The organism is Bacillus sp. ATD (assembly GCF_050585765.1).
Lineage (GTDB): Bacteria > Bacillota > Bacilli > Bacillales > Bacillaceae > Bacillus > Bacillus stercoris.
In genome coordinates this window covers 1-57,671 of the sequence record NZ_JBOBQH010000012.1, presented here as the reverse complement: position 1 = coordinate 57,671, position 57,671 = coordinate 1, and the positions used below count along the sequence as shown (strand labels likewise).

57 protein-coding genes (1 of these 57 running past the window's edge) are annotated in these 57,671 nt (G+C 44.3%); 32 read left to right on the top strand and 25 right to left on the bottom strand.

Annotated elements, in window-relative coordinates; genetic code table 11:
* The 9 genes from ACQXR1_RS20180 to yhdA all read left to right on the top strand — a co-directional run.
* Positions 1-188: the 3' end of an aspartate aminotransferase family protein gene (locus ACQXR1_RS20180; RefSeq protein ID WP_080478192.1), read on the top strand. Its footprint begins 1,165 nt before the window's first position; the window shows 188 of its 1,353 coding nt (coding positions 1,166-1,353); its start codon lies beyond the left edge, outside the window; it ends in the stop codon at positions 186-188.
* 27 nt (positions 189-215) lie between these two features.
* Positions 216-794, top strand: a complete 579-nt coding sequence (glpP, locus tag ACQXR1_RS20175; protein WP_430772769.1) for a glycerol uptake operon antiterminator GlpP — start codon at positions 216-218, stop codon at positions 792-794.
* Positions 795-971: 177 nt separating this feature from the next.
* On the top strand, positions 972-1,796 hold the full coding sequence (gene glpF / locus ACQXR1_RS20170; protein ID WP_003233386.1) for a glycerol uptake facilitator protein GlpF: 825 nt from the start codon (positions 972-974) through the stop codon (positions 1,794-1,796).
* An 18-nt stretch (positions 1,797-1,814) separates the two neighbouring features.
* Positions 1,815-3,305, top strand: coding sequence for a glycerol kinase GlpK (glpK, locus tag ACQXR1_RS20165; protein WP_040083618.1), 1,491 nt, complete (start codon positions 1,815-1,817; stop codon positions 3,303-3,305).
* Between the two features lie 140 nt (positions 3,306-3,445).
* On the top strand, positions 3,446-5,113 hold the full coding sequence (glpD, locus tag ACQXR1_RS20160) for a glycerol-3-phosphate dehydrogenase (RefSeq protein WP_069839128.1): 1,668 nt from the start codon (positions 3,446-3,448) through the stop codon (positions 5,111-5,113).
* 131 nt (positions 5,114-5,244) lie between these two features.
* Entirely contained in the window at positions 5,245-6,990 is a 1,746-nt protein-coding gene (pgcA, locus tag ACQXR1_RS20155; RefSeq protein WP_430772768.1) for a phosphoglucomutase, read from the top strand.
* A 148-nt stretch (positions 6,991-7,138) separates the two neighbouring features.
* Positions 7,139-8,278, top strand: a complete 1,140-nt coding sequence (gene yhcY / locus ACQXR1_RS20150) for a two-component system sensor histidine kinase YhcY (protein WP_430772767.1) — start codon at positions 7,139-7,141, stop codon at positions 8,276-8,278.
* Entirely contained in the window at positions 8,275-8,922 is a 648-nt protein-coding gene (gene yhcZ / locus ACQXR1_RS20145; RefSeq protein WP_151256754.1) for a two-component system response regulator YhcZ, read from the top strand. The genes yhcY and yhcZ overlap by 4 nt, the downstream gene beginning before the upstream one ends.
* Positions 8,919-9,443: an FMN-dependent NADPH-azoreductase gene (yhdA, locus tag ACQXR1_RS20140; protein ID WP_069839125.1), complete on the top strand. Its 525-nt coding sequence runs from the start codon at positions 8,919-8,921 to the stop codon at positions 9,441-9,443. The genes yhcZ and yhdA overlap by 4 nt, the downstream gene beginning before the upstream one ends.
* A gap of 15 nt (positions 9,444-9,458) precedes the next feature.
* On the opposite strand, the gene ACQXR1_RS20135 is transcribed toward yhdA, so the two are convergent.
* Complete coding sequence (locus tag ACQXR1_RS20135; protein ID WP_003224139.1) at positions 9,459-9,701, bottom strand: YhdB family protein; 243 nt, start codon at positions 9,699-9,701, stop codon at positions 9,459-9,461.
* Between the two features lie 200 nt (positions 9,702-9,901).
* Here ACQXR1_RS20135 and ACQXR1_RS20130 point away from each other — a divergent pair, with 200 nt between their 5' ends.
* The gene (locus ACQXR1_RS20130) at positions 9,902-10,225 is read left to right on the top strand and encodes a YqzG/YhdC family protein (protein WP_151256762.1); all 324 of its coding nucleotides are present in this window, start codon (positions 9,902-9,904) and stop codon (positions 10,223-10,225) included.
* A 40-nt stretch (positions 10,226-10,265) separates the two neighbouring features.
* On the opposite strand, the gene lytF is transcribed toward ACQXR1_RS20130, so the two are convergent.
* The 3 genes from lytF to ACQXR1_RS20115 all read right to left on the bottom strand — a co-directional run bounded on the left by lytF (position 10,266) and on the right by ACQXR1_RS20115 (position 13,959).
* Complete coding sequence (gene lytF, locus ACQXR1_RS20125) at positions 10,266-11,732, bottom strand: peptidoglycan endopeptidase LytF (RefSeq protein WP_014663342.1); 1,467 nt, start codon at positions 11,730-11,732, stop codon at positions 10,266-10,268.
* A gap of 152 nt (positions 11,733-11,884) precedes the next feature.
* Positions 11,885-12,325, bottom strand: a complete 441-nt coding sequence (gene nsrR / locus ACQXR1_RS20120) for a nitric oxide-sensing transcriptional repressor NsrR (RefSeq protein ID WP_014663343.1) — start codon at positions 12,323-12,325, stop codon at positions 11,885-11,887.
* Positions 12,326-12,432: 107 nt separating this feature from the next.
* Positions 12,433-13,959, bottom strand: a complete 1,527-nt coding sequence (locus tag ACQXR1_RS20115; RefSeq protein WP_411151053.1) for a mechanosensitive ion channel — start codon at positions 13,957-13,959, stop codon at positions 12,433-12,435.
* A gap of 164 nt (positions 13,960-14,123) precedes the next feature.
* Here ACQXR1_RS20115 and spoVR point away from each other — a divergent pair, with 164 nt between their 5' ends.
* Entirely contained in the window at positions 14,124-15,530 is a 1,407-nt protein-coding gene (gene spoVR, locus ACQXR1_RS20110; RefSeq protein ID WP_430772766.1) for a stage V sporulation protein SpoVR, read from the top strand.
* A gap of 29 nt (positions 15,531-15,559) precedes the next feature.
* Here the strand turns inward: spoVR and phoA are convergent, their stop codons facing one another.
* Positions 15,560-16,945, bottom strand: a complete 1,386-nt coding sequence (gene phoA, locus ACQXR1_RS20105) for an alkaline phosphatase PhoA (RefSeq protein ID WP_430772765.1) — start codon at positions 16,943-16,945, stop codon at positions 15,560-15,562.
* 529 nt (positions 16,946-17,474) lie between these two features.
* On the opposite strand from phoA, the gene lytE reads away from it, so the two are divergent.
* On the top strand, positions 17,475-18,482 hold the full coding sequence (gene lytE / locus ACQXR1_RS20100; protein WP_069149274.1) for a peptidoglycan endopeptidase LytE: 1,008 nt from the start codon (positions 17,475-17,477) through the stop codon (positions 18,480-18,482).
* A gap of 69 nt (positions 18,483-18,551) precedes the next feature.
* On the opposite strand, the gene citR is transcribed toward lytE, so the two are convergent.
* Complete coding sequence (gene citR / locus ACQXR1_RS20095; RefSeq protein WP_206868731.1) at positions 18,552-19,427, bottom strand: transcriptional regulator CitR; 876 nt, start codon at positions 19,425-19,427, stop codon at positions 18,552-18,554.
* 108 nt (positions 19,428-19,535) lie between these two features.
* On the opposite strand from citR, the gene citA reads away from it, so the two are divergent.
* The 4 genes from citA to ACQXR1_RS20075 all read left to right on the top strand — a co-directional run bounded on the left by citA (position 19,536) and on the right by ACQXR1_RS20075 (position 24,705).
* Positions 19,536-20,636, top strand: coding sequence for a citrate synthase CitA (gene citA / locus ACQXR1_RS20090; RefSeq protein ID WP_429764872.1), 1,101 nt, complete (start codon positions 19,536-19,538; stop codon positions 20,634-20,636).
* A 73-nt stretch (positions 20,637-20,709) separates the two neighbouring features.
* Positions 20,710-21,579: an SDR family oxidoreductase gene (locus ACQXR1_RS20085; protein WP_014663350.1), complete on the top strand. Its 870-nt coding sequence runs from the start codon at positions 20,710-20,712 to the stop codon at positions 21,577-21,579.
* 251 nt (positions 21,580-21,830) lie between these two features.
* Entirely contained in the window at positions 21,831-23,228 is a 1,398-nt protein-coding gene (bcaP, locus tag ACQXR1_RS20080) for a branched-chain amino acid transporter BcaP (RefSeq protein ID WP_003245791.1), read from the top strand.
* A 121-nt stretch (positions 23,229-23,349) separates the two neighbouring features.
* A complete protein-coding gene (locus ACQXR1_RS20075; RefSeq protein ID WP_206868735.1) occupies positions 23,350-24,705 on the top strand; it encodes a sodium-dependent transporter in 1,356 nt (451 codons plus the stop codon).
* A 36-nt stretch (positions 24,706-24,741) separates the two neighbouring features.
* Here the strand turns inward: ACQXR1_RS20075 and ACQXR1_RS20070 are convergent, their stop codons facing one another.
* Positions 24,742-26,151, bottom strand: a complete 1,410-nt coding sequence (locus tag ACQXR1_RS20070; protein WP_430772764.1) for a PLP-dependent aminotransferase family protein — start codon at positions 26,149-26,151, stop codon at positions 24,742-24,744.
* 109 nt (positions 26,152-26,260) lie between these two features.
* Here ACQXR1_RS20070 and ACQXR1_RS20065 point away from each other — a divergent pair, with 109 nt between their 5' ends.
* Complete coding sequence (locus ACQXR1_RS20065) at positions 26,261-26,689, top strand: GNAT family N-acetyltransferase (protein ID WP_040083604.1); 429 nt, start codon at positions 26,261-26,263, stop codon at positions 26,687-26,689.
* A 31-nt stretch (positions 26,690-26,720) separates the two neighbouring features.
* Here ACQXR1_RS20065 and ACQXR1_RS20060 read toward each other — a convergent pair whose 3' ends face one another.
* Genes ACQXR1_RS20060 through sigM form a run of 3 tightly spaced genes read right to left on the bottom strand, consistent with a single transcriptional unit; the run spans position 26,721 to position 28,556 of the window.
* Positions 26,721-27,011, bottom strand: a complete 291-nt coding sequence (locus tag ACQXR1_RS20060) for an anti-sigma-M factor (RefSeq protein ID WP_003233341.1) — start codon at positions 27,009-27,011, stop codon at positions 26,721-26,723.
* Positions 26,999-28,075, bottom strand: a complete 1,077-nt coding sequence (locus ACQXR1_RS20055) for an anti-sigma factor (protein WP_430772763.1) — start codon at positions 28,073-28,075, stop codon at positions 26,999-27,001. The genes ACQXR1_RS20060 and ACQXR1_RS20055 overlap by 13 nt, the downstream gene beginning before the upstream one ends.
* Positions 28,065-28,556, bottom strand: coding sequence for an RNA polymerase sigma factor SigM (sigM, locus tag ACQXR1_RS20050; RefSeq protein WP_003224177.1), 492 nt, complete (start codon positions 28,554-28,556; stop codon positions 28,065-28,067). The genes ACQXR1_RS20055 and sigM overlap by 11 nt, the downstream gene beginning before the upstream one ends.
* 196 nt (positions 28,557-28,752) lie before the next feature.
* Between sigM and akrN the strand changes: the two genes are divergently transcribed.
* Positions 28,753-29,748: an aldo/keto reductase AkrN gene (gene akrN, locus ACQXR1_RS20045; RefSeq protein WP_430772762.1), complete on the top strand. Its 996-nt coding sequence runs from the start codon at positions 28,753-28,755 to the stop codon at positions 29,746-29,748.
* Between the two features lie 134 nt (positions 29,749-29,882).
* Positions 29,883-30,482 (top strand): 1-acylglycerol-3-phosphate O-acyltransferase, encoded by a 600-nt coding sequence (locus ACQXR1_RS20040; RefSeq protein WP_014663357.1) that lies wholly within the window; start codon positions 29,883-29,885, stop codon positions 30,480-30,482.
* 58 nt (positions 30,483-30,540) lie between these two features.
* Here ACQXR1_RS20040 and ACQXR1_RS20035 read toward each other — a convergent pair whose 3' ends face one another.
* Complete coding sequence (locus ACQXR1_RS20035; RefSeq protein WP_040083600.1) at positions 30,541-31,875, bottom strand: hemolysin family protein; 1,335 nt, start codon at positions 31,873-31,875, stop codon at positions 30,541-30,543.
* Between the two features lie 60 nt (positions 31,876-31,935).
* Entirely contained in the window at positions 31,936-32,367 is a 432-nt protein-coding gene (gene cueR, locus ACQXR1_RS20030) for a Cu(I)-responsive transcriptional regulator (protein ID WP_040083818.1), read from the bottom strand.
* A 157-nt stretch (positions 32,368-32,524) separates the two neighbouring features.
* Here cueR and ACQXR1_RS20025 point away from each other — a divergent pair, with 157 nt between their 5' ends.
* Complete coding sequence (locus tag ACQXR1_RS20025) at positions 32,525-33,706, top strand: pyridoxal phosphate-dependent aminotransferase (protein WP_430772761.1); 1,182 nt, start codon at positions 32,525-32,527, stop codon at positions 33,704-33,706.
* 333 nt (positions 33,707-34,039) lie between these two features.
* The gene (locus ACQXR1_RS20020) at positions 34,040-35,425 is read left to right on the top strand and encodes a hemolysin family protein (protein WP_430772760.1); all 1,386 of its coding nucleotides are present in this window, start codon (positions 34,040-34,042) and stop codon (positions 35,423-35,425) included.
* Between the two features lie 14 nt (positions 35,426-35,439).
* Here the strand turns inward: ACQXR1_RS20020 and crcB are convergent, their stop codons facing one another.
* The 3 genes from crcB to ACQXR1_RS20005 are packed head-to-tail and all read right to left on the bottom strand — an operon-like array spanning position 35,440 to position 36,906.
* Entirely contained in the window at positions 35,440-35,796 is a 357-nt protein-coding gene (gene crcB, locus ACQXR1_RS20015) for a fluoride efflux transporter CrcB (protein WP_014663362.1), read from the bottom strand.
* Positions 35,793-36,188 (bottom strand): fluoride efflux transporter FluC, encoded by a 396-nt coding sequence (locus ACQXR1_RS20010; RefSeq protein ID WP_430772759.1) that lies wholly within the window; start codon positions 36,186-36,188, stop codon positions 35,793-35,795. Before ACQXR1_RS20010 ends, crcB begins: the two co-directional genes overlap by 4 nt.
* Positions 36,175-36,906: a glycerophosphodiester phosphodiesterase gene (locus ACQXR1_RS20005; protein WP_430772758.1), complete on the bottom strand. Its 732-nt coding sequence runs from the start codon at positions 36,904-36,906 to the stop codon at positions 36,175-36,177. Before ACQXR1_RS20005 ends, ACQXR1_RS20010 begins: the two co-directional genes overlap by 14 nt.
* 233 nt (positions 36,907-37,139) lie before the next feature.
* Between ACQXR1_RS20005 and ACQXR1_RS20000 the strand changes: the two genes are divergently transcribed.
* The 3 genes from ACQXR1_RS20000 to srtN all read left to right on the top strand — a co-directional run bounded on the left by ACQXR1_RS20000 (position 37,140) and on the right by srtN (position 39,326).
* On the top strand, positions 37,140-37,247 hold the full coding sequence (locus tag ACQXR1_RS20000) for a YhdX family protein (protein ID WP_003224203.1): 108 nt from the start codon (positions 37,140-37,142) through the stop codon (positions 37,245-37,247).
* Positions 37,248-37,397: 150 nt separating this feature from the next.
* A complete protein-coding gene (mscY, locus tag ACQXR1_RS19995) occupies positions 37,398-38,513 on the top strand; it encodes a small-conductance mechanosensitive channel protein MscY (RefSeq protein ID WP_251199008.1) in 1,116 nt (371 codons plus the stop codon).
* 69 nt (positions 38,514-38,582) lie between these two features.
* Positions 38,583-39,326 carry a sirtuin NAD-dependent deacetylase gene (gene srtN / locus ACQXR1_RS19990; RefSeq protein WP_069149285.1) on the top strand — a complete coding sequence of 248 codons (744 nt, stop codon included), beginning with the start codon at positions 38,583-38,585 and terminating at the stop codon, positions 39,324-39,326.
* A 23-nt stretch (positions 39,327-39,349) separates the two neighbouring features.
* On the opposite strand, the gene ACQXR1_RS19985 is transcribed toward srtN, so the two are convergent.
* Positions 39,350-40,198 (bottom strand): polysaccharide deacetylase family protein, encoded by an 849-nt coding sequence (locus ACQXR1_RS19985; protein ID WP_430772757.1) that lies wholly within the window; start codon positions 40,196-40,198, stop codon positions 39,350-39,352.
* 283 nt (positions 40,199-40,481) lie between these two features.
* Here ACQXR1_RS19985 and dat point away from each other — a divergent pair, with 283 nt between their 5' ends.
* Positions 40,482-41,330: a D-amino-acid transaminase gene (dat, locus tag ACQXR1_RS19980; protein WP_014663368.1), complete on the top strand. Its 849-nt coding sequence runs from the start codon at positions 40,482-40,484 to the stop codon at positions 41,328-41,330.
* 38 nt (positions 41,331-41,368) lie between these two features.
* Here dat and nhaC read toward each other — a convergent pair whose 3' ends face one another.
* Both nhaC and ACQXR1_RS19970 read right to left on the bottom strand, forming a co-directional pair.
* The gene (gene nhaC / locus ACQXR1_RS19975) at positions 41,369-42,730 is read right to left on the bottom strand and encodes a Na+/H+ antiporter NhaC (RefSeq protein ID WP_430772756.1); all 1,362 of its coding nucleotides are present in this window, start codon (positions 42,728-42,730) and stop codon (positions 41,369-41,371) included.
* A 126-nt stretch (positions 42,731-42,856) separates the two neighbouring features.
* Positions 42,857-43,357 carry a universal stress protein gene (locus ACQXR1_RS19970; protein ID WP_014663370.1) on the bottom strand — a complete coding sequence of 167 codons (501 nt, stop codon included), beginning with the start codon at positions 43,355-43,357 and terminating at the stop codon, positions 42,857-42,859.
* Positions 43,358-43,520: 163 nt separating this feature from the next.
* On the opposite strand from ACQXR1_RS19970, the gene ACQXR1_RS19965 reads away from it, so the two are divergent.
* The 3 genes from ACQXR1_RS19965 (at position 43,521) to bmrD (ending at position 47,577) form a co-directional block, all read left to right on the top strand.
* Positions 43,521-43,682 (top strand): hypothetical protein, encoded by a 162-nt coding sequence (locus ACQXR1_RS19965; RefSeq protein WP_168781244.1) that lies wholly within the window; start codon positions 43,521-43,523, stop codon positions 43,680-43,682.
* Positions 43,683-43,801: 119 nt separating this feature from the next.
* Positions 43,802-45,559, top strand: a complete 1,758-nt coding sequence (gene bmrC, locus ACQXR1_RS19960) for a multidrug ABC transporter ATP-binding protein BmrC (protein ID WP_430772755.1) — start codon at positions 43,802-43,804, stop codon at positions 45,557-45,559.
* Complete coding sequence (gene bmrD / locus ACQXR1_RS19955) at positions 45,556-47,577, top strand: multidrug resistance ABC transporter ATP-binding protein/permease BmrD (protein ID WP_430772754.1); 2,022 nt, start codon at positions 45,556-45,558, stop codon at positions 47,575-47,577. Before bmrC ends, bmrD begins: the two co-directional genes overlap by 4 nt.
* A 47-nt stretch (positions 47,578-47,624) precedes the next feature.
* Here the strand turns inward: bmrD and ACQXR1_RS19950 are convergent, their stop codons facing one another.
* The 6 genes from ACQXR1_RS19950 to spaC form a co-directional block, all read right to left on the bottom strand.
* The gene (locus tag ACQXR1_RS19950) at positions 47,625-48,245 is read right to left on the bottom strand and encodes an SDR family oxidoreductase (protein ID WP_069839105.1); all 621 of its coding nucleotides are present in this window, start codon (positions 48,243-48,245) and stop codon (positions 47,625-47,627) included.
* 38 nt (positions 48,246-48,283) lie between these two features.
* The gene (locus ACQXR1_RS19945; RefSeq protein ID WP_014663375.1) at positions 48,284-48,409 is read right to left on the bottom strand and encodes a hypothetical protein; all 126 of its coding nucleotides are present in this window, start codon (positions 48,407-48,409) and stop codon (positions 48,284-48,286) included.
* Positions 48,410-48,513: 104 nt separating this feature from the next.
* A complete protein-coding gene (sspB, locus tag ACQXR1_RS19940) occupies positions 48,514-48,717 on the bottom strand; it encodes a beta type acid-soluble spore protein SspB (RefSeq protein ID WP_003233287.1) in 204 nt (67 codons plus the stop codon).
* 208 nt (positions 48,718-48,925) lie between these two features.
* Positions 48,926-49,144 (bottom strand): YheE family protein, encoded by a 219-nt coding sequence (locus tag ACQXR1_RS19935; RefSeq protein WP_080487948.1) that lies wholly within the window; start codon positions 49,142-49,144, stop codon positions 48,926-48,928.
* Positions 49,145-49,294: 150 nt separating this feature from the next.
* Positions 49,295-50,656: a spore coat associated protein YheD gene (gene yheD, locus ACQXR1_RS19930; RefSeq protein ID WP_430772753.1), complete on the bottom strand. Its 1,362-nt coding sequence runs from the start codon at positions 50,654-50,656 to the stop codon at positions 49,295-49,297.
* The gene (gene spaC, locus ACQXR1_RS19925; protein WP_430772752.1) at positions 50,646-51,737 is read right to left on the bottom strand and encodes a spore coat associated protein SpaC; all 1,092 of its coding nucleotides are present in this window, start codon (positions 51,735-51,737) and stop codon (positions 50,646-50,648) included. The genes yheD and spaC overlap by 11 nt, the downstream gene beginning before the upstream one ends.
* Before the next feature lie 266 nt (positions 51,738-52,003).
* On the opposite strand from spaC, the gene ACQXR1_RS19920 reads away from it, so the two are divergent.
* Positions 52,004-53,137 (top strand): DUF445 domain-containing protein, encoded by a 1,134-nt coding sequence (locus ACQXR1_RS19920; protein ID WP_430772751.1) that lies wholly within the window; start codon positions 52,004-52,006, stop codon positions 53,135-53,137.
* A 92-nt stretch (positions 53,138-53,229) separates the two neighbouring features.
* Complete coding sequence (locus ACQXR1_RS19915) at positions 53,230-53,583, top strand: YlbF family regulator (protein WP_003224239.1); 354 nt, start codon at positions 53,230-53,232, stop codon at positions 53,581-53,583.
* A gap of 41 nt (positions 53,584-53,624) precedes the next feature.
* Here the strand turns inward: ACQXR1_RS19915 and ACQXR1_RS19910 are convergent, their stop codons facing one another.
* Entirely contained in the window at positions 53,625-54,698 is a 1,074-nt protein-coding gene (locus ACQXR1_RS19910; RefSeq protein WP_430772750.1) for a DNA alkylation repair protein, read from the bottom strand.
* Between the two features lie 485 nt (positions 54,699-55,183).
* On the opposite strand from ACQXR1_RS19910, the gene ACQXR1_RS19905 reads away from it, so the two are divergent.
* On the top strand, positions 55,184-56,050 hold the full coding sequence (locus tag ACQXR1_RS19905) for a Cof-type HAD-IIB family hydrolase (RefSeq protein ID WP_430772749.1): 867 nt from the start codon (positions 55,184-55,186) through the stop codon (positions 56,048-56,050).
* Positions 56,051-56,161: 111 nt separating this feature from the next.
* Complete coding sequence (locus tag ACQXR1_RS19900; protein ID WP_172641275.1) at positions 56,162-57,667, top strand: coproporphyrinogen III oxidase; 1,506 nt, start codon at positions 56,162-56,164, stop codon at positions 57,665-57,667.
* Positions 57,668-57,671: the final 4 nt, after the last annotated feature.

The following is a 57,671-nucleotide window of genomic DNA, read 5'->3' as shown; positions in this document are numbered from 1 at the left end:
CGGCTGATGCTGACAAAGTAAATCAAGTGGTTGCGGCATGCAAAGAAAAAGGGCTGATTATCGGCAAAAACGGAGATACAGTTGCCGGCTACAACAACGTCATCCAGCTCGCACCGCCATTTTGCCTGACAGAAGAGGACCTTTCCTTTATCGTGAAAACGGTGAAAGAAAGCTTTCAAACGATATAATATAAAAGTGATTGATTAAAGGAGCACATGATGAGTTTTCACAACCAGCCGATCTTACCGGCTATTCGCAATATGAAGCAATTTGATGAGTTTTTGAACAGTTCATTCTCTTACGGTGTTATTCTTGATATCCATCTCGGCCAGCTGAAGGGCGTGATCAGAGAAGCGCAAAAGCATGGAAAGAACATGATGGTGCACGTCGATCTCATTCAAGGGATTAAGCATGACGAATACGGAGCGGAATTTATATGTCAGGATATCAAGCCCGCTGGGATTATTTCAACAAGATCGAACGTGATTGTCAAAGCGAAGCAGAAGAAAATTTATGCCATTCAGCGCCTGTTTTTGCTTGATACAAGCGCGATGGAGAAAAGTATGGAGTTTATCGGCAAACATAAGCCTGACTTCATCGAAGTGCTTCCCGGCATCGTTCCGTCACTCATTCAGGAAATAAAGGAGAAAACGGGGATTCCCATCTTTGCCGGCGGCTTCATCCGTACGGAAGAGGATGTAGAGCAGGCATTGAAAGCGGGGGCTGTAGCTGTCACAACATCTAATACCAAATTGTGGAAAAAATATGAAAACTTTTTGACAGAAAGTGATTGACACCGCTTTCATACACTGATACAATTGCACTAGGTTAATACATTGTGATGGAGAACTCGGAGACCACAGCAGCTCTTTACGGCAAATGTTTATGCACCCGTAAAGCGGTTTGTTGTGGTTTTTTATTCTCTTCTTCTCTATCATGCTTTTTAATCGTGACTTTAGGAGGAATGTGCTATGACAGCATTTTGGGGAGAAGTCATCGGTACGATGCTGCTGATTATTTTTGGTGCAGGTGTTTGTGCAGGTGTCAATTTAAAGAAATCGCTTTCATTCCAGTCTGGCTGGATTGTTGTTGTATTTGGATGGGGATTGGGTGTTGCCATGGCGGCTTACGCGGTAGGCGGTATCAGCGGCGCCCATTTGAATCCGGCGCTAACGATAGCGCTTGCATTTGTTGGGGATTTTCCATGGAAAGAGGTTCCGGTTTATATTGCGGCGCAAATGATCGGAGCGATCATCGGTGCGGTGATTATTTATCTGCATTACCTGCCGCATTGGAAGTCAACAGATGACCCCGCTGCCAAGCTGGGTGTTTTCTCAACAGGACCAAGCATTCCGCATACATTTGCAAACGTTTTAAGCGAAGTGATTGGGACATTTGTCCTTGTGCTTGGAATCTTGGCCATTGGGGCAAATCAATTTACAGAAGGACTTAATCCTTTAATCGTTGGTTTCCTCATTGTAGCGATCGGTATTTCTCTAGGGGGCACCACCGGCTATGCCATTAATCCTGCGCGTGACTTAGGTCCGCGGATCGCCCACGCATTTCTTCCGATTCCGGGAAAGGGCTCATCAAACTGGAAATACGCATGGGTTCCGGTAGTCGGCCCGATTTTAGGCGGATCGTTCGGGGGCGTATTTTACAACGCTGCATTTAAAGGGCACATCACGAGCAGTTTCTGGATTGTAAGCGTTATATTGGTTGTGGTATTGTTAGGACTCTATGTCTATACGAAATCACATTCTGCTAAAACATTATCAAATTCAAAATATATTTAATCAAAGGGGAGACACCTTATGGAAACGTACATTTTATCCTTAGATCAGGGGACAACAAGTTCAAGAGCGATTCTGTTTAATAAAGAAGGCAAAATCGTTCACTCCGCTCAAAAGGAATTTACACAATACTTCCCGAATCCTGGCTGGGTTGAGCATAATGCCAATGAAATTTGGGGCTCTGTGCTCGCGGTTATCGCGTCAGTCATCTCTGAATCAGGAATCAGCGCTTCTCAAATTGCCGGCATCGGCATCACGAACCAGCGCGAGACGACGGTTGTGTGGGATAAAGATACAGGAAGTCCTGTCTATAATGCAATTGTTTGGCAGTCCAGACAGACGTCCGGCATTTGTGAGGAACTTCGTGAAAAAGGATATAATGATAAATTCAGAGAAAAAACTGGGCTTTTAATCGATCCATACTTCTCCGGCACGAAGGTGAAGTGGATTTTAGATAATGTGGACGGCGCAAGAGAAAAAGCGGAAAAAGGCGAGCTGCTGTTCGGAACGATTGATACATGGCTCATTTGGAAAATGTCAGGCGGAAAAGCGCATGTGACCGATTACTCCAATGCCTCCAGAACGCTGATGTTTAATATTTACGATTTAAAATGGGACGATGAACTGCTCGACATTTTAGGCATACCGAAATCCATGCTCCCTGAAGTGAAGCCGTCTTCCCATGTGTATGCGGAGACTGTTGATTATCATTTCTTCGGAAAAAATATCCCGATTGCGGGAGCGGCAGGCGACCAGCAGTCAGCATTGTTCGGCCAAGCGTGCTTTGAAGAAGGCATGGGAAAAAACACATACGGCACTGGATGTTTCATGCTGATGAATACCGGGGAAAAAGCAATTAAGTCCGAACACGGGCTTTTGACGACAATCGCTTGGGGTATTGATGGAAAAGTGAACTATGCGTTAGAAGGAAGCATTTTTGTCGCAGGCTCTGCCATCCAGTGGCTTAGAGACGGATTGAGAATGTTCCAGGATTCATCGCTAAGCGAATCTTATGCAGAAAAAGTAGATTCAACTGACGGCGTGTATGTCGTTCCGGCATTTGTCGGATTGGGAACACCTTACTGGGACAGCGATGTGCGCGGTTCGGTTTTCGGCTTGACAAGAGGGACAACAAAAGAGCACTTTATCCGTGCGACACTGGAGTCATTGGCTTATCAGACAAAAGATGTGCTTGACGCAATGGAAGCAGATTCAAACATTTCATTAAAGACGCTTCGTGTAGACGGAGGAGCTGTGAAAAACAATTTCCTGATGCAGTTCCAGGGTGATCTGCTGAATGTTCCTGTGGAGCGTCCGGAAATTAATGAAACGACTGCACTTGGCGCGGCTTATTTGGCAGGTATTGCTGTGGGATTCTGGAAGGACCGTTCTGAAATCGCGAACCAGTGGAATCTGGATAAACGGTTTGAACCTGAATTAGAAGAAGAAAAACGAAATGAGCTGTATAAAGGCTGGCAAAAAGCCGTGAAAGCAGCTATGGCTTTTAAATAATGCAATACTATGGTATAATGGTTACAAGTTAATAAGAACGGTCCTGAGACGAGGAGAGACCACAGCACCAAAGTGTAAGCATGCACTTTGGCTGTTGTGGTCTCTTTTTCTATTTACCGTGACAACAAGGAGGAAACGTAATGATGAAACATCAATTTTCAAGTCTTGAAAGAGATCGCATGCTGACAGACATGACGAAAAAAACATATGACCTATTTATTATCGGGGGAGGAATTACAGGAGCGGGAACAGCTCTTGACGCGGCATCAAGGGGAATGAAGGTCGCACTAAGCGAAATGCAGGACTTTGCGGCAGGGACATCAAGCCGATCAACGAAGCTGGTACATGGCGGCTTGCGCTATTTAAAACAATTTGAAGTGAAAATGGTCGCTGAGGTAGGGAAAGAGCGGGCGATTGTGTATGAAAACGGTCCGCATGTCACAACACCGGAATGGATGCTGCTTCCGTTTCATAAAGGCGGCACATTCGGTTCATTTACAACATCCATCGGGTTACGAGTGTATGACTTCCTTGCAGGGGTGAAAAAGTCAGAACGAAGAAGCATGCTTTCAGCAAAAGAAACGCTGCAAAAAGAGCCTTTGGTGAAAAAAGACGGCTTAAAAGGCGGCGGGTACTATGTGGAATACCGCACTGACGACGCGAGACTGACAATCGAAGTCATGAAGGAAGCGGTGAAATTCGGGGCAGAGCCTGTGAATTACTCCAAAGTGAAGGAGCTTCTTTACGAAAAAGGCAAAGCCGTCGGCGTATTAATTGAAGATGTGCTGACAAAGAAAGAATATAAAGTGTATGCGAATAAAATTGTCAATGCGACAGGTCCTTGGGTCGATCAGCTCAGAGAAAAAGACCATTCGAAAAACGGAAAGCATTTGCAGCATACAAAAGGCATTCACCTTGTATTTGACCAGTCTGTCTTTCCGCTCAAACAGGCTGTATATTTTGATACACCTGATGGCCGGATGGTATTTGCGATTCCTCGTGAAGGCAAAACATACGTGGGAACAACAGACACTGTTTACAAAGAGGCGCTGGAGCATCCGCGGATGACAACGGAGGATCGTGATTATGTCATCAATTCAATCAATTATATGTTCCCGGAACTGAATATCACTGCGAATGACATCGAATCCAGCTGGGCAGGGCTGCGTCCGCTGATTCATGAAGAAGGCAAAGATCCTTCTGAAATTTCACGGAAAGACGAGATTTGGACATCTGACTCAGGCTTGATCACCATTGCCGGCGGAAAACTGACTGGTTATAGAAAAATGGCGGAGCACATCGTTGATCTTGTGCGTGACCGCTTAAAAGAAGAAGGCGCAAAGGATTTTGGCCCGTGTAAAACGAAAAACATGCCAATCTCAGGCGGGCACGTCGGAGGTTCGAAAAATCTCATGTCCTTCGTTACCGCGAAAACAAAAGAAGGAATTGCAGCCGGTTTATCAGAAAAAGACGCAAAACAGCTGGCGATCAGATACGGCTCTAACGTAGATCGCGTCTTTGACCGGATAGAAGCGCTGAAAGATGAGGCCGCGAAACGCAACATTCCGGTTCATATTCTTGCTGAGGCAGAATACAGTATAGAAGAAGAGATGACTGCAACCCCTGCAGACTTCTTTGTCCGCAGAACGGGACGTTTATTCTTTGATATCAATTGGGTAAGAACATATAAAGATGCCGTTATTGATTTTATGAGCGAGCGATTCCAATGGGATGAGCAGACGAAAAACAAACATACAGAAAACCTCAACATGCTTTTACACGATGCGGTTGTGCCGCTTGAACAATAAATCATAACGGGCTGTCTGCAGCCCGTTATTTCTTTTTACGTGCCGAAAGTGCCAGATCTCAGGTTATCAAGTGACAGAGGCACCCGCTTCATATAAAATAATGGCATAAGCTGATACATAGGAGGACGAACATGACTTGGAGAAAGAGCTATGAACGCTGGAAACAAACAGAACATTTAGATCCGGAATTAAAAGAGCGCCTCACTGAATTAGAGGGGAATGAACAGGCTCTTGAGGACTGTTTCTATAAAGACCTTGAATTCGGTACCGGCGGAATGCGCGGAGAAATCGGCGCTGGGACGAATCGGATGAATATTTACACTGTGCGCAAAGCATCAGCCGGGTTTGCGGCATACATCTCGAAGCAAGGTGAGGAAGCAAAAAAACGGGGCGTTGTCATTGCTTATGATTCTCGCCATAAATCGCCGGAATTTGCGATGGAAGCGGCAAAAACACTTGCGACACAAGGCATCCAAACATACGTGTTTGATGAGCTTCGCCCGACGCCAGAGCTGTCATTCGCTGTCAGACAGCTAAACGCTTATGGAGGGATTGTGGTAACAGCAAGCCATAACCCGCCTGAATATAACGGCTACAAAGTATACGGTGATGATGGTGGCCAGCTGCCTCCGAAGGAAGCGGACATCGTCATTGAACAGGTAAACGCGATTGAAAATGAGCTGACAATCACAGTGAACGAAGAAAATGCGTTAAAAGAAAAAGGCTTAATCAAGATCATCGGTGAAGACATTGATAAAGTTTATACAGAAAAACTGACGTCCATTTCTGTCCATCCTGAATTATCAAAAGAAGTAGATGTAAAGGTTGTTTTCACACCGTTGCATGGAACTGCGAATAAACCGGTCAGACGCGGCCTTGAAGCGCTTGGCTACAAAAATGTAACGGTTGTTAAAGAACAGGAACTGCCGGATTCAAACTTTTCCACTGTTACATCGCCAAACCCAGAAGAGCATGCGGCATTCGAATATGCCATTAAGCTTGGGGAGGAGCAGCATGCAGATATTCTCATCGCGACAGACCCTGATGCTGACCGCCTCGGCATCGCGGTGAAAGACGATCAAGGCAAATATACAGTGCTGACAGGAAACCAAACCGGAGCGCTGCTGCTTCATTACCTGCTTTCTGAAAAGAAAAAACAAGGCATCCTGCCAAATAACGGTGTTGTTCTTAAAACGATTGTCACAAGCGAAATCGGCCGTGCTGTAGCTTCTTCATTCGGCCTTGATACGATTGATACGCTGACAGGCTTCAAGTTTATCGGTGAAAAGATTAAGGAATACGAAGCATCAGGCCAGTATACCTTCCAATTTGGTTATGAAGAGAGCTACGGTTATTTAATCGGGGATTTTGCCCGCGATAAGGACGCCATTCAGGCTGCGCTTTTGGCAGTTGAAGTTTGCGCGTTTTATAAAAAGCAGGGAATGTCATTATATGAAGCCCTTATCAATCTCTTTAACGAGTATGGGTTTTATCGTGAAGGGCTGAAATCTCTGACACTGAAAGGAAAACAAGGGGCAGAGCAAATTGAAGCGATACTTGCTTCCTTCAGAAAAAATCCGCCGCAGAAAATGGCCGGCAAACAGGTTGTTACAGCAGAAGATTACGCTGTAAGCAAACGGACGCTTCTGACTGAAAACAAAGAAGAAGCCATCGACTTGCCAAAATCAAATGTGCTGAAATACTTCCTGGAAGACGGGTCTTGGTTCTGTCTTCGTCCTTCTGGAACAGAGCCGAAAGTGAAATTCTATTTCGCCGTAAAAGGGTCATCTTTAGAAGACAGTGAAAAGCGTCTTGCCGCTCTTTCTGAAGATGTAATGAAGACGGTAGATGAAATTGTTGAGTCAACGAAAAAATAATTCAAGTATCAGCCGGATCATTGTAAATGATCCGGTTTTTTCTTTTTCTCATCCAAAAGTCTGAAAGAAAATCATTCCACATACGAAGTAATGAAATACAAAAAACTGGTATAATCTTAAATACAAGATTAATGCCGGAGTGAGAAACGTGAGCAAAACGAGGGTGGAAAAATTAAAAACGCTGAAAACGATTGCGGAAACCTTAAATCAAGGACACGATATCAATGCAACACTAGATGAGGTTTTAAAGGAATTGCTGAGTCTGACAAATCTTCAATCCGGATGGATTTTTCTGATCGAAGAAGATGGATCCTATACGTTAGCGGCCGACGCTTTTCTGCCTCCCGCTTTAAGCCGCAAGGAAAAAGTGCTGATGTGCGAAGGGGAGTGTTACTGCCTGACAAAATTCAATAACGGAGGGCTTAGAAGGGCTGCTAATATCATGAACTGCAAACGCATCGAATCGGCCGAAGAACTGCATTGTTTTGACACAGAAGGGATTACGCATCATGCAACTGTGCCTTTAGAAGACGGGGACAGGAGATTCGGATTGTTAAATGTAGCGGCGGCCGGAAAAACCATGTTTGATGAGGAAGAGCTGCATTTACTCGAGTCTGTCGCCTTTCAGATCGGAACGGCAATCCAGCGTATGAGGCTTTCCGAATATAAACAAAAAAATGCTCTTTTAATGGAGCGTAACCGCCTCGCTCAGGAGCTTCACGATTCTGTCAATCAAATGCTGTTTTCCGTCAGTTTAACTGCCAAAGCTGCAAAGACACTAACAAAAGACGAGCAATTGCAGCAGATGATTGATTTCATTCAAAACCTATCACAGGACGCCCTCGCGGAAATGAAAGCGTTAATTTGGCAGCTTCGCCCCGGAGGGTTGGAGAAAGGGCTGGCTGAAGCCATCAAAAGCTATGGCGCGCTTATTGGATTGAAGGTCATGTTTACCCAAAAAGGCTGTCCTGTTCTGACTGATGAACAGGAGCATATGCTATGGCGTGTCGTACAGGAAGCATTAAATAACTGCAAAAAGCATGCCGGAACGGATACGGCGTATGTCAGTCTGACTGCTGCTTTGGGCCATGCGGAGCTGGATATTATCGATCATGGGGCGGGGTTTTGTTATGAAGCGCATGCCGGTCTGCCTTCACTTGGCATCAAGGGCATGAAAGAACGAGCGGAAAAAGCCGGCGCGAAGTTTCGGATTGATTCAGCGCTTGGAGCGGGAACAAAGCTGTCCATCAGGCTTCCGCTATCAAGCCAAAAAGGAGGGACGGAATGAAAATTGTCATTGCTGATGACCACCATGTTGTCAGAAAGGGTCTGCGTTTTTTCTTTGCCACCCAGGATGATATTGAAGTGGCCGGGGAAGCCGCAACTGGAATAGAAGCTCTCCGCGTCATCGAAGAGACAAAGCCGGATCTTGTTCTAATGGATCTGTCCATGCCCGAGATGGATGGCATTCAAGCCATTAAAAAAGCAATACAGCAATTTCCGGAGATTAAAATTATTGTGCTAACGAGCTACTCTGATCAGGAGCACGTGATCCCCGCTCTTCAGGCAGGTGCGAAGGCGTATCAATTAAAGGATACTGAGCCCGAGGAATTGGTGAAAACATTAAGACAAGTGCATGCTGGCGAATACAAGCTTTCTTCAGCTATTATGCCCCATGTGCTGACACATATGAAAAATCAGCACGACCCGGAAAAAGAAAAATATTATCAATTAACAAGAAGGGAAAAAGACGTTCTGACTGAAATCGCGAACGGGAAAAGCAATAAAGAAATCGCAGCAGCCTTGTTTATTTCAGAAAAAACAGTGAAAACCCATGTATCGAATCTGTTAGCAAAACTTGAAGTGGCCGATCGCACGCAAGCAGCGCTTTTCGCAGTGAAATATAACTTGAATGGAGAGATCTCGAAATGAACATGTTAGTCATAAATGGCACGCCAAGAAAACATGGCAGAACAAGAATTGCCGCATCTTATCTTTCAGCACTGTATCACACGGATTTGATTGATCTTAGCGAGTTTGTATTGCCGATTTTTAATGGTGAAGCGGATCAGTCTGAGCTGTTGCAGGTACAGGAGCTTAAGCAACGCGTTACTAAAGCGGATGCGATTGTATTATTATCGCCTGAATATCACAGCGGCATGAGCGGCGCTTTAAAAAATGCCTTGGATTTTCTTAGCAGCGAACAATTCAAATATAAGCCAGTTGCATTATTGGCAGTAGCGGGAGGCGGAAAAGGCGGCATCAATGCGCTGAACAATATGAGAACTGTGATGCGGGGACTCTACGCCAATGTCATTCCGAAGCAGCTGGTGCTTGATCCGGTGCATATTGATGTTGAACATGCTACAGTGGCTGAAAACATTAAGGAAAGCTTAAAAGAGCTTGTCGAAGAACTTAGCGTGTTCGCAAAAGCAGGAAATCCCGGCGTCTAAACCGCCGGGATTTGTTTATGTGAGCAGGGCTAATTGATCTTCATAAGTCAGCTCTGTGGCATGATCTATATAACGGAGAAGGGAATACAGCATCTTTTCTAAAACGGCGTAATCCTGTTCAAAATGATACGCATGCAGAAAATGCTCGATTCGTTTTGACAACAAATCATCCTCTGTACGCACCATTAAAATTAATAAATTATCCCATTGAGAACGATGGGTGTAATAAAGCGCTTTATCATAATCGGCATAATCCATGAATCGCTTCTCCTTTCTTGGATGAGAAGTTCATGATTAGTTTATGCCGCATCCTCTGTTATTGACGGGGCAAAACTTGGCGTCTGCGGCAGTAAAGGGGTAGCAATATGAGGGAGACATAAAATCAAAATGCCTGAATGAAGATAGCGCTTTTGGTAAACCTATGAGGGAACATATTCTTGGTACAGGAGACTGTAAATATGAAATCTCTGCCGTATACCATCGCGCTTCTTTTTTGTGGGTTGATCATCGTGTCAATGGCTGCAAAAGGTCATTCAACGGACACAAACGAGTCCATTCAAAAGTGGGAACAGCTTGCCTGGAGCAAAATTCAGGATGAATATAAGGGCGCTTCATTTTCTGACTATGCTTATATGGGGCGGACCGAGGTGAATGATCAGCAGACGAAAGATGTCTTTCGGGTGACAGTCAGACAGAAAGATGACACTTTTTCTGTTCGGGCCGAAGTCTATTTTCACCCGGTGACAAATCATATGATCAGCATCAACGTCTTTAGGCTCTAATAAAAACTGTACAGCCGTTAAGGCCGCACAGTTTCTGTTTTTAGAAATATCGTTTTGCACCGAGATAGCGCTGTTTCCAGTAAGAGTTGTTCATATTGGAAATGACAACTCCGGAATCGTTGGCATTTATGAATTCCCCGTTTCCTAGGTAAACTCCAACGTGGGAAGGGCCGGCTTTATATGTTGTAAAGAAAACGAAATCTCCGACAGCAGGCTGGCTGACGGGCTTCATTGTGTTCCAATATCCAGCTGCCGTTAATCTAGATACGGATGTGACTTTGTTCAGTACATAGTAAATGAATCCGCTGCAGTCAAACCCGGATGGTGTCGTGCCTCCCCATCGATACGGAACCCCAATCTGCTCTTTAGCGGCGGCAATCATTGTGTTAATCTTCGCGCTCGTTGAGATGGTGGTGTTTGAAGAACCGGATGAAGACGACGATGATGATGCTTTTCCGGTAATGACCAGCTTTTGGCCAACCTGCAAGACATCCGTTTTTAAATTGTTTTTCTCCCGGATCTGCTGAGCTGTTACATTAAATTTCTGAGCAATCACCCACAAGGAATCACCGCTTTTCACCGTGTATGTAGTCGTCGTGCCTGAGCTTGCATTTGACGAAGAAGACGACGATGATGAAGTGCCTGAAGATGCTTTACCTGTCAGCTTCAGTACTTGTCCAACATAAAGCACATCTGATTTCAGATTGTTGACATTTCGGATTTGCTGTACAGTCAGGTTATAGTTGTTTGCGATTTTCCAAAGTGAATCACCGCTTTTTACAGTATATTTCGTTGTTGCCGAATTTTGGTTCGGTTTGGATGAAGTGTCTTTGGAAGACGTATCAGAGCCGCTTGATTTTGTTTTCAACACCTGATTCACGTAAATGGTGTCTGATTTTAAGTTGTTCAAGACCTTCAATTCAGCGATGGACATATTGACTTTGTTTGCAATTTTCCAAAGTGAATCTCCAAGCTGCACCTTATATGTTCCCGTAGCAGATGAAGAGCTTGAGCTCTTATTAGAACTGCTTTTTGAACTGGAGCTTGAGCTCTTATTAGAGTTGCTTTTTGTACTGGAACTAGAGCTTGAAGAAACTGTGCCGGACACCTTTAATTTCTGCCCCGCACGAATCAAATCGCTGCTTAGTCCGTTTAGTTTTTTCAGTTCCTGCACCGTCATTTTATACTCATTTGCGATCAGCCAAAGTGAATCGCCGCTTTTCACAGTGTAAACAGAACTTCCGCTCTTCTTGGTTGTTGAGCTTGAAGTAGATGAAGTGCCGGAATTGCTGCCAGGAATGGTAAGCGTCTGGCCGATCGACAGAACAGTAGTCGAAAGATGATTGGCGGATGTGAGGGCCGCCACACTTGTGTTGTAGGTTTGGGCCAGTTTCCATAAAGAATCTCCGCTTTTGACCTTAATCGTTGCTGCTTCAGCTGGTGTTACTGCTAAAGTTGTGCCGACAATCGCAGATGCTGTCAGCCCTGCTGCTAATTTCTTTTTCATCTTAGCTCTCCTTTTTCCCCCAATGATTTTGAATTTGCTGTTTCTTTTTTATATCGGCACATTTTTCTTATCGTTTTGCCTTTTTTAAAAAATAGCTATATTATCTTAATACAAAAGGGGCAAAAGGCACAAAAAAAGAAGGAATCATGGATCTATTCCTTCATTTTTAAAAGCTTCATGATATCTTCTTTGTTTTTGACGAGGTCGCGCAGTGTATATTTGTCTAAAACCGCAAGATAGGCCAAAAGCGCTTCATTAAGCACATGTTTTAAGCCGCACACCGGGGAAATAATGCAGAGATTCTTGTTCGCATCAAAACATTCAACAATATTAAAATCGTCCTCCGTTTTTCTGACAACCTCACCGATGTTGATGTCTTCAGGGGACATGCCTAATCGTATGCCGCCGCCTCGTCCGCGTATCGTTTCTACGTAGCCGAGCTGGCCGAGCCTGTAAATGACTTTCATAAGATGATTTTTTGAAATAGAATACGTTTCAGCAATCTGTTTTATATTTGAAAGTTCTCCGGGACGCTCTGCAGCCAGAAAAATCAACACTCTTAATGAATAATCTGTATAATTGGTTAACTTCATAATAAGACCTCAGAATAAGACATTTTCTATATCTTATCATAATCGATTGAAAAATGAAAAAAAAGGAATTAAAAAACATGCACCCTGCTGGGTGCATGTTCTTTTGTTTACATGTCATTTGGCGGATTTTGGTTTTGGCCGTTTTTTTCAATTTCGGTGTTTTGCATTTTGCGTTCAAATGTAGACAGATAACGTGATGCAAAATCCTTTCCGCCAAGGCCGAAGGATAAACCAAAAGCGAGTGCGAAGCCGCTAAGAACGATGATGAACGCGGAATTGACAATTGTCGCAGCGACACCAAGCTGATCCAGAGCCATAAAGAAAGCAAGTGCGATAATGGTGTATTTAGCGATGGCCGCTAAAGATTTGAATTCCTTGCCTTTTATCATGCTTGCGAGCACTTTTCGCACCAATTCCCCGGCGTAAAGGCCGATTCCGAGAATGAATACGGCGACAAGGACATTCGGCAGATACGCGATGATGCCAGTCGCAATTTCTACGAGGAAGTGCAGCCGAACAATTTGAAGCGCCTCGGCTGTAAACAGCAGAATGACAATGATTTGCGCAATCAAACCGACAACTTGAGACAAGGACAGCTTTGCAGGCGTTCCGGCTTCCATGCCCATTTTTCCTAAGACAGAATCAAAGCCTGCGCGATGGAGCAGTCCGGACACCATGGATTTCACCCATTTTCCTGCCCACAAACCGGCTAAAACAAGCACGATGGCAATCATGATGTTCGGAAGCATGTTTAAAATCGTATTCAGCATAGAGACAGCCGGTTTTGAAATGCCGGCGACATCCAGCTGATCCAGCGCTGAAATGACCACCGGAATGATAATCAGCACATAAGCGATTGTTCCGATGACTGCAGAAAGGCTTGTATCTTTTAAGTAAATGGATAAACCCATACGTGCCGCGAATCTTTCCGTGCCGATGCTTGCAAGGAAATTCGTAACGATATCACGTACAAGGCGAGCAACAAGCCAGCCGATTAATACGATAAGCGCCGCTGCAAATAATTTCGGCAGAAAAGCGAGCACGCTTTCCATCATATTTGTAAAAGGGCCTGAAATGCCGCTTATTTTTAAAGAAGATAAGACCCCTGGCAGGAAAACAAGCAGCACGAGATAAAAGACAATTTGTGAAGCGGTATTGACAGCCTGATGAATATCTTTTCCTTCAGACACCAAATTCCACTTGCGCAGTTTGTCACTCGTGTTCAGCTTCATCCCGATTTTTTTGACAAGGAAGCTCAAAACAGAGGCTGCAGCCCATCCTAACAGCAAAATGAGTCCGGCTTTCAGCACGCTTGGGATCGCCGCTGCAATCGCCGACAGCATACTGACAAATGGTGATGCCACTGTTGTCAGGTGCAAAATGTTAAAGAATAAAATAAAGACGATGATCAATGCGATAAAATAAACGACCTTGCTTATGACTTTTTCAGAGGAATAGCGTGAAGGCTTTTTCCCAGCAAAGAGTTTGTCATCGATTTTTGTTTTGCTGAGTCCTTTGTATACCGCTTTTTCAATGATTTTAGCGATAGCCCATCCGATTAATAAGACAAGTAAAGCAATAATTACGTTTGGCAGCTTACTGAGATAAGAAGAAAGCACGTCTGCTACATTCAATTGGTATCGCTCCTTTTTTTCGTAGTATGGTGTGTGTTTACCCACTGATCCAATAAGCAAACTACTGAATGTGCTGGAGAATTTTTTTCTAGCCAGAGTGAGGCTATCATCTTTTGTCTGGCGGGCTCATACATTATAGATAAGTCCAAGTAGGGGGGATTCGGTTGAACGCGGAGGAGAAGAAAGAATTACAGCGGGCAATTGAGGAAATTACCGAAATTGCAAAAGGATTCGGCCTTGATTTCTACCCGATGAGATATGAAATCTGCCCGGCTGAAATTATTTATACATTTGGCGCGTACGGGATGCCGACAAGATTCAGCCACTGGAGCTTTGGCAAGCAGTTTCACAAAATGAAGCTGCATTATGATCTGGGATTAAGCAAGATTTATGAGCTGGTCATTAACTCAGATCCATGCTACGCTTTTTTGCTGGACAGCAACTCACTGATCCAAAATAAATTGATTGTCGCTCACGTTCTTGCCCATTGCGATTTCTTCAAAAACAACTGCCGTTTCCAAAACACGAAGCGCGATATGGTGGAAAGCATGGCGGCAACGGCTGAACGTGTAAAACACTATGAACAGGTTCACGGGATAAAAGAAGTAGAGTCATTTTTAGATGCGATCCTTGCGATTCAGGAACATATCGATCCGTCGTTGGTCCGCCCAAAGCTCCAATGGAGTGTGGATGATGAGGAAGAGGAGATTGAAGAGGCAGCCACGCCTTACGATGATCTATGGTCTTTGGATGAAAAGAAACCGAAAAAACAAGTGAAAAAATCGAAAAAACCGTTCCCGCCGCGGCCGGAAAAAGATATCCTGCTTTTTATCGAGGAGCATTCCCGAGAGCTGGAGCCATGGCAGCGTGATATATTAACGATGATGAGGGAGGAAATGCTTTATTTCTGGCCTCAGCTGGAAACAAAGATTATGAATGAGGGCTGGGCTTCCTATTGGCACCAGCGAATTATACGTGAGCTTGATTTAACCTCTGATGAAGCGATCGAGTTCGCCAAGCTGAATGCAGGTGTCGTTCAGCCGTCCAAAACAGGCATTAACCCTTATTATTTAGGGCTGAAAATATTTGAAGACATTGAGGAGCGGTACAACAACCCGACGGAGGAAATGAAGAAAATGGGCGTGCAGCCTGACTCCGGCCGGGAGAAAATGTTTGAGGTCAGGGAGATTGAATCCGATATCTCTTTCATCCGCAATTATTTAACCAAAGACTTAGTCATGCGCGAAGATCTTTATTTGTTTCAAAAACAGGGCAGAGATTATAAGATCATTGATAAAGAGTGGAAGTCGGTGCGCGACCAGCTCGTAAGCATGCGGGTAAATGGCGGCTTTCCATATTTGACGGTAAACGACGGCGATTATATGAAAAATAACGAACTCTATATTAAGCATTGGTATGAGGGCATAGAGCTTGATTTGAAATACTTGGAGAAAGTGCTCCCTTATTTATTCCAGCTTTGGGGAAGAAGCGTGCACATTGAGTCTGTGCTTGAGGATAAGGAAGTCATGTTTTCGTATGATGGAAAAGGTGTTCACCGCAGGTATTTATAAAAAAAAGGATGCAGCGTTCTGCATCCTTTTTATTTTCCAGCTTTTAAAATCTTAAATATGATATTTGCCTGATCGGTATTGTTAATCAATCCGCGGAATTTTTCTTTTCCGGGACCGTACGCGTATACCGGCACTTGTTCGCCGGTGTGATCCGTACTCGTCCATCCGCTGTTAGAGCGAGTATTAAAAATCTTAATGATGGCTTTGTAGGCCCCTTTGCTTTTGTCAGCCTGTGCAGCAGCTTCAACACTTTTGATTTCTTCTGATGTAAATTTCAGATTTGTATAGCGGGCGAGCACATCTTTGACCGGTTTGCCTTCACTGATTTTTTTGGCCATAAATTCAGGCGTTTTTTTCGCGGAGAGAATCGGCTCCGCGTGCCAATTCTTTTCGCCGTTTGCGCCAATGGTAAAGCCGCCGGTTGTATGGTCTGCAGCTGCAATCACAAGTGTATGTTTGTCTTTTTTCGCAAATTCAATCGCGGCTTTATAGGCCTGTTCAAAGTCTTTCACCTCGCTCATGGCTCCTACTGTATCATTGTCATGGGCCGCCCAGTCAATTTGGCTCCCCTCGACCATTAAGAAAAATCCTTTTTTATTTTGGTTCAAGCGTTCAATTGCTGAAACCATCATTTCTTTGAGAGACGGTGTTTTGCTGTCGCGATCAAGCGCTTTAGCAAGCCCTCCATCCGCGAAAAGCCCGAGCACCTGCTGATCCTTATTTTTCTTCAGAGCTTCTTTAGTTGTCACATAGCTGTAGCCGGCTTGTTTGAATTCCTTTGTCAAGTTTCTGTCCTTGCGGTTAAAATACGATTTTCCGCCGCCAAGCAAAACGTCTATTTTTTGTTTGCCTTTTATTTTGTCATCCATATAGCTATTGGCGATTTGGTCCATGTTTTTCCGAGATTCGTTGTGGGCCCCATATGCGGCTGGAGTGGCGTGGTTAATTTCAGACGTTGCGACAAGCCCTGTTGACTTGCCTTGTTGTTTGGCCTCTTCAAGCACAGATTTCACTTTTTTTCCGTTTTTATCGACGCCAATTGCATTGTTATATGTCTTAACGCCTGTCGCTAATGCTGTTCCGGCAGCTGCTGAATCTGTAATATTATAATCAGGGTCATCCGGATGCGTCATCATCATGCCTGTCAAATTCCGGTCAAATTCAGTCAATTTGGGGTTATTCGGTGTTTCACCGTTATTTTTCATGGAACGGTAGGCGTTTATGTAAGACGTCCCCATGCCGTCGCCTATCATCACAATGACATTTCTGATCTCAGCTTTGTCTTGTTTTTTGGCGCTTGCCGTTTCGGTTTGCTGCAGCTCGGCTCCGGCAAAGATTCCAGCTGTAAGGACAGAAACAGCGGCGATTGGCAGAAGTTTTGATTTCATATTTTGAAACAAATTCATTTTTAGCATGCCTCCTTTAATGTGTTATGTTTGTCATGTTAGGGAAATTTTGTTAAATGCATCTGTTGATCGTGTAAACATTAAGTAAAGCATTGTAAGGAAATGAAAAACGTCGTTTCGTTATTTTGCCTTAGTTGGTTCAAAGCATTCATTTTTCAGAAAAATCTTTACCTCTCTGTCCTTGCATGATATGTTTGTTTAAATAAAAAAACTGCGGATAACCGCAGCTTTCCTCGTATATTCTTTATCATACATTCTTCCATAAGTGAGTTGACCCCCGAAAGTTTTCATTTATTTCCTTTATGTTGAAAAACATCCCATAAAACATGACAAAATCACTCGTTTTTTGTCACCTTTGCAACGAAAATGAAATATTTAATACCCTTAAAAACTTTTTTTTAGAACGAATAATTAAGAAATTTGTCACATGAAGTCAAGACTATTTCTAATGGGAATCTATCCTTATAATAGAAACCAATAAGATTAATTTAAAAAAAAGAGATACATATATATAGAGTTAACATTTGGGGAGGAAAATATGAAAAAGCAAATCATTACAGCTACGACAGCAGTTGTTTTAGGATCGACATTATTTGCAGGAGCGGCGTCTGCACAAAGCATTAAGGTGAAAAAAGGCGACACGTTATGGGATCTTTCAAGAAAATACGATACAACGATCAGTAAAATTAAATCAGAGAACCACCTTCGTTCGGACTTTATTTATGTGGGACAGACTTTATCGATTAACGGCAAATCTACAAGTTCAAAAAGCAGCAGTTCTTCTTCCTCTTCTTCTACATACAAAGTAAAGAGTGGAGACAGTCTGTGGAAAATTTCAAAAAAATACGGCATGACAGTCAATGAACTGAAAAAACTGAATGGCTTAAAATCAGACTTGCTTCGTGTTGGACAAGTCCTGAAACTGAAAGGCTCATCAAGTTCAAGCAGCTCCAGCTCATCGAGCGTATCAACGTCTTCAACTTCGACTTATAAAGTGAAGCGCGGGGACAGTCTGTCTAAAATCGCAAAACAATACGGCACTACGGTTAGCAAATTAAAAAGCTTAAACGGCTTAAAATCAGATGTAATCTATGTCAACCAAGTATTGAAGGTGAAAGGAACAAGCACTAGCAGCTCCAAACCTGCTTCTTCTTCATCATCTTCAAGCAGCAAAGCATCATCTACTACATCACTGAATGTGAGCAAGCTGGTTTCTGATGCGAAAGCGTTAGTCGGAACGCCATATAAATGGGGCGGAACGACAACTTCTGGCTTTGACTGCAGCGGATTCATTTGGTATGTACTGAATAAACAAACAAGTGTGGGCAGAACAAGCACTGCGGGATACTGGAGTTCTATGAAAAGCATTGCCAGCCCGTCTGTTGGTGACTTCGTCTTCTTCACAACATATAAATCCGGCCCTTCTCACATGGGGATTTACATTGGAAACAACAGCTTCATTCATGCAGGATCTGACGGCGTACAAATCAGCAGCCTGGACAACAGCTACTGGAAGCCTCGTTACCTCGGTGCGAAAAGATTCTAATTTTAGAGGAAACCCGTTCATTGGAACGGGTTTTTTTCATTAGACGGAGCACATCCATTTTGGTTGCTCCTAAAAATGAAAATGTGATAAAAAATCCAAGAATTTTTTTTCTTTCTTATTTTCATAAAGGGCGATTGCATAAGCGCCGGCATAGGGCAGCTGAGCAGACTGATAAGGGATTCTGATCATCTGTTTTTCTGCTAACTCCCGCTTTACTGTAGATAAAGGCAGAAATGAAACCCCGAGTCCTTCCTTGATAAACCGTTTCGTTATATGTGTTTGTGTGACCTTCATTGTCCTCACAAATGGAAATGTCACTCTGACTTGACGGAGCAAGTCGTCCCAGTAATCAGGATGATTGTGGGTCAAAAGCAGGTATTGCTCGAGCACCTCTTTGGCATCAATTTCTTTGTCTTCTATGAAACGCTGATCGGGCGGGGCAACAAGGACGACAGGGTCTTTATAAAGGCAGTGGCAGCTTAAAGAGGAAGACTGTACCTTTAGACAGCTCAATCCGATATCAGCTTCCCCGGCTTTTATCAGTGACGCGATTTCCGCTGATTCGAAAATCGTCACCGCCATTTCTGTTTCCGTGTTCATTGCTGTGTACCGCTTCATGACAGAAGGAAGCATAGTATCTGCAATAAGCGGAGAAACCGCGAGCTGTAAGGTTTGAGAGTAGCCTTGTCGCACTCTGTGAAGCTCTGCCATGCTGTTTTCATAATCATCAAGCAGCCTGAGCGCATACGGTAAATAAGCCCTGCCTTCATCAGTCAGCTGGATCTGTCTGCCTTTTCGCTCAAACAGCTTGCAGCTGATTTCTTTTTCTAATTGCTTGATATGCACAGTCACAGTGGGCTGAGATAAGAAAAGCGTTTCTGCTGTTTTTCGGAAGTTTTCATATTTCGCAGCGGTCACAAAGGTATGAAGCCATTTGAAATCCATTTCTATTCTCCCTCTGATTAATATTTTTAATTAATTTCCTTTAAAATATTCATTATTTTTTAAATATTATATTTACTATAATAACAGAAAAGGATAGGGGGAATACAAATGGTACATTACGGATTAAAGGGAATTACATGTGTGGAAACATCCATCAGCCATATTGATGGTGAAAAAGGGCGTCTGATTTACAGAGGCCATCATGCAAAAGACATCGCACTGAATCATAGCTTTGAAGAAGCGGCTTATTTGATTTTATTTGGGAAACTGCCTTCAGCTGAAGAATTGCAGGTATTTAAAGATAAGCTGGCTGCGGACCGGCACCTTCCGGAACACATTGAGCGCTTGATTCAGTCATTGCCAAACAACATGGACGATATGTCGGTGCTGAGAACGGTTGTGTCAGCATTGGGGGAAAATACGTACACATTCCATCCGAAAACAGAAGAAGCAATCCGGCTGATTGCAATCACGCCCTCCATCATTGCCTACAGAAAAAGATGGACGCGCGGTGAACAAGCAATAACACCTTCTTCCCAGTACGGACATGTCGAAAACTATTATTATATGCTCACAGGTGAACAGCCTTCAGAGGCAAAAAAGAAAGCGCTTGAAACCTATATGATTCTGGCCATGGAGCACGGCATGAACGCATCCACTTTTTCGGCAAGGGTCACATTATCTACAGAAAGTGATTTAGTGTCAGCCGTCACGGCTGCTCTTGGCACGATGAAAGGCCCGCTCCACGGAGGCGCCCCTTCTGCGGTGACAAAAATGCTTGAAGACATTGGAGAAAAAGAACATGCTGAAGCATATCTGAAAGAAAAACTTGAAAAAGGAGAGCGGTTGATGGGATTTGGCCACAGGGTGTACAAAACAAAAGACCCGAGGGCAGAAGCTTTGAGACAGAAAGCAGAAGAGGTGGCCGGCAATGACCGCGATCTCGATCTTGCCCTGCATGTAGAAGCAGAAGCGATTCGCTTGCTTGAAATCTACAAACCGGGACGAAAGCTGTACACAAATGTTGAATTTTATGCGGCTGCTGTGATGAAGGCCATCGATTTTGACGATGAATTGTTTACACCGACCTTTTCAGCAAGCCGAATGGTGGGATGGTGTGCCCATGTGCTGGAACAGGCAGAAAACAACATGATTTTCCGCCCGTCAGCGAAATATACAGGTGCCATTCCTGAGGAAGTTCTTTCATAGCATATTTTGGCGTTTATTCACTTCTGTCGTGTGGTAACGTTCAGTATCAACCACATGTCTAGGAGTGATGAATGTGAACCCAATGGACAGACAAACAGAAGGACAAGAACCCCAGCATCAGGACAGACAGCCGGGCATTGAATCAGAAATGAATCCGCTGCCCCTGTCAGATGACGAGGATTATCGAGGAAGCGGAAAATTGAAAGGAAAAGTCGCGATCATTACCGGAGGCGACAGCGGGATAGGGAGAGCGGCTGCCATTGCGTTTGCTAAAGAGGGGGCTGATATCTCCATTCTTTACTTAGATGAGCATTCGGACGCAGAGGAAACACGTAAACGGATCGAAAAGGAAAATGTCCGCTGCCTGCTTATCCCGGGAGATGTCGGGGACGAGAACCATTGTGAACAAGCTGTGCAGCAAACAGTGGACCATTTTGGCAAACTAGATATCTTGGTGAACAACGCCGCTGAACAGCATCCTCAGGACAGCATTCTCAATATTTCAACAGAACAGCTGGAAAAAACCTTTCGCACAAATATTTTTTCCATGTTTCATATGACGAAGAAAGCTTTGCCTCACTTGCGAGAGGGGAGTGCCATTATTAATACGACGTCGATTACCGCTTATGAAGGAGATACGGCGTTAATTGATTATTCCAGCACAAAAGGTGCGATTGTCTCCTTTACGCGGTCCATGGCGATGTCGCTTGCAGATAAAGGCATCAGAGTGAATGCGGTGGCGCCCGGTCCGATTTGGACACCGCTTATTCCGGCGACATTCCCTGAGGAAAAAGTGAAACAGCATGGCTTGGATACCCCGATGGGAAGACCGGGACAGCCGGTTGAGCATGCGGGCGCCTATGTTCTGCTGGCGTCTGACGAATCTTCCTATATGACAGGGCAGACCATTCATGTGAATGGCGGCCGTTTTATTTCAACGTAATCAACGAAAAAACCAGCTTTGATAGCTGGTTTTTTTGTGTGTTTAGAAATTGGAAAATAAAAAATTTGTCGATTTTTCTAACAATTTTGTTTTCATTTTTGCAATTTTATATATAATATTGAGTAGGAGAAAGGAATGATTCGCGACCAGTACAAATATAGTAGAAAAACAGAAAAATGACCATTGCTGCTCATGAATTCAGAAAATTCAAATAAAATATATAAAAATAGATGATCGGGAGTTGAAGGGGAATGAAAGGGAGCGTATTTAGGAAGAAAAGCATTCAGGATTTAATCGCTGCGACGAGCGGTGAAAAGTCTTTAAAAAGAGAATTAGGGGCGTTCGATTTAACGTTGCTTGGAATCGGCGCCATTATTGGTACAGGAATTTTTGTTCTGACGGGAACAGGCGCAGTCACGGCAGGTCCCGGACTGACCATTTCATTTGTTGTGGCGGCGCTGGCTTGTTTATTCGCCGCCCTGTCTTACGCGGAGTTTGCGTCAAGTGTGCCTGTTTCAGGTTCGGTGTATACATTCACTTATGCGACATTGGGAGAGCTTATGGCCTTTATTATCGGGTGGGATTTAATTTTAGAATACATGCTGGCGGTAAGTGCAGTGTCGGTCGGCTGGTCTGGTTATTTCCAATCATTTTTATCAGGGCTCGGCATTCATCTTCCGGTTGCTTTAACAGCGGCACCGGGCGCAGTGAAAGGCACCTTTACTCTGTTTAATCTTCCTGCATTCGTCATTGTAATGGCGATCACATATTTGCTATATTTAGGCATCAAAGAATCAAAAAGAGTCAACAATATCATGGTTATCTTGAAGATACTGGTTGTTCTGCTGTTTATCGCGGTGGCAGCCGTTTACGTGAAGCCGCACAACTGGCAGCCGTTTATGCCAATGGGCTTTGGCGGCGTATTCAGTGCAGCGGCGCTCGTATTCTTTGCTTTTATCGGATTTGACGCTGTATCCTCTGCTGCGGAAGAGACGAAAAATCCCGCGAAGGATCTGCCTAAAGGCATTATTTTCTCTTTACTGGTTTGCACGATTTTATATGTCACCGTATCAGCAATCATGACTGGGGTTATCCCGTTTGCTCAATTTGCGGGTGTGGATCATCCGGTTTCTCTTGTTCTTCAAAGCGCAGGGCAAAACTGGGTGGCTGGCATCATTGATATTGGCGCCGTGCTGGGAATGACAACAGTTATGCTCGTGATGCTTTACGGGCAGACCCGCGTCATGTTTGCCATGTCGCGTGACGGACTTGTGCCGGGCTCACTTTCTAAAGTGCATCCAAAGCACAAAACACCTTATGTAGCCACTTGGTTTTTCGGAACGATGTCGGCGCTTCTCGGCTCACTTGTTCCGCTGGATGAACTTGCAAAGCTGGTAAACATCGGGACGTTGTCGGCATTTGTCCTGATTTCTGTGGCAGTTATCGTTTTGAGAAAGAAACAGCCTGATCTTCCGAGAGCTTTTAAATGCCCGGGAGTTCCCGTGATCCCAGGCCTGGCGATTCTGTTCTGCCTGTTCTTGATTTTAAATCTGGGATGGGTGACGATTGTCCGCTTCCTGGTGTGGCTGTTAATCGGCTTGGTCATCTATTTTCTGTATTCAAGAAAGCATTCAAAATTAAATCAATAAATAACCTTTGATAAAGAGAGCGGCCATACAGGCCGCTCTCTTTTCTGTTCTTGGCAAATGAATCTATAGAAATGAAGACAAAAATAAGAGATAATATAGGCTGGAAAGGAAGTGACGTTTATTGTCTGAGCAAAAACCAGTCCAATGGGCTTCGAAAATTGGTTTCGTCATGGCAGCGGCCGGTTCGGCTATCGGCTTGGGCGCGATTTGGAAGTTCCCTTACGTAGCGGGGACCAATGGGGGAGGAGCCTTTTTTCTTATCTTCGTGTTATTTACCATCCTCTTAGGCTATCCGCTTTTGGTGGGGGAATTTATTTTTGGAAGACGGAACCAGACGAATGCCATTGATGCATATAAAAAAGAAGCGCCGCGATCAGCTTGGTTTCTTACGGGGTGGATCGGCGTAGCCGCGTGTTTCTTAGTGCTGTCGTTTTACAGTGTAATCGGGGGATGGATTTTGCTGTATATCGTAAAAACAGCGTCAGGCTCACTGTCCGGGCTTTCCCAAGCACAGTATGGCGCTCTTTTTGCTTCTATTATCCAAAATCCGGTGCAGACGCTCACGGCTCAGCTTGTTTTTATGGTACTGACTGTCATCGTTGTCGCCAGAGGGGTTCAAAAAGGGATTGAACGGGTCAGCGCGGTGATAATGCCGATTTTGTTTTTGTTGTTTATTCTGCTTGTTCTCCGGTCTCTTACGCTTAACGGTGGAATGGAAGGCGTAAAGTTTCTGCTTGTGCCACATTTCAGCGATCTGACTCCGGAATCCATATTATTCGCTCTGGGACAGGCCTTCTTTACATTAACACTTGGGGTTTCGGTGATGGTGACTTACAGCTCCTATTTGCCGAAAACACAAAATATCCCTCGTTCAGCAGCCTCCATTGTCTTGATGAATATCATTGTGACACTCTTGGCAGGTCTAGCTATTTTTCCGGCGGTTTTTTCATTCGGTTTTCAGCCAAATGAAGGACCGACACTGCTGTTTACAGTGCTTCCAGCCGTTTTTGAACAGCTGCCGTTTGGCACGTTGTTTTTTATCGGCTTTCTCGTTGCATTTTTATTTGCGGCCTTAACCTCAGCATTTTCGATGGTTGAAATTATTGTCGCCACAATCGGAAAAGGGGACGAAAAGAAGAGAAAAAAACTGTCATGGACGAGCGGGCTTTTGATCTTTTTGGTCGGAATCCCATGCTGCTTGTCTTATGGCGTATTGAGTGATGTGCACCTATTTGGCAAAACGTTTTTTGATATTGCCGATTTTACCGTCAGCAATGTTTTAATGCCTTCAGGCGCTCTGTTAATTTCTCTTTTTATCCCGCTTAAAATTTCGAAGAGCGAGCTCTGGGCAGAAATGAGAAATGGATCAAATGCAGGTAAAGCATTCTTTTACACATGGTTTTATTTGCTTCGCTTTATCGTGCCGCTTGCCATTATTATCGTGTTCTTAAATTTAATCGGAATTTTATCATTTTAAAAAAACAGGCTCCGGGAATGGAGCCTGTTTTTTTATTTAATAAGATGATATCAACGGCGCCCATGCCGTTTTCAGTTTTTGGATGCCGAGCCTGATGTCCTCTTCTGACAAACCGCCATAACCGATTAAGACAGAAGCAAAAGGCGTTCGTTCTTTATATGAAGGGGAGACGGGATAGATGGTTACACCGTTGTTTGCGGCTGCTTTTATTGCTTCGTCCTCACTTGCTGGAAACAAAAGACGCAGCAGAATGTGAAGCCCTGAGTTTTTACCGAGAATCTCAACGGTGTTTCCTAGTTCAGAGCGGATGGCTTCTAACAGGACAGCGTGTTTTTTTCGGTATAGGCCTCTCATTCTATTTATGTGTTTTTGCCACTCTCCGGTTTCGATGAAGTCTGCCAGCGCGAATTGCGAGTGGGCAGAGACGGTTTGCTTCATTAACTGAGCGTTGTTTTTGATCGATTTCATGAGTTCAGGGGGCACAATCATGAAGCTAAGCCGCAAGGAAGGCAGAATTGACTTTGAAAAAGTGCCAAGATATATGACTCTGCCATTCGGATCTGGGCCCTGTAAAGACGGAATGGGATGGCCGCTGTAGCGAAATTCCCCGTCATAATCATCCTCTATAATGAATGAATTTGATTTTGCTGCCCATGCAAGCAGCTCCTGTCTGCGGGTTATCGTCATGATGGTCCCAAGCGGAAACTGATGCGAAGGAGTCGTATACATGAAATAAGGATTCCGGCGGTAGAGCTCATCCGGCAGGACGCCTTCTGCATCAGTACAAATCGGAATGACATTCATGCGATTTGCTTCAAATATCTTTCTTGAACGGTGAAAACCCGGTTCTTCAAAGCCGATTTTTGTCCCTGGTTTTAGCATAAGGCAAAGAATTTGCAGAAGCACGGTGGTTCCTGCACCAATGATAATCTGGCCGGGCTCGCAATTGACTCCCCGAGACAGCCTGACGAATCGGGCAATCGTGTGTCTGAGTTCGTATTCTCCCTGAGGGTCGCCAGAGGTGTGAAACGAATCGGAATAGCGATCCAGACTTTTTACTATGCTTTTTCTCCATGCGGTAAACGGGAAGTGGGCCGGATCAACATTGCCTTGATGAAAGTCAATAGCAGGTGCGTTCTTTTTATGTGAGCCAGGCTGTGCAGACTGCTGAAAATGGTCAGGAGCTGACGGAAAATCTGGTTCTACTTCCGCGGCGAACCAGCCGATTTTCGGCTTGCTTTTGACATAGCCCTCAGCAGTTAATTGCTCGTAAGCTCGTTCTATTGTTGCCGTGCTGACATCGAGCAAGCTGGAGAGCCTGCGTTTTGAAGGAAGTCTTGTTCCCTTTGTGATTCGCGCATGTGAAATCTCTTGTTTGAAAAAGGTATAGAGCTGCTCATACAGCGGTATTTTGCTCTTTTTATCAAGAAACGGCGTGATATCCATCTCATGTCTCCTTTTTATCTGGCATGGTCATTTTTTCTGATATTGGCTATTTGGTAAATGCCATTTATTAGCTATGATCATTGTAACGAAAGGAAAGGGGATTGAGAAGATGATTCATATCAAACAATTAACCACGAAAGAAGAATGGGCTGAGTCGTATCCGGTCATGGGTGAATTGAGAACAGAACTAGATATCGAGACATATTTACAAAGGCTTGAAGCCTGTGTGCAGAAAGAATCGTATATGCTCTTTGCCTTATATGAAGATACAGAGATCAGAGCGCTGTGCGGCGCTCAGCCGAGGGTTTCCATTCATAAAGGAGAGCACTTGTGGGTTGCGGATCTAGTTACAACGGCACCTAGCCGATCAAAGGGATACGGCAAAATGCTTTTGGATTATGCCGCAGACTGGGCGAGTAAAGCCAGACTTGGCTTTGTCAGTCTTTCATCTGGCCTTCAGCGTAAAGACGCACATCGATTTTATACAGAAAAAATGGGTTTTGCTATAGAAAGCTATTTGTTCCGAAAACCGGTGTAATGAAAAAAGACGCCTGAAAAGGCGTCTTTTTTTAAAAACCAAACTGTAAATTTGTATCTACAGAAACAATGGTATACACACAAATAATCACAAAGAGATTAAGGATGACGCCGAGCAGGCCGGGGCCTGTGCGTCCTCTCTTGATGAAGAGTTCAACAACGCCGAACGGAACGGCAGCCATGGCGAACGGAAGCATTTGATAGGAATAAAACGTGACATTGCTGATAATCGCCAAATTCAGCAAGAGCAGGGACAGAACCGCTGTCCCGACAGAGATCCAGCCGAATACATTGTGTTCTTTAAAAATTCTTACCAGTTCCATAATTCCACCTCGCCGATATTCGCTGATTTTACAGATTTGTTTTTCAGCATCCGCTGGATTTCCTTGGTTGGTCCTGTAACGACCGAACCGTAAACATTGACACCGTTTTTCTCTACATAATCTAATCGGTTATCTACATTCAGGTCTTTGCGTTTTGAAATGACCTGAGCCCATTTTTCGTGTTTGGACATAAATTTCAGGGCGTTGATAAACTGATCGCCATTCGACTTGCCTTTTGTATTAAGGGCGGCCAAGAACTTTGAATCCTTTCCAGGATAGCCAAGAGGTTCTGTGGAAGCTGTCTTATTTGTGTTTTTCTCTGTTTCGATTGCGTTCCACAAAAAGCTCACATCATAGCCTTTGAATTTGTTATACACGTCTTTTGTCGGATATGCGCGGTCATATGAAAGGTAGACCTCGGATACCGTTCCTTCAGGCAATGTCTTTAATGTTTTTTCTGCTTTTGCGGTTGTTTGTTCAGACGTGTTTGAAGGGTGTGTGAAGTAATGGCCGGTTTTATTCGCTTCTAAGTCATAGTAGTTTACAGCCGGAGCTTTTACTTTGTTATAAAACATTTCAACCCGTTCATTCCCTACGGCAGCCGTCTTCGTGCCAATCTGCTTTTGCAGCGGGAATTCCGTATTCATGCCAAACAGCTTCACTTGGCTTTTCAGCCCGGAAGTATCAACAAGAACATTCGGCATGGTCAGGGCTACAGTGACTGCGGCGGTTTCCATAAACTCATTGCCGGTGCTGTGTTTTCCGCCCATTCCGTAATAGAGGTAGCTTCCCAGCGTGCAAAGCGGCAAAATCATCAATGTCGAAATGACGGCAAGCACAGAAATTCGCAAATAAGATTTGCGTTTGCCGTAGGCTAAAATCGCTTTTTGTTTTTCAGGACTGATGCTGATATCCCAATCGTTATCGTCCTCTAGCTCGCTGTCAATCAATTCCTGATATACTTCGAGCTTCTCAAGTTCTTCCTCAAATGCGGTCATTTCCTGGTCGCTCATTTCCCCATTTTTATATTGATCAAAACGCTTTTTAAATTCTTCATTCATCATTAACACCTCTATTATAAAGTGCTTTCAGCCGCTGTCTGGCACGAAATAAAACACTTTTAAAATTCGCCTCTGAAATATTCATAATATGGGATGCTTCTTTGTAATTTAACTCTTTTAAATAGTATAACGTTAAGGCCTCCCGATAATTATCGGGGAGCTCGGACATATAACCAGTCAGCACTTCCTTTATCTCTACCTGATGGGCAGGGCTCTGAACAGCATTTTGAAAGAGGCTTCCGATTAAGTCATCAGAAATGGTTACTTCTTTCTTATGCTTTCTGACGTAATCAATGAAGGCGTTTCGCGCCACTTGAAAAAGCCAGGGCTTTACTTTGCTGTGATCATAGGAGTGAATGTGTATGTATGCCCGCATAAAGGTTTCCTGCAGCAAGTCTTCAGCAAGATGCTTGTCTTTTGTCATGGAGAGCAGGAACCTGTAAACATCATTCATGTACATTTGGTAAATTTCATCGATCGTCACTGCCTTTTCTCCCCTCTATGTTATACACGCATAAGAAAGGTTTAAAGTTGCACATTACATGCAAACGGCTTTTTTATACCTAATCAAACACCATTCCTATATAGTACCCAAAAATGGCCGCAAAAGATAGTGCGGAGAAATGTTTAACATTTTTTCCAGAGGGGAAAAGACAGTGAAAAAGTGAAGGAGTGGCACAATGGAATATACCAGTATAGCAGATACAGGAATAGAAGCCTCCAGAATCGGCCTCGGCACATGGGCCATTGGCGGAACGATGTGGGGAGGCACTGACGAAAAAACATCGATTGAAACAATCCGCGCCGCTCTTGATCAGGGGATTACACTGATTGACACCGCACCGGCTTACGGCTTCGGGCAGTCCGAGGAAATTGTCGGAAAGGCAATCAAAGAGTACGGTAAAAGAGACCAGGTGATTCTCGCAACGAAAACGGCTCTGGACTGGAAGAACAACCAGCTGTTCCGCCATGCGAACAGAGCGAGAATTGTAGAGGAAGTTGAGAATTCTTTGAAGCGGCTTCAAACAGACTATATTGATCTTTATCAGGTGCATTGGCCTGATCCGCTTGTGCCAATTGAAGAAACAGCGGAAGTCATGAAGGAATTATATGATGCGGGAAAAATCCGGGCGATTGGCGTAAGCAATTTTTCGATTGAGCAAATGGATACATTTCGCGCCGTTGCACCCCTCCATACGATTCAGCCTCCTTATAATCTGTTTGAAAGAGAAATGGAAGAGAATGTTCTTCCGTATGCGAGAGATCACAAGGTGACAACATTATTATACGGCAGTTTATGCAGAGGGCTGTTAACAGGCAAAATGACCGAAAAATATACATTTGAGGGCGATGATCTTCGTAATCACGATCCAAAATTCCAGAAGCCCCGCTTTAAAGAGTATCTTTCTGCTGTGAATCAATTGGATAAGCTGGCGAAGACTCGCTATGGAAAATCTGTGATTCACTTGGCTGTCAGATGGATCTTAGACCAGCCGGGAGCGGATGTCGCTCTTTGGGGGGCAAGGAAGCCTGAGCAGCTTGAGACGCTATCTGAGATTACAGGCTGGACGCTGAATAGTGAAGATCAGAAAGATATCAATACCATATTGGAAAATACAATTTCAGACCCAGTCGGACCGGAGTTTATGGCTCCGCCGACCAGAGAGGAAATATAACAAAAGCTGAGGGCGAATCCTCAGCTTTTTGGCGTTTTAACGGGAGAAATCTTAAAAATTAGTACCAGGTAATAAAAAATATTGTTATAATAGATGACAGAAAGAATCATTGATTACGACAAAGGAAGTGCGATATGTATAAGTTTTGTGCAAATGCTTTAAAAGTTATTCTTTCTCTTCGCGGAGGAGTGAAGGTGTATAACAAAGAAAACCTTCCGGCCGATTCAGGTTTTGTCATCGCGTGTACACATTCCGGCTGGGTTGATGTGATTACACTCGGAGTCGGGATTCTTCCTTATCAAATACACTACATGGCGAAAAAAGAGCTTTTTCAAAATAAATGGATCGGTTCGTTTCTGCAGAAAATTCATGCCTTTCCGGTAGATCGGGAAAATCCCGGGCCAAGCAGTATTAAAACACCGATTAAGCTGCTGAAAGAAGGAGAGATTGTCGGTATCTTCCCAAGCGGAACAAGAACCTCTGAGGACGTGCCTTTGAAAAGAGGTGCGGTGACAATTGCGCAAATGGGGAAAGCGCCGCTTGTTCCTGCTGCATATCAGGGCCCTTCAAGCGGAAAAGAATTGTTCAAAAAAGGAAAAATGAAGCTGATTATCGGTGAGCCTCTTCACCAGGCTGATTTTGCCCACCTGCCGTCAAAGGAAAGACTTGCAGCAATGACAGAGGCTTTGAATCAGCGGATTAAAGAATTAGAGAATAAACTTGATCAGCTATAAGGCGTTAGCCTGAAACTGTGAAAATAAGAAAAGCACCTTGTATAAGGTGCTTTTCTTATTATGCTTCCTGCTGGTTAGCAGTCTCGAGGAGTTCTTCTTCTTGAAGCTTTTTCACTTCAATATATGCGACATGGTGGCCGTCAATTTCATTAATGATGAATTCGCAACCTTCTTCGATGATAGAATCATCTTTTTCAACATCGTATTTTTGAGTAAGGAACCAGCCGCCGATTGTATCGACTTCTTCGTTCTCTAAATGAATGCCGAGCAGGTCGTTTACTTGGTCAATTAACACTTTTCCGTCAAGAATATAATGGCCTTCGCCGATTTTGCGGATTTCGCTAATTTCATCAATATCAAATTCATCGCGAATTTCACCGACAATTTCCTCGATGATGTCCTCAACCGTTACAAGCCCGGCAGTGCCGCCGTATTCATCAGACAAGATTGCCATGTGGACCCTCTCTTTTTGCATTTTGACAAGCAGGTCTTGGATCGGCGCAGATTCAATGACATGAATGATCGGATTGACGAATTCAGAAATGGTCGAATCAACAGATACCTCGCCGCTGATGCAGGCGGTCAGCACTTCTTTTATGTTAATAACCCCGATAATGTTATCTTTATCGCCCTCTTCCACAGGGTAGCGGGTATATTTTTCAATCTGAATGATGTCCATCATTTCTGAAATCTTGATATCATGCGGAAGGCTGACAATTTCGGTCCGCGGAATCATAATTTCTTTCGCGAGCCTGTCGTCAAATTCAAAGATTTTATTCACATATTTAAACTCTGACTGGTTGATTTCACCGCTTTTATAGCTTTCAGACAAAATGATTCGCAGCTCTTCTTCAGAGTGGGCCAGTTCGTTTTCTGAAACGGTCTCCAGGCCAAATGCTTTTGTCAATAACCGTGCGGAATTGTTCAAAAGCCAAATGAACGGGAACATAATGCGGTAAAACCAAATCAGCGGTTTCGCAAACAGCATAGACACTGCTTCCGCCTTTTGGATAGCGACTGTCTTAGGTGCAAGTTCTCCGACAACAACGTGCAGGAACGTGATAATGGCATACGCAAAAATAAACGATATGACATGTGAAAGGGAACCTGGAACGTTCAATTTTACGAAAAGCGGGTGAAGCAGCCTTTCAATCGTTGATTCACCTAAGACCCCTAATCCGATGGAAGTCAGTGTAATTCCGAGCTGACACGCAGATAAATATTCATCAAGATGCGTGGTCACTTTTTTTACGGCTATTGCTGCTTTATTTCCTTCCGCGATCAGCTGATCGATCCGTGAGCCTCTGATTCTGATAATGGCAAACTCAGATGCCACGAAAAATGCCGTCAGGGCGATTAAAACAGCAACTAAAATCAAATTCACTATGTCCAATTAGAACCTTCACTCTAGCAATGAGAATGAAGGTAACACCTCCTGTTAGATAAAATGGTTTTAACTTAACAGCAGCATTAATGATTGGAACACGGCGAGCTTTTCAGGCGGGAGCTTGCTTTTCAGCTTGTCACGATCCTCAGGCTTCAGCCGTTCAAACCGATGCAAGATTCCGGAGATGTTTTGATTCATATGATCAATTTCTAATGCCAGATTTCCAATTTCATCATTAAGTTTAGCTGAAGAGGGAAACTGGTTCTCCAGTCGATCTTTAATATCGGACAGGGCCAATCGCTGCTTCTTGCAATCTACAATAAATATAAGCCGTTTGAGTGCATTTTCGTCGTAGTAACGGTAATTTGAACAGGATCTGGCCGGCGTAAGCAGACCGAGATTCGTATAATAATCAACTGTCCGTTTCGTTACTCCGGCGAGCGCCGCTAGTTCACTGATGCGATAAGTCTCAGCCCCATCTATATCCCTCCCAACCATCACGTTATAGTTATGAGAATAGTTTAATATATGAACGGTGTCTTGCACAAGTTTATTGTTTTTTCCCAGACGGGAATTGGAAGCTGTGGAATTCATGATCTGATTGAAGTAACATAAGAAGATAGAATTTTCAAATGATGATACACGGAAGGGACAGATGAAATTGGCTGGGTTATCCCGGGAAGTTAAAGAAAACTTAAATAAAGGATCATGGATTCGCAAGCTGTTTGATGAAGGTGCGAGGCTGAAGAAAGAGTTCGGGGAGGACCAGGTATTTGATTTTTCACTGGGCAACCCGATTGTTGAACCTCCTGAAGCTTTTAAGAGAGCGTTAATAGCGGAAGCTGAAAAAGGCAGCCACGGATACATACAAAACCAAGGTCTTCCGGCAGCGAGAGAAAAAGTCGCGCAATTTCTGGGGTCACGTTTTGAAGCTGATTTCCTAGCGGAGCGCATCGTCATGACGGTGGGCGCGGGCGGCGCTTTGAATGTTGCGTTAAAAAGCATCATAAATCCTGGGGAAGAAGTCATTATTCTCGCACCTTATTTTGCCGAATATAAGTTGTATATTGAGAACTATGGGGGCAAGGCCGTCAGCTGCCCGTTGACAGACCGGTTCGAGATCGACATTGAAGCGGTAAGGCAATCGATCACGCCGCAGACGAAAGGGCTGATTCTCAATACACCGCATAACCCGACAGGCACTGTTCTCAGTCAGAAAAATATAGACGATTTAGGCGCTTTATTAAAAGAAATAGAAGAAAAAAGCGGCCAGACGATTTATGTGCTGTTTGATGAACCGTATAGTCAATTAATCTATGATGAAGAGCTGGCAAATCCGTTTCAATCGTATCATCGTGTGATTTTGGCCAGCTCATTCAGTAAGGATCTCGGCATAGCCGGGGAGCGGCTCGGGTATATCGGATTGGACAGCCGAATGCCGAATGCGGGCCTTTTGATCAACGCTTTTGTGTATTGTAATCGAACGCTTGGATTTGTGAATGCCCCTGTTATGATGCAGCGGACTGTGGCACGAATGGATGATTTAAGAGTAGACGCAAGCGCGTATAAGGAGCGCCGGGATTTAATGGTAGACATTTTAAAAGAAGCCGGTTTTGAATTTGAAATGCCAAAGGGAGGCTTCTTTGTTTTTCCGAAATCGCCAATTGAAGATGAAGTCGCATTTTGCGTGCATGCCGCCCAAAAATACAAATTATTAATTGTGCCGAGCAGCGGTTTTGGAATGAGCGGGCATTTCCGCTTATCCTTCAGTGTGCCGATCGAGCAGATTAAAAACTCACGGGATATTTTCATTTCTTTATATAAAGATTTTGCTTAAGAAGGCAAAGAAAGAGAAAACAGTTTTCCATGCTGTTTTCTTTTTTATATATTCACAAAATCTTTACTCCTCCAATTCAGGCAGTCAGCAGAATTGCCAAGCAGTGCGGGCAATTAAGACTTTCCCTATAATAAAAGTCTAAAAATTAAAAATCATTTTTGGAATGAGTTGTGTTACAATAAAATATACAATTTATAATCAAACTTTGACTTTTGGAGGTGGTATGATGGGGCCCTCTGCTTAGGCAACAATACACCGCGTACCTCAATGTTAAGGAAAAATGATTATATCAGGAGGTGACTCCTTATCCTTTAATAAGAGGGATAAGGTTAAATGGACGATATTGACAGTCTGATTTTAATTGGCGTGCTCATTGCTTTAACCGCGTTTTTCGTTGCAAGCGAGTTTGCGATTGTTAGAGTAAGGAGATCCAGAATAGATCAGCTTATCACAGAAGGAAACAAACGGGCGTTACTCGCAAAGCGTGTCATTACAGATTTGGATGAATATTTATCCGCATCCCAGCTGGGCATTACATTGACATCAATTGGACTTGGCGTACTGGGTGAACCGGCCTTTGAACGGCTGCTGCATCCATTGTTTGAACAGCTCGGCTTGCCGGACTCGGTTTCTCATGCAGTCTCTTTTGCAGTCGCGTATGGCTTGATCACATTCCTGCACGTCGTTGTAGGTGAACTGGCCCCGAAAACGGTCGCGATTCAAAAGGCCGAGCAGCTGACCTTGCTGATAGCGGGTCCTTTGCGTTTATTCTATTTGCTCCTGTTTCCGTTTATTTGGATCCTCAATGGATCGGCGCGGCTTTTATGCGGAATGTTCGGTTTAAAACCTGCGTCAGAACATGACGGTTCCCATTCTGAGGAAGAACTCAGGATGCTGTTGTCTGAGAGTTTAAAAAACGGAGAGATTAATCCGTCTGAATATAAATATGTGAATAAGATTTTTGAATTTGATAATCGGATCGCGAAAGAAATTATGATACCGCGGAAGGAAATGGCCGCGGTCTCCACAGAGATGACGATGGCTGAAATGCTTGAAGTCATGCTGAAGGAAAAATACACGCGCTGGCCAGTCACAGCTGGGGACAAAGACAGTGTGATCGGTTTGGTCAATACGAAGCATTTGTTTTCTGATTTGCTGTTTATGACAGAAGAAGAACGAATAAAGATGACGATCCATCCGTATGTGCGGCCGGTCATCGAAGTGATTGAAACGATCCCGGTTCATGATTTGCTGATTAAAATGCAGCGCGAGCGCATTCATATGGCTATATTGTCTGATGAATACGGAGGAACCTCGGGACTTGTGACGACAGAGGATATTCTTGAGGAAATTGTCGGCGAGATCAGAGATGAATTTGATGAAGATGAACAGCCGCTGATCCAAAAGCTTGGCGACGGCCATTATGTGATGGATGGAAAGGTTCGGATCGATCAGGTGAATAGCCTTCTTGGCGCATCGATTCAAGAAGACGTCGATACGATCGGCGGATTGATATTAAAAGAAAACATCGATATTGAGGCTGGTGAATCTATTCGCATCGGTTCATATACGATAAAGGTGCTGAAGATGGACGGCCGATTAATCAAGCAGATCGATATAAAAGAAGAAGCTGGCAGCACAACAGGGATTACGGCGCACCGCAAGCTGCCGCTGCCCGAGCCTGTGATGCTGAACAGTGCAACCTTGAGCGAGAAATAAGCTCAAGGTTTTTTTTACATTGCGATTGTCCAGCCGCACCAAAATGCCAAAAGCGACCCGCAAAGTGTCAGAGCGATGTAAAGGAGGCTTTCCATTACACGTTTGGCCATTAGAAGTTGAACACTTTCAACGCTGAAAGTGGAAAAGGTCGTAAAGGCGCCAAAAAAACCCGTTCCGATGATAAGCGAAACCGATGCATTTGTAACGTGAAGCCCTGTAAATATTCCGAGCCCGAGAGCTCCGAGAATATTGACTGTCAGTATGCCAATGGGCAGGCTGAGACCTTTGGCTCTGGCGGTTATCACATTGCCAAGCCAGAAGCGAAGCATGGCGCCAAGTCCGCCCCCTATGAAAATACCCGCTAGTGTCATTTTTCCTGCAGCCCCTTTCTTTGCTGAATGTCTGCTATGCGCCGTCCTGCAAAAACACCAATCAGTGCAAATATGATCCCTGATATCATTGAGACTGCCAGATACAAAACAGCCAGTGAGGGTTGTCCTTGCAAAAGCATCACTGTTTCCTTAGAAAACGTAGACATTGTTGTGAAGCCTCCGCAAAAGCCGGTGCCTAACAAAGCAGACAGCAGAGGGCGTTTTGCCCCAATCATAAAAAATCCGGTTAGAATGCCTAATAGAAGGCTGCCTACCGCATTTTCCAGCCAGGTTGCCGCAGGGAACTGACCAGTGTGTATCCATAAGTTTAATCCGTATCGGAGGCAGGCACCAAGCGCGCCTCCGATAAAAACCGCGCTATATCTTTTCATGTTTGCCATCCTTTATGATCAAATCCGGGTAATCTGTAACGATGCCGTCCACGCCCATGGCTCGTAATTTTGCCGCTGTCTTTTCATTGTTGACAGTCCATGCAAATATGTTTAAGCCGCTTTTATGGACGGAACCGATCATCATACGGTTGAGCCGTGTGTATTTTATATTGACATAGTTTGCAAAAGAGCGGAAGGCCTTCAGCTGATTTCTGGACAGCATGCCAAAATTGGGTCTTGTAATGACCGCTGTCGGAATCGATGGATAAAGCTCGCGAAATCTCTGAACGGAACGGAACTGAAAGGATTGGACAATATTGTTGATAGAAAAAGAAAATTGCCCTAACAGCTGTCCCACCTCTTCTTCAATTCCAACTTGAGACGGATGGCCTTTTAGCTCAATTAAAAGGCCGATTTTTTTGTGGTAGCGTTTGAGCACCGCTTCCAGGGTCGGAATACGCTCACCTTGAAAAGCGGGGCCGTACCAGCTTCCTGCATCGAGTTTCTGCAATTCCTCCAAGGTAAAATCCTTAACAAAGCCCGACCCGTTTGTCGTTCGGTCAACTCTGTCATCGTGTATCACAACAATCTTCCTGTCTTTTGTAAGCTGGACATCCAGTTCAATCATATCTGCATTCATTTTCACCGCAAGGTCAAATGCGGCAATCGTATTTTCCGGAGCGTAACCTGATGCTCCGCGATGGGCAATGGTGTACAAGCTAAGTCAGCTCCTCGTATGGGCATTTCTGTTATTGTATCAAATCCATATATGCACAGCGATACAAAGTGGTGAATTTTTTCTGCTATATCGGAATGGTCCGGGCTGAGGAATGCGTATAACTAAAAAAAGACATTCAGCGTATCAGAACACATTTCGTCAGAAAATTAGGTCTTTCGACATGTTCACAACAAAATATGATCCTTTATAATAGCAAAAAAGGAGGCGAGATCATGGGAAAAGGGAGAATCAGAGTGGAGGAAAGAATTAAAGCCGAAACGGATGCTGAAATGCAAAAAGCAACTCTCCTTGATCAGACACAAACGAAAAAAAGTAAGTGACTGTCCCTATTGAATCTGGCTGATAGATGAATTGAGAAATGACCCCGGCGTTTCGCCGGGGTTTTGTGCTTGAAAAAAGACATTTAAATAAGCATCATTACGAATATTTTAGTATAATAAACAATCGATTGGGATAGAGGGGAGACAGTCATGCCAGATTATTTGCAGCAGTATTTTACGCTTGATAACATCATACAAATCGGCATCAGCTTGGCGATTTTGCTGGTGTTTCTTATACTCAGAAAATTGTTCACGAGATATTTCTTTAACCTGCTTTTTAATTTGACAAACCGGCCGAAAACAGAAATTTTTAAACAGGTGGTTCTGGCGTTTGATAAGCCGGCCAGATGGTTTTTTGTTGCCCTTGGGCTGTTTTTAGCGATCCGGTATTCACCGTTTTTTGACGAGCAAATGCCTGTCATCAGCAAAATATACCGTTCGCTGATTGTTGCGCTCTTGTCCTGGGGGCTTTGTAATTTGACCGCAACGTCGTCGTTTATCTTCCATAAGGTGAATCAGCGCTTCGATTTGGACATGGATGACATTTTGGCGCCGTTTTTATCCAAGCTGCTCCGTTTTATAATCATAGCGCTCAGTGTCAGTGTGATCGCTCAGGAATTCAATTATGATGTCAACGGATTTGTAGCGGGCCTTGGTCTTGGCGGACTGGCTTTTGCGCTTGCTGCGAAGGATACCATCAGCAACTTCTTTGGCGGTATTATTATTATTACTGAAAAGCCGTTTACGATTGGTGACTGGGTAGAGACGTCGACGGTAACAGGGTCAGTCGAGGATATTACCTTTAGGAGCACGAGATTCAGAACAGCACAGGGGGCGCTTGTAACAGTGCCGAACTCTACGCTGTCGATGGAAGCGATCACGAACTGGACAAGAATGACCAAACGTCAGATTACGTTTTCCATCCATGTGTCCTACGCTACGCCGATTGAGAATCTTGAACGTTCCATTCGTTCTCTCAGAACAATGCTGCTGGAGCATGAAGGCGTTGATAATGAAACAATCATGGTCAACTTTGATACGTTTGCCGACAGCTACTATAATTTATTTTTTAATTTCTATACAAAAACGACGGTTTGGGCTGAAAACCTTGATATTCGAGAGGACATCAACTATAAAATTATTGATATTTTAGGTGCGGAAGGCGTCCAGTTTGCATATCCCGGCCAAATGGTTGTTGTAAAGCAAAAGCACGAAAGCGACCCATTCCAAGTGAATCTAAATAAAGAGGAAAAGGAACGGGCTTAAAAGAGAGACTTCGTCTGACAGAGGCGGAGTCTTTTTCATGGTAAAATAAGAGAAAAAGGTGGTGTTGAGTTGGAAGCATTCAAAAACATTCTAAATGAAGCACAGAGAATTGTCGTGCTGACTGGAGCGGGGATGAGCACAGAATCAGGAATTCCTGACTTTCGTTCAGCAGGAGGCATTTGGACGGAGGATGCCTCAAGAATGGAAGCGATGAGCCTTGATTATTTTTTAAGCCATCCGCGTCTGTTTTGGCCCAAATTCAAAGAATTGTTCCAGATGAAAATGAGCGGCAGCTTCGAACCGAATGAAGGGCATTTGCTTTTAGCTGAGCTGGAGAAACAAGGGAAGCAGGTCGATATTTTCACGCAAAACATTGACGGTCTTCATAAAAAAGCCGGGAGCAGGCATGTATACGAGCTGCATGGTTCTATCCAGACAGCAGCTTGTCCGGCATGCGGCGCCCGATATGACCTTCCTCATTTACTGGAGCGGGAGGTGCCGGAGTGCACGGCCGCCGGAAATAATGGTGACATTTGCGGAAGGGTATTAAAAACCGATGTTGTTCTCTTTGGCGATGCCGTCTTGCACTTTGACACCCTTTATGAAAAGCTGGATCAAGCAGATCTTTTATTGGTTATCGGCACGTCTCTCGAAGTAGCTCCGGCGAGATTTGTGCCTGAGGATGCAAGCCTGATTCCCGGCATGAAGAAAGTCATCATAAACCTTGAACCAACGTATTGTGACAGCCTGTTTGACATGGTCATCCATCAAAAAATCGGCGAGTTTGCCCGAAGTTTGGGCATAAAAAAGTGAGCCGCCTTATGCGCCTCACTTTTTTATTCATGAACAGGAACCATTGTGTCCTCTAACACTCCGAAGGAATAGCCTTTTTCTTTTAATTTATTGATTAGCACCGGCAGCGCGTTTACGGTAGCGGGAAGGTCATGCATGAGAATTACATTTGGGCGGCTTGAAGAGCTGTGTTCCATATTCTCAAGCTGCTGTAATACGGCGGTCACATACTGTGAATTCCGGTATTTCCAGTCCATGCTGTCGATCGTCCAATCCCAGTACACAAACCCCTCTTTCTCCAGATTGCGGATTTGTGGGGCGGTTAGTGACGGCTTGCTTCCGTATGGCGTTCTGACAAGACCTGTTTTATATCCTGTAATGTCTTGCAGCGTGTCACGCGCCTCCTGCATTTCTTTTAACGGAGATGTCTCTGTTTGATAGAACAATCTGTTATTATGAGTGACGCCATGTAAACCGAGTGCGTGGCCTTCCTTTTCTGCTCTTTTCACCGCCTGCTTGAATTCATTCATCCGCGGTGAAAGCATGAAAAATGTCGCTTTTACATCAGCGCTTTTCAGTACGTCGAGCAAGCGGGTTGTAACGGCTGAAGGGCCGTCGTCGAAGGTTAAGTAAACTGTTTTATCTCCCATGTTCTGCTTTGTCTGCAGATGTTTTATCAGCAGGTCGGGGGAGTCGTTTTTCAGCTTAAGGCTTTCCTTCTCATCTCGAAGCTGGCCGTTTGTTGTGACAGTGACTTCCTTTGCTTTCGTTGAACTGTTGGAATAACCCAAAATCACCATAAGCAAAAGCAGCACACATAAAACTGCTAAACTTGCAAATTTAAAAGCAAGCGAAACTGCAGAAGGAGAAGCTTCTCCTCTCGTTTGTCGCATAACAATCTCTCCATTGGCATAAAATCTCTACATAATGCTGTACAGCAGGCAGCTTATGATGATGCCTTATGTTACAACCTATGTATTACCAATCAAGTATACAGGAATAAAACTGGAAAGCACATAGAAAATTTGTCGAAATATCTGATTTTAAGGAAAAAATAAACTCCTTTCCGCTATAGATCTCTTGATCTTTCTGTTTTTCAGCATGTCCATTATGATAGAATTGGTGACGATGACAGCTTGAAATACATCAGGGAAATCTCGAAAAGGGAGGGCTTTTATGAAGGTTTTAGTCAATGGCCGGCTGATTGGGCGCAGTGAAGCATCGATCGATTTGGAAGATCGCGGTTACCAGTTTGGTGACGGCATCTATGAAGTGATCAGGGTGTACAAAGGAGTATTGTTTGGGTTACGTGAGCATGCAGAGCGTTTTTTCAGAAGTGCGGCTGAAATCGGAATTTCACTGCCGTTCAGCATAGAAGATCTCGAGTGGGACCTGCAAAAGCTTGTACAGGAAAATGCGGTCAGTGAGGGAGCGGTATACATTCAGACAACTAGAGGCGTGGCCCCGCGAAAACATCAATATGAAGCAGGCCTTGAGCCGCAAACCACTGCTTACACGTTTGCTGTGAAAAAACCGGAGCAAGAGCAGGCATACGGAGTGGCGGCCATTACAGATGAGGATCTTCGCTGGCTAAGATGCGATATCAAAAGTCTGAATTTACTGTATAATGTGATGACGAAGCAAAAGGCCTATGAAGCGGGAGCCTTTGAAGCCATTTTACTGAGGGACGGCGTTGTTACGGAGGGCACATCCTCTAACGTTTATGCCGTTATCAATGGGACGGTGCGAACACATCCGGCTAACCGGCTCATTCTCAATGGAATTACCCGGATGAATATTTTAGGATTGATTGAAAAGAATGGGATCAAATTGGATGAAAATCCTGTCAGTGAAGAAGAGTTGAAACAGGCGGAAGAGATCTTTATTTCGTCAACGACGGCAGAAATTATTCCGGTCGTGACGCTAGATGGACAATCGGTCGGAAGCGGGAAACCCGGACCAGTGACAAAACAGCTTCAGGCTGCTTTTCAAGAAAGCATTCAGCAGGCTGCAAGCATTTCATAAAACAACAAAAAAAGAGCCCGCTATTAGCGGAGCTCTTTTTATTTTTTCACAAATCCAATCAAAATGGAGATCATTGGCGATATATAGAGGAAGAACGCAAACGGGAAGTAGTCTATGACGGGAACACCAAGCGCGCTCGCCATAAAAGCGCCGCTGACGCCCCAAGGGATTAACGGGTTAATTAATGTTCCGCCGTCCTCTAATGATCTTGTCAAAAATTTCCGCTGGATGTTTTGTTTGTCATATAAGGATTTAAATGATTGTCCCGGTATTAATATCGATAAATACTGTTCGCCGGTTGCCAAATTGACGCCGATGCTTGAGCAGACAGTTGCCGCAACAAGACGACCTTTTGAACGGATGCCTTTCATGACGCCTTCCAATAGTGCTGAAATCAATCCGATTTTCTCCATCAATCCGCCTAGTGCAAAAGCAATCATAATGAGAGAGACTGAGCCCATCATGGATTGCAGTCCGCCTCTGTTGATAATTTTAGCGGCTGCCTCATTGTCAGTGTCAAAACTCGTGCCATTTTGCAGAGCTGTCATAAACGCCTGCAGGCTGCTGTCGGGTACAAATATAGCAGTCAAAATTCCCGAGGAAATAATTCCGGCAGCCAGAACGGGAATGACTGATACCCGTTTAATTGCCAGCAAAACGACTAAGAGCGGGGAAAGAAGGGCCCACGGTGTCACGTTTGCGGCAGCTTTGATTGCGGTTATGACTTGTTGAATATCATCGGTTGAAGCAGCGTCCACTGACACTGATGAACCGAGAAAATAAAACAGAACGACAGTGATGAGCAAAGCTGGAATGGTTGTGCCTGTCATATGGCGAATGTGTTCGAAGATCGGTATTTCGCCTATTCCGGCGGCAAAGTTGGTTGTGTCCGACAGCGGCGACATTTTATCACCAAAACAAGCGCCGCATATGACTGCGCCTGCCGTCCATTCAAGCGGGACGCTTGCCGCGCTCGCCACGCCAATCAGTGCTACTCCGATTGTGCTTACAGTTGTCAGACTTGAGCCAACAAGTGTGCTGATGATCATGCATGAAAACAAAGCGGTCAGCAGAAGGTGGCTTGGTTCAATAAAGGATAGGGCATACACCGTCACAGACGGTATTGCGCCGCTGTACATCCATGCGCCGATTAAGATGCCGATCAGCGCCAGAACGATAATCGGCTGTACGCCGTTTTTGATCCCGTCTACAATCCCTTTTTCAATACTCTTCCAGGAAAATCCCAACCATAATCCGGCTGCTGAAAGCGTGACAACACATAAAAACAGCGGGATATGCGGTTCCACGTGAAGAAAAAATAAGCAAGAAATAATAATGCATAACATAAATATAAATAAACCGACGGCTAACGGAAACGTCAGCTTTTTTTGAGAATCCAAAATAACACCCCATAATTATCTTTAATGCTTTTGTGCTTTTGGGCACGAAAGCATTATAACAGAAAAAAACGAAAATCTATGTTTTTTCACAATTATGAATATAAAAGAAGTGAGCACAGGGCGTGCTCACTTTACAATCAGGACGGGTATATCCGATTTCGCTGAAAGCTTTTCACTTACACTTCCGAATATTAATTTTTTCAACCTGTTTTGGTCTCTGCTTCCGGTTACGATCATATCGGCAGAAATGCGGTTCGCATGCTCGATAATTGATTCAGCCGGATCGCCTTCTAATATGTCAATATCTCCATCTGCCTGCTGTTCATTCAGCATCATTCTGGCTTCGGCGACGACTTCTTCCGTACGGTCTTCATAGATGATTGGTTCAGGTGAAGCAACATCTGATATCAGCGGATCGGGAACACCTGTCATGCCTCCGCTGATATAGCTTGCTTCAGCTGCGGGTCTGGGCGGGTCGATGACGGTCTGATTGTCTTTCATATCATGTGAATGGGCGACGGTAATAGCGGCATTTACGGTTTTAGCAAGATCAATGGCTGTCTGAAGCGCTTTCTTACTATTTTCACTTCCGTCAAACGCAACGATGATACGGTCAGCATGGAACATCCTTCTCACCCTTTCAAAGCGTCTTACAACACTACTACCCGAATTTGAGCACAATTAACCCTTTCCTATTCAAGTAATGATTGACAAAAAAAGGTTTTGTTTATATGATGATAAAAAGATGAAATCAGAATGGAAGGAGGGTTTGCTATGCCAAGGAATTTGCGTGTTTATCAAACAGTTTCATATTGGCGCGGCAAACCCTATGTTCTGTTTTCGTGAACGGTTTTTTAGGCCTGACCGCGCGCTGAAAAGCGCTGTGCATAACATATTGGTTAAAAAAGGCATGGAGCTGACGCTTCATGCCTTTTTTATATACAAAATCTAAGGAAAGACAGGTGTATGGGATGTGAAGACAAATACAGAGGCGAGGGCTGTTCATGCCAAATTGGATGAAAAAAGCTGCAAGGAAAAAATAGAAGGCGGCTGATGAGGAGATGGGGATAGATGTTTTCAGTATTAAAAAAGCTTGGCTGGTTTTTTAAGGCGTACTGGCTGCGCTATACGATTGCGATTGTCCTTTTATTAGCAGTCAATGTCATTGAAATGTTTCCGCCTAAGCTCTTGGGGAACGCCATAGATGATATGAAATCGGGGGCGTTTACGCAGGAAGGGCTGCTGTTTTATATCGGTATCTTCTTTGTACTGACAGCAGTCGTGTATATGATGTCTTATTTTTGGATGCACCAGCTGTTTGGCGGTGCAAATCTGATGGAGAAAATTCTTCGTACGAAGCTGATGGGGCATCTGCTGACTATGTCGCCGCCGTTTTATGAAAAAAACCGGACAGGCGATTTAATGGCACGGGGGACGAATGATCTTCAGGCCGTCAGTTTAACGACAGGGTTTGGCATCTTGACGTTAGTCGATTCTACGATGTTTATGATGACGATCTTTTTGACGATGGGGTTTTTGATCAGCTGGAAGCTGACCTTTGCCGCGATTATCCCGCTTCCAGTCATGGCGATTGCAATCAGCCTATATGGAAGTAAAATTCATGAGCGGTTTACGGAGGCCCAAAATGCGTTCGGGGCGCTGAATGACAGGGTGCTTGAATCTGTTTCCGGCGTGCGGGTGATTCGTGCGTATGTACAGGAAACAAACGATGTTCGCCGGTTTAATGAAATGACCGCTGATGTTTATCAGAAAAATATGAAAGTGGCTTTTATTGATTCATTGTTCGAGCCGACGGTGAAGCTGCTTGTCGGCGCAAGCTATCTGATTGGGCTCGGCTACGGAGCGTTTCTTGTGTTCCGGAACGAACTGACGCTTGGAGAACTTGTGTCCTTTAATGTTTATCTCGGTATGATGATTTGGCCGATGTTTGCAATTGGTGAACTCATTAACGTGATGCAGCGCGGCAATGCGTCATTAGATCGGGTAAATGAAACCCTTTCTTATCAACCGGACGTGACAGATCCAAAACGGCCCGTTGATCTTAAAGAGCCTGGAGATATCGTTTTCAGCAATGTCAGCTTTACATATCCAAGCTCAACAAGCTGCAATATTCAGGATGTTTCATTTGCGGTGCGAAAAGGGCAGACGGTCGGAATTGCCGGTAAAACCGGGAGCGGAAAAACGACAATTATTAAGCAGCTTTTGCGCCAGTACCCTCCAGGTGAAGGGAGCATTACATTTTCAGGCGTGCCGATTCAGCAGATCCCTCTTGACCGGGTCCGCGGGTGGATCGGATATGTGCCGCAGGATCATTTGCTGTTTTCGCGGACTGTAAAAGAAAATATTTTATACGGAAAACAGGATGCGAGTGATGAAGAGGTTCAGCAAGCCATTGCCGAAGCATACTTTGAAAAAGATTTGCACATGCTTCCAGCAGGTCTGGAGACAATGGTCGGCGAAAAAGGCGTGGCACTGTCAGGCGGACAGAAACAAAGAATTTCGATTGCAAGAGCACTTATGGCGAATCCAGAGATCTTGATTCTGGATGATTCGCTTTCCGCTGTAGATGCCAAAACAGAGGCTGCGATTATCAGGAACATCAGAGAAAACCGCAAAGGAAAAACGACATTTATTTTGACGCACCGATTATCCGCTGTAGAGCACGCTGACCTGATCCTTGTGATGGACGGCGGCGTCATTGCAGAGAGAGGCACGCATCAAGAATTGCTGGCCAATAATGGGTGGTACCGGGAACAATATGAAAGGCAGCAGCTGTTCACTGGGGAAGAAGGGGGAGCAGGAGCATGAAAATAGGAAAAACGTTATGGAGATACGCACTCCTTTATCGAAAATTGCTAATCACGGCCGTCCTATTGCTAGCTGTCGCCGTCGGTGCAGAACTGACCGGGCCGTTTATCGGCAAGAAAATGATAGACGACCATATCCTCGGCATTGAGAAAACATGGTATGAAGCTGCGGAAAAAGATAAAAATGCTGTTCAGTTTCACGGCGTCTCATATGTCAGAGAGGACCGAATGCAGGAACCTGTTTCAAAAGCAAAAGAAGCACATATTTATCAAGTGGGAATGGCGTTTTATTTTGTTGATCAGGCTGTCAGCTTCGACGGGAATAGAACGGTTTCTGACGGGAAGCTGACGATCTCAAATGGAGACGTGAGCCGAACATATCCTGCCGAAAAGCTGACTAAGCAGGAACTTTTCGGGTTCTATCAGCCGGAAATAAAGGGAATGGTGTTTCTGATCTGCCTGTATGGAGGCTTGCTGGTGTTTTCGGTATTTTTTCAATACGGACAGAATTATCTGCTGCAGATGAGCGCCAATCGTATTATTCAAAAGATGAGGCAGGACGTGTTTTCGCACATACAGAAAATGCCGATTCGATATTTTGACAACCTTCCGGCCGGAAAAGTCGTTGCGCGGATTACCAATGATACGGAGGCTATCAGGGATTTATATGTCACCGTGCTTTCTACATTTGTGACAAGCGGAATCTATATGTTCGGAATATTCACGGCTTTGTTTCTGCTTGATGTGAAGCTTGCGTTTGTATGTCTGGCAATTGTGCCGATGATCTGGCTGTGGTCGGTCATTTACCGAAGATACGCCTCATATTACAATCAAAAAATCCGCTCGATCAACAGTGACATTAACGCAAAAATGAATGAGTCCATCCAAGGCATGACCATTATTCAGGTTTTCCGCCATCAAAAGGAAACGATGAGAGAATTTGAGGAATTAAATGAATCACATTTTTATTTCCAAAACAGGATGCTGAATTTAAACTCCTTAATGTCCCATAATCTGGTCAATGTCATCCGCAATCTTGCGTTCGTCTGTCTAATTTGGCATTTTGGCGGTGCGAGCCTGAATGCGGCTGGGATTGTTTCTGTCGGAGTGCTGTACGCGTTTGTCGATTATTTGAACCGGCTGTTTCAGCCGATCACAGGCATCGTCAATCAGTTTTCAAAGCTGGAGCTTGCTAGGGTCTCCGCCGGGCGTGTTTTTGAACTGCTTGAAGAAAAGAATACGGAAGAAGCAGGTCAACCGGCGAAGGAGCGTGCGCTGGGACGGGTTGAGTTTCGTGATGTGTCATTTGCCTATCAAGATGGTGAGGAGGTATTAAAACATATTTCCTTTACCGCGCAAAAAGGCGAAACCGTAGCGCTCGTCGGTCATACCGGATCAGGAAAAAGCTCGATTTTAAATCTTCTGTTTCGTTTTTATGATGCGCAAAAAGGTGATGTTCTGATTGATGGGAAAAGCATTTACAACATGTCAAGACAGGAACTCAGATTTCATATGGGCATTGTGCTTCAGGACCCGTACTTATTTTCGGGCACAATCGGATCTAACGTAAGTCTGGATGACGAAAGAATGACTGAAGAAGAAATGAAAAAAGCACTGCGGCAAGTCGGTGCCGAGCCGCTTCTAAAAAAGCTTCCGAAGGGCATGAATGAACCCGTGATTGAGAAAGGCAGCACGCTATCCTCTGGCGAGCGGCAGTTAATTTCCTTCGCCAGAGCTTTGGCGTTTGATCCCGCGATTTTGATTTTAGATGAAGCAACGGCGCACGTTGATACAGAGACAGAGGCCGTAATCCAGAAGGCGCTTGATGTCGTCAAACAAGGACGCACTACCTTCGTCATCGCTCACCGGCTTTCAACAATCAGAAATGCGGATCAGATTTTGGTTCTTGATAATGGAGAAATCGTTGAGAGAGGGAACCACGAGGAATTGATGGCATTAGAAGGCCAATATTATCAAATGTATAAACTGCAAAAAGGACAGAAACATTCCATTGCATAACGCTAAAAAACCCAAAACAATTGTGTTTTGGGTTTTTGATTATGTAGTTAATAAGCCAGCCCGACTCGGAATCCGACATACTCTCCTGTAACGAGCTCACGATATAGAAAGTCAGCAGTATCACCGACCGAAATGCTTGTGCCGCCCTCAGGCAAAACGTTACGCTCCGTACGATAAATGCCGGTTGCTGTTCCGTCCGGGAGGTAAGTGGGGCAGATGATTGTCCAGTCTAATGATGATTCTTTAAGCATTTCGTATACTTTTGCATGCTCCTTGGCTGCGCGGGTCTGCTTTCGTTTCGATTCATTTGTTTCAAACCGGAATTTTCCCGGTTCATATCGGGAATCAAGAATACCTGCGGTGCCGATCGAAATAAGCCGTTTGATATGTTGTTCCTGCATCGTGGAGAGAATGTGTGACATAGCAGTTGACAAGGTATCATCACCATCTGTGCCTAGACAGCTGATCACAATTTCGGCATTCTCCAATATTTTTTTCACATCTTCTAAGCGGCGGGCGTTCCCCATGACGATTCGATCTTTTGGAAGGGGAAGATCAGCATGTTGAGATCTGATCAGAGCGTGAATGGCAAACCGTTCATCTGCTGCAGCTTGAGTTAAAAAGGCTTGTCCGACGCGGCCGCTGGCTCCTAATAAAGCGATTTTCATCAAAAAACCTCCTCGCCTTTCATTATAAAAGGATGTTCTCAGTTTGAACAGCGCGGGAAAGAATACCTGTACCAATAGACAGAACGATGGGAAACATATTCATGAATCATGGATACACTTACGAACTGAACCAGCTCCCAATTCACAATGGTGATAAATGACACCCTGATTCCCTCCCTTTTTTTCTAGGATATGTGGAGTGGGAAAAATGGGTGACAAAATAAAGAGAGCGCGGAAACCGCGCCCTCTATAGCCATATATTGAGTTGTTATTGAACTCTGCCGCCCATTTGCTGCTGAGCGAAAGATACTAAACGTTTTGTGATTTCTCCTCCGACAGAACCGTTAGCGCGGGAAGTTGTGTCCGCTCCAAGGTTAACGCCGAATTCAGAAGCGATTTCAAGTTTCATTTGGTCGATAGCCTGAGCTGCGCCAGGAACTAGTAAATCATTTGAAGAGTTTTGGTTAGCCATGTGTAAAATCTCCTTTTTATTTAGTATGGTTGGGTTAACTGGAGTTGCACCAATCTGTGGACCCTTCTCGGGTGTCACTGCCCCTCGGCGTAACCCAATGCTTGCCGGCTTGTTACTAGTATTATGTTAAAATGGCCGGAAACTCATGCGGAGAATTGTATGGTAAATGTTGAGAAAGCACAAAAAAAACCTAGCCGATTTGGCTAAGCTAGTCATAAATATGAAAAAGCATCAGTTCATGTATCTCGTTTGTAAGAGCAGGCTCGTCAGCGCGGGCGGGAAACAAATCTCCCCATTCAATCTCACCGCTCTTATGATAGATGCCTTCATAATGAGTTCCTTTAAAATAAAATGAAATTTTCCATCCGGGCAGCTTTTCTTTTGGGAACAAAGGTTTCCAGCTGAAATGAGAAATCATAACGGCCACGCTCCTTACATTTAGTATCAATTGACCTGAATCTAAAACGGCTTATGTTCATTGTATCACTGTTTCATAACATCACTGAAGGGTCTTACTGATGCAGTTTGTCCCAGCTTTGGATAAAGATAAGCCCGCTTTATTAAAAAAGCGGACAGGTTACGAAGGCCACAGTGCTTCAGGGGATGTGATTGCCTTCTCAGATAAATAAGACGCGTATTCAAAGCTTCTTCGTTTTGTCAGAGAATCAACATGATGCAAGTTTGGATGAGAAAAAATGCTCCGGCCCGGGCGCGAATTTGCTTCAAACATCCATACTTTACCGTTCTGATCAATGCCAAAATCGAAACCGATCTCGCCGATAAACCCCTCGATATGATCATGAAGCACATGGCTTGCCGTCAGCGCCGCTGCAGAAAGCTTTTTAATGACTTCAACTCTTTCAGCGGGATCATCGTATACTTCCGCAAGTGTCTTTACAGTGCCGCCGTTAGAAAGATGTGTTGTTATGCTGTTCTCTCCGGAAATTTTCACGGCTATTGCTGTTACTGTCCATTTCCCTTTTCTGTTTTTATTGGTATGGACACGGAAATCCGCTGGTTTGCCTTGAAATTCGATGAGATCAACACCTTGCTGAATGAGAAAGTCAGATGGGCTGTGCTGTTTTTGAAATTCTGCAAGAAAAGCGGCGGCATCAGGATAATCAATGGAAGTAAATGTTTTGGCGTCATTCGTGTGCTTCACCGTCAGACTATCATCTGTCCTTGTCAGCTGATAAATGCCGGTGCCGAGTGCCCCGTTTGCCGGTTTGATATAGACTTTTTTGTATGCATCACAGAGCTCATCAATCAGCTCTACAGACGGTGTCAGCTCGGATCGAGGCAAAAAAGGAGCTGTTCTCGGGTCTTTTTCGAGCAATTGATGGACGCTCCATTTATTGAAAAACGTTTTATTAAACCATGGGATTTGATATTCATCGATCAGTCTCTTTTTTGTATGTTGCAAGAGAAGTGAATCTTCAATTTTTCGGTTAGGCAAACGGTCATAAACGACATTCGGCAATGGAACGATTTTTTTCACCCAGCCGTTTTCCCTGTAAAGGAGGCCTTCAATCGTGCCCTCCTCCCAATTGATTTGATGTGCGCCAAAAACGAAACAGTAGCCTCCGGCTTGTTCATGTAATGTGACAAGCTTAGAAAAAAAGAGGGAACGATCCTTAAAAGGACGCTCAAGAGATACCGTAAACCCTGCCGTAAAGATGCCGACTAACGGCCCGATATGCACTGTATGATCATGAATCAGTATATCAGCCCGGCTTCGGTGGGGGAGCAAAAGTTCATGAAACAGATTTTCAGAGAGAAGCACGGTTTGTTCCAGATGCCGTCTGTAAGCAACGTGGCATCTGACAACCTTCGTTCCGAACGCGGCATGCAAAAGTCCGTCTTGCTTCAGCGAAGAGGGCAGAAACAGGGTGTTTTCACTGGTTTTGTCTATGCCGATCAAAAACCGTTTACGATTCACGCGGAAGAACTCCTTTCTGGCTTTGCTCAGAAAACAGGTACTGGCAGCGTTTTAGAGGACAAGTGTACAGCTGTTCTTTTTGCTCGGGAGAGACACGCAGGATTGACTTCCTGCCCGGTTTGGAATTGATATCTAAAATCCAAATTCTCCCGTCCTTCGCAAGACATATATCAAGGCCAAGTTCAAACAGCGGCCCGTAGCGCTCGTCAAGGTAATACGGAACCGATTGGGTAATCGAAAACACATCATCCAGTAAGACCACTTGCTGTTTCTTCGGTATATCCTCAAACCATGAGTCAAATGTCAGCGCATCAGATCCGCCTGACAAATTGGCCAGCAGCCCATGTTTATATCCGCGTCTCACTGCCTTTCCGACTGTATTCCATTCACCTGCTTCGTTTTTTTCCATAAACAGGCGAATATCACAAGGGTATTGTTCCTTATCTTGAATGTTTAAGTAAGGCTGAAGCAAATATTGATGCTGAAGCACTTTTTTGCACCACGTTTTAAAAGAAGTCTGGTTGGAAAACGTTTTTGTCTGCTTATCCTTTCCGATATGATAAGTAGCAGTGATGTTTTTCTTGCCCAGCTTCAAAAGAATCACGCCTCTGCCTCCTGCGCCGAATGCCGGTTTAAGGATACAGGCTTTTTCTTTGGATAAAAAGGAATAAATTTGTTCATAGCGGCTTACCTTCATTGTTTCCGGAATATAGGGGTTGATTACAGAATTCTGCTGCAAATCGTGAAGGACGGTCCACTTATCGGGAAGACCCCGCCCGATAAATTCCGTTTTCGGATATTTTTTAAGCCACTCAACGATCGGTTTTGCTTTTTGGGAATGTGAATCCTTGCCGTAAAAACAGCGATCATAAATATAATCTGGAATCGCCATTTCAGTTTCGTTCCATGTGCTGCTGGCGGAATGATAGACCGATGCTTTGACACGCAAGGTGTCAGGTAAAATATCAAATGGTGTAAACCGAACGAAACGTATGCCAAATTCGGGTGCTCTTTTGGCCAGTTCTGCGGAATAATCCGCTTCATGCTGGCGGGATAAGGACATAAAACCGAGTGTTATCATGATGAGACTCCCCCTTTTATTCAAAAGCTGCCGGCGGGTGTCAGCAGCTTTACGGTAAAAACATTCAGGACGAACGCAGCTGACAGTATTCTACTTTACAGATTACGATTCTTTACCTTGCCCTATTCCAAAAGAACAAGCTGATTTTCTGAGAACAGGAATTTGTCTCCTTGTTTGCTAAGTGATTGCATGAGCCTCTATAATACGTATAGGTACATGATCTATATGAAAAAAGCTGAAGCACAGATGGAGGAAGATGAATAGGAATGGGTATTGCAGGAACCTTTATTTTTATGATCGTGATCGGTGCTGCCATTGGAGCGGTGACCAATCATTTAGCAATTCAAATGCTGTTTAGGCCGTATAAAGCGTACTATTTGTTTGGGAAACGAGTTCCTTTTACGCCCGGGCTGATCCCGAGACGGCGGGATGAGCTTGCAAAACAAATGGGACTGGTGGTGGTCAATCATCTCTTGACCCCTGAGGGCATTAAAAAGCGGCTCGTCTCTGATGCCGCTAAAACGAAGGCTCTTCAAGTGGGGGAACAGCTGATTCAAAAGCTGTCACTTTCTGAGGTGACAGTCAAAGAGGCGCTTGAAAAAGCCGGGGTGAAGCGTCCTGATGAAGCGGCAGATGAATGGATCAGCAGCTGGACGGATGATACGCTGCACGAGCTTTTCCGCCGATACGGGAATCAATCGTTAAAAGAGCTGGTGCCTTTAGAGGCGCAGGAAAAGCTTGAAGAAAAGATTCCGATGATTTCAGAATATATATTGTCACGGAGTGTCCGTTATTTTGAAAGTGATGAAGGGAAAATGCGTCTCGGCAATATGATTGATGACTTTTTAAAAGAGCGCGGCATGCTTGGGAGCATGGTGCAAATGTTTCTCGGCAATTCAAGCTTGGCGGATCGCGTGCTGCCGGAGCTGCTAAAATTTTTGCGGAATGAGGAAACAAATAAATTGCTTTCTGATCTCTTAAAAAACGAATGGGGCAAGCTGAGGGAGTATACGTTTAATGAAGCAGACGAAAAATGGAATGCAAGGGCGCTTATTTTCAGTTTGAAACGAAGCGTGCTGCAAGCATTTTCGACTGCTCCTTTCTTCGACAATACGATTGGGACGCTTACCGTTCGTTATGAATCTGAGCTGACCCAGCACATGCTGCCGGCACTGTTAGACAAATTGCTTGAAGGGGTTTCGGCCAACCTTGAAAGTGTCTTTAAACGGTTGCGTCTTGAGGAAATCGTCAAGGAGCAGGTGGATCAGTTCCCGGTGGAGCGTCTTGAAGAAATGGTGCTGTCCATTTCAAAAAAAGAATTTAAAATGATTACCTATTTGGGAGGCCTTCTTGGCGGAATGATAGGCGCGGTTCAAGCACTGTTTGTCATCCTTTTTTAAGAAGAAATGGTCTTTGATTAATGAAAGGAGCTCCATAGTCTGTTATAGTGGAGTGGTATGTCAAACGGCAATGATGAAAGGAGCTATTTACAATGGCTGTTAATTTTTATGATGTAGCGTATGATCTGGAAAATGCATTACGCGGGAGCGAAGAGTTTACCCGTTTAAAAAACCTTTACGACGAAGTGAACGCAGATGAATCAGCGAAGCGCATGTTTGAAAACTTCCGTGATGTGCAGCTTAGACTCCAGCAAAAACAAATGGCAGGGGAAGAAATTACACAGGAAGAAGTGACACAGGCTCAAAAAACAGTTGCGCTTGTACAGCAGCACGAAAAAATTTCTCAGCTGATGGAAGCGGAGCAGCGCATGAGCATGCTGATCGGTGAATTGAACAAAATCATTATGAAGCCTTTAGAAGAGCTTTACGGCAGTGTTGAAGGCTAATCAGTAAATCCCTTCTTGGAAAAGAAGGGATTTTTTATTCATCAGACAACTTGGAAATCCAATGAATCTTTTACCTCTCCATTGATAATCACTGATAATGTATGGATTCCTTTGTAATGCTTTCTGGTAGTCAGATCTTTGAAGGATTGGATTCTTGTGTATGACTTCGTTTCGTTTTTTCTTATATTTGTTTCTGTTATGTTAAATACTTTCTGATGACGCTGGCCTCTTGCTTTTACAAAATCAATTGCGTATTCAATTCTTACTTTTTGATCCCTGTCTGAATGAATATAGAAAGAAAATTCAAGGCTTTCGCCAATAGCTATCCGACTGGGCTGACATGTTAAATCATGTAGATGTATCGAATCAGCATTTCCATAACCAAAAAGCGCTAAGGCCTGTTTATCACCCTTTTTTAATAAGGTACGATAGGCGTGTTTGATAATCCAATCTGTATGGGGATGTGTTCCGTACCATTGATCTGCGACTTTTTCCAGCAAATGAGGATGCGTTTTTGATATATCATTAAGATTGTTGGCCACGCTTTTCCTTACATATAAGGACTCGTCCTGCATCAGCTTCTCAAGGATCGGCAATACGGGCGTAGGGTCCGATTTCAAAGCCGGTATCGATTTTCCCCATGGCAGGCGGGGCCTGCTTCCTTCGCTCGCAAGTCTTCTCACGTGTTCATTTTCATGCTCAGACCATGTATGCAATTGTGCAATCATTTTTTCTTGGTCTAACAGCAAAAAAGGCCTTACAGCGAATTCTGAGGTCGAATATTGTGTAAAGTATTCCAATGCCTTTATTGATTCTTCCCAATGCGCCAACCCGTACTGCTCCACATAATCAGGGAATAAAATTCCGCTGAGTCCTTTAAAATGAGGAGCTGTCTCCCGTAAAATGGCCAGAGCTTCAACGTATTGTTTTGGCAAAGTTTCGTATAAGGAAACTGTAATACGGCGCATCCGCTCTTTTAAAGTGAGTTCAGGCCAGATTTCGAGCTGCAACGTATCCTTGAATTGGTCTTTGTTAAAGTCAGGATAGGATGACCTTACATGATGGATCAAACGAGTTAACAGTTCTTCATTAAATATTTCTTTTAAATCAGCCATATCAACACCGCTTTTTCGTTTAGTATTTATATTGTATGGGAATGTATGTTCTAAATCAAGTGATGAATCCCAATAATTAACAACGAATCCTACCAGGGATACACAAAAGCTGATTGCTTTTTTTAGTTAAAAAAACCCTTGTCATCGGTAAGGAAAACTGAGATAATAGCATTGAAAGCGCCTACACTTACCTATTTCAAATGGATACGGTCGCATATCATGCCGTTATATTGAGGGGATAAGCAACAGAGAGTAAGTGTTCGGAGCGCATCATTGGTCAAACAAGGGGTTCCTGATACATGATTTTTCGTAAAACGAAATAACGATATTAGGGAGAATGGCTGCTTCGATCGTATCCTATCAACAAGCCATACATAAAGTCTGCTGAGCCAGGCTTTTTTTGCTTTAAGAAAAGGTTGTTCTAAACACAGAGACAGGGTCATATCCTATACACAAGTACAGTCATCAAGGAGGGGGACATCTCTGTGTCAAAACAATTGCTTGCCTTAAATATAGATGGAGCGCTGCTTCGGTCGAACGGGAAGATTCATCAGGCAACGAAAGACGCCATTGAATATGTAAAGAAAAAAGGGATTTACGTCACACTCGTGACCAACCGCCACTTTCGTTCAGCACAGAAAATAGCGAAATCGCTAAAGCTTGATGCCAAGCTGATCACCCATAGCGGGGCATATATCGCTGAGAAAATAGACGCCCCGTATTTTGAAAAAAGAATTTCTGATGATCATACCTTTAACATTGTTCAAGTATTGGAGAGCTACCAATGCAATATTCGGCTTCTTCACGAAAAGTATTCCATCGGAAACAAGAAGAAGGTCAATTCGAATTTATTGGGGAAAGCACTCATTCATCCGTCTGACCCGATCTTTTATCCAGTCCAGTTTGTGGAATCATTAAGCGATCTCCTCATAGATGAGCCAGTGAGTGCACCCGTCATCGAGGTGTACACGGAGCACGACATTCAGCATGACATTACAGAAACGATTACAAAAGCTTTCCCTGCGGTTGATGTGATTCGCGTGAACGATGAGAAGCTGAATATCGTTCCGAAAGGCGTCTCGAAGGAAGCGGGTCTGGCCCTCGTCGCTTCAGAACTGGGCCTGAATATGGAGGATGTCGTGGCCATTGGGCATCAGTATGACGATCTGCCGATGATCGAACTTGCCGGTCTTGGGGTAGCGATGGGGAATGCCGTGCCGGAATTGAAGAGAAAGGCAGACTGGGTCACAAGGTCCAATGACGAGCAAGGTGTCGCTTACATGATGAAGGAATATTTCCGAATGCAGCAGCGAAAAGGGTTTCTTGATAAGTTCCACATGAAACGTGTGTAAAAAAGCCGCTCGCGCCCTAATAGGTGCGGCGGCTTTTTTGCCGGATTGATTTTAGCGGTTTATTTCTGTACACTAAAGAAAGTTTTGAATCTGATAAATTAGGTGATGAAGTTGCAAATAAAAATAGAAGGCATACATGATGACCGCTTGCATCGGCCTCTGCAAAATATTGCAAATTTGTTTTATGAAGAGTGCGAGCTTGTGTATGGCGGAGACGAGCCCGCAGATGTTGTCATTTCTTTAGCGTTCTCACAAACGAATGAGCATGTGACGGTTTCGGGAGAAGTAAAGGGAACGGGCATAAAGGAGCAGCATACAAAATCCTTTTCTCCCGGCTTGAATGAAAAAGAAGCTTTTAAGCAAGTGAAAAACACAATGTCTTATGTGTATCTCAATCTTCTTCAGGCGCACACGGGCATCACGCAGAAGTGGGGAATCCTCACAGGAATCCGGCCCACAAAGCTGCTTCATAAAAAGCTGCAAAGCGGAATACCCAAGGAGCAAGCGCATGCTGAATTGAAAAAAGACTATTTAATTCACGATGAAAAAATCAAGCTCATGCAGGAAATTGTTGACCGTCAGCTGGCGGCAGTTCCGGATTTGTACCGAGTAAAGGATGAAGTCAGCATTTATATCGGCATTCCGTTCTGCCCGACAAAATGTGCGTATTGCACATTCCCTGCGTACGCCATTCAAGGACAGGCGGGCAGAGTCGGCTCATTCTTATGGGGACTGCATTACGAAATGCAGAAAATCGGTGAATGGCTGAAGGAGCACGATGTTAAGGTGACAACCATTTACTTTGGCGGCGGGACGCCGACAAGCATTACAGCGGAGGAGATGGATCTGCTGTATGAAGAAATGGTCCGCTCCTTCCCGGATGTGAAAAACATTCGCGAGATTACGGTGGAGGCCGGCCGCCCTGACACGATCACAGAAGAAAAACTCGCCGTTTTAAACAAATATGACATTGACCGGATCAGCATCAATCCGCAATCCTATGAAAACGAAACGCTAAAGGCGATCGGGAGGCACCATACGGTTGAAGAGACCATTGAGAAATATCATCTGTCACGCGAGCACGGCATGAATAATATCAACATGGACTTGATTATCGGTTTACCTGGGGAAGGCGTGAAGGAGTTCAGGCACAGTCTTTCAGAAACGGAAAAGCTGATGCCGGAATCCCTGACCGTTCATACCCTTTCTTTTAAACGGGCGTCAGAAATGACGAGAAACAAGCATAAGTACAAAGTCGCCGGCAGGGAAGAGGTTTCTCAAATGATGGAAGACGCGGTAGCTTGGACGAAAGAGCATGGGTACGTGCCCTATTATTTATACCGCCAGAAAAACATTCTTGGAAACCTTGAAAACGTCGGATACTCTTTGCCTGGGCAAGAAAGCATCTACAACATTATGATTATGGAAGAGGTGCAGACGATTATCGGCATCGGCTGCGGAGCTGCCAGTAAATTTATTGATCGGGATACAGGGAAAATCACACATTTTGCGAATCCGAAAGATCCGAAATCGTATAATGAGCGCTTCGAGCACTATACGGACGAAAAAATCAAATATTTAGAGCAGATGTTTGAGAAAACGACAAAGCAGCACTGATCAC

Bases quoted from the DNA above. Each gene is read 5' to 3' on its own strand.
- glpP (WP_430772769.1), top strand. From the start codon at position 216: ATGATGAGTTTTCACAACCAGCCGATCTTACCGGCTATTCGCAATATG.
- glpF (WP_003233386.1), top strand. From the start codon at position 972: ATGACAGCATTTTGGGGAGAAGTCATCGGTACGATGCTGCTGATTATT.
- glpK (WP_040083618.1), top strand. From the start codon at position 1,815: ATGGAAACGTACATTTTATCCTTAGATCAGGGGACAACAAGTTCAAGA.
- glpD (WP_069839128.1), top strand. From the start codon at position 3,446: ATGATGAAACATCAATTTTCAAGTCTTGAAAGAGATCGCATGCTGACA.
- pgcA (WP_430772768.1), top strand. From the start codon at position 5,245: ATGACTTGGAGAAAGAGCTATGAACGCTGGAAACAAACAGAACATTTA.
- yhcZ (WP_151256754.1), top strand. From the start codon at position 8,275: ATGAAAATTGTCATTGCTGATGACCACCATGTTGTCAGAAAGGGTCTG.
- yhdA (WP_069839125.1), top strand. From the start codon at position 8,919: ATGAACATGTTAGTCATAAATGGCACGCCAAGAAAACATGGCAGAACA.
- ACQXR1_RS20135 (WP_003224139.1), bottom strand. From the start codon at position 9,701: ATGGATTATGCCGATTATGATAAAGCGCTTTATTACACCCATCGTTCT.
- ACQXR1_RS20130 (WP_151256762.1), top strand. From the start codon at position 9,902: ATGAAATCTCTGCCGTATACCATCGCGCTTCTTTTTTGTGGGTTGATC.
- lytF (WP_014663342.1), bottom strand. From the start codon at position 11,732: ATGAAAAAGAAATTAGCAGCAGGGCTGACAGCATCTGCGATTGTCGGC.
- nsrR (WP_014663343.1), bottom strand. From the start codon at position 12,325: ATGAAGTTAACCAATTATACAGATTATTCATTAAGAGTGTTGATTTTT.
- phoA (WP_430772765.1), bottom strand. From the start codon at position 16,945: ATGCTAAAAATGAATTTGTTTCAAAATATGAAATCAAAACTTCTGCCA.
- lytE (WP_069149274.1), top strand. From the start codon at position 17,475: ATGAAAAAGCAAATCATTACAGCTACGACAGCAGTTGTTTTAGGATCG.
- citR (WP_206868731.1), bottom strand. From the start codon at position 19,427: ATGGATTTCAAATGGCTTCATACCTTTGTGACCGCTGCGAAATATGAA.
- citA (WP_429764872.1), top strand. From the start codon at position 19,536: ATGGTACATTACGGATTAAAGGGAATTACATGTGTGGAAACATCCATC.
- bcaP (WP_003245791.1), top strand. From the start codon at position 21,831: ATGAAAGGGAGCGTATTTAGGAAGAAAAGCATTCAGGATTTAATCGCT.
- ACQXR1_RS20070 (WP_430772764.1), bottom strand. From the start codon at position 26,151: ATGGATATCACGCCGTTTCTTGATAAAAAGAGCAAAATACCGCTGTAT.
- ACQXR1_RS20065 (WP_040083604.1), top strand. From the start codon at position 26,261: ATGATTCATATCAAACAATTAACCACGAAAGAAGAATGGGCTGAGTCG.
- ACQXR1_RS20060 (WP_003233341.1), bottom strand. From the start codon at position 27,011: ATGGAACTGGTAAGAATTTTTAAAGAACACAATGTATTCGGCTGGATC.
- ACQXR1_RS20055 (WP_430772763.1), bottom strand. From the start codon at position 28,075: ATGATGAATGAAGAATTTAAAAAGCGTTTTGATCAATATAAAAATGGG.
- akrN (WP_430772762.1), top strand. From the start codon at position 28,753: ATGGAATATACCAGTATAGCAGATACAGGAATAGAAGCCTCCAGAATC.
- ACQXR1_RS20040 (WP_014663357.1), top strand. From the start codon at position 29,883: ATGTATAAGTTTTGTGCAAATGCTTTAAAAGTTATTCTTTCTCTTCGC.
- cueR (WP_040083818.1), bottom strand. From the start codon at position 32,367: ATGGTTGGGAGGGATATAGATGGGGCTGAGACTTATCGCATCAGTGAA.
- ACQXR1_RS20025 (WP_430772761.1), top strand. From the start codon at position 32,525: ATGAAATTGGCTGGGTTATCCCGGGAAGTTAAAGAAAACTTAAATAAA.
- ACQXR1_RS20020 (WP_430772760.1), top strand. From the start codon at position 34,040: ATGGACGATATTGACAGTCTGATTTTAATTGGCGTGCTCATTGCTTTA.
- crcB (WP_014663362.1), bottom strand. From the start codon at position 35,796: ATGACACTAGCGGGTATTTTCATAGGGGGCGGACTTGGCGCCATGCTT.
- ACQXR1_RS20010 (WP_430772759.1), bottom strand. From the start codon at position 36,188: ATGAAAAGATATAGCGCGGTTTTTATCGGAGGCGCGCTTGGTGCCTGC.
- ACQXR1_RS20000 (WP_003224203.1), top strand. From the start codon at position 37,140: ATGGGAAAAGGGAGAATCAGAGTGGAGGAAAGAATTAAAGCCGAAACG.
- mscY (WP_251199008.1), top strand. From the start codon at position 37,398: ATGCCAGATTATTTGCAGCAGTATTTTACGCTTGATAACATCATACAA.
- ACQXR1_RS19985 (WP_430772757.1), bottom strand. From the start codon at position 40,198: ATGCGACAAACGAGAGGAGAAGCTTCTCCTTCTGCAGTTTCGCTTGCT.
- dat (WP_014663368.1), top strand. From the start codon at position 40,482: ATGAAGGTTTTAGTCAATGGCCGGCTGATTGGGCGCAGTGAAGCATCG.
- ACQXR1_RS19970 (WP_014663370.1), bottom strand. From the start codon at position 43,357: ATGTTCCATGCTGACCGTATCATCGTTGCGTTTGACGGAAGTGAAAAT.
- bmrC (WP_430772755.1), top strand. From the start codon at position 43,802: ATGTTTTCAGTATTAAAAAAGCTTGGCTGGTTTTTTAAGGCGTACTGG.
- bmrD (WP_430772754.1), top strand. From the start codon at position 45,556: ATGAAAATAGGAAAAACGTTATGGAGATACGCACTCCTTTATCGAAAA.
- ACQXR1_RS19950 (WP_069839105.1), bottom strand. From the start codon at position 48,245: ATGAAAATCGCTTTATTAGGAGCCAGCGGCCGCGTCGGACAAGCCTTT.
- sspB (WP_003233287.1), bottom strand. From the start codon at position 48,717: ATGGCTAACCAAAACTCTTCAAATGATTTACTAGTTCCTGGCGCAGCT.
- spaC (WP_430772752.1), bottom strand. From the start codon at position 51,737: ATGATAACACTCGGTTTTATGTCCTTATCCCGCCAGCATGAAGCGGAT.
- ACQXR1_RS19920 (WP_430772751.1), top strand. From the start codon at position 52,004: ATGGGTATTGCAGGAACCTTTATTTTTATGATCGTGATCGGTGCTGCC.
- ACQXR1_RS19915 (WP_003224239.1), top strand. From the start codon at position 53,230: ATGGCTGTTAATTTTTATGATGTAGCGTATGATCTGGAAAATGCATTA.
- ACQXR1_RS19910 (WP_430772750.1), bottom strand. From the start codon at position 54,698: ATGGCTGATTTAAAAGAAATATTTAATGAAGAACTGTTAACTCGTTTG.